Origin of the sequence: Cellulomonas sp. Leaf334 (genome assembly GCF_001424195.1) — a bacterium.
Classification (GTDB): domain Bacteria; phylum Actinomycetota; class Actinomycetes; order Actinomycetales; family Cellulomonadaceae; genus Cellulomonas.
This window is the reverse complement of the sequence record NZ_LMOO01000008.1, coordinates 56,158-112,363: the sequence shown is the minus strand read 5'-3', so window position 1 is coordinate 112,363 and position 56,206 is coordinate 56,158. Positions and strand designations below refer to the sequence as shown.

Annotated in this window: 55 protein-coding genes and 1 tRNA gene (2 of these 56 running past the window's edge); 29 read left to right on the top strand and 27 right to left on the bottom strand. The window is 72.4% G+C overall.

Features of this window, described 5'->3' with window-relative positions; translation table 11 throughout:
- The 7 genes in view from ASF78_RS18620 to ASF78_RS18590 are tightly spaced (at most 23 nt apart) and all read left to right on the top strand, a layout consistent with a single transcriptional unit that may run on beyond the window.
- Window positions 1–677: the 3' portion of a polyprenyl synthetase family protein gene (locus ASF78_RS18620; RefSeq protein ID WP_056593098.1), read on the top strand. Its footprint begins 466 nt before the window's first position; the window shows 677 of its 1,143 coding nt (coding positions 467–1,143); the start codon falls outside the window, past its left edge; the stop codon is at window positions 675–677.
- A gap of 1 nt (window position 678) precedes the next feature.
- The gene (locus ASF78_RS18615) at window positions 679–1,608 is read left to right on the top strand and encodes a squalene/phytoene synthase family protein (RefSeq protein WP_235518701.1); all 930 of its coding nucleotides are present in this window, start codon (window positions 679–681) and stop codon (window positions 1,606–1,608) included.
- Window positions 1,605–3,251 (top strand): phytoene desaturase family protein, encoded by a 1,647-nt coding sequence (gene crtI, locus ASF78_RS18610; RefSeq protein WP_056593094.1) that lies wholly within the window; start codon window positions 1,605–1,607, stop codon window positions 3,249–3,251. Before ASF78_RS18615 ends, crtI begins: the two co-directional genes overlap by 4 nt.
- Before the next feature lies 1 nt (window position 3,252).
- Window positions 3,253–3,576: a lycopene cyclase domain-containing protein gene (locus ASF78_RS18605; protein ID WP_235518733.1), complete on the top strand. Its 324-nt coding sequence runs from the start codon at window positions 3,253–3,255 to the stop codon at window positions 3,574–3,576.
- On the top strand, window positions 3,573–3,872 hold the full coding sequence (locus tag ASF78_RS18600; RefSeq protein WP_056593092.1) for a lycopene cyclase domain-containing protein: 300 nt from the start codon (window positions 3,573–3,575) through the stop codon (window positions 3,870–3,872). Before ASF78_RS18605 ends, ASF78_RS18600 begins: the two co-directional genes overlap by 4 nt.
- The gene (locus ASF78_RS18595; RefSeq protein ID WP_082495191.1) at window positions 3,869–4,741 is read left to right on the top strand and encodes a prenyltransferase; all 873 of its coding nucleotides are present in this window, start codon (window positions 3,869–3,871) and stop codon (window positions 4,739–4,741) included. Before ASF78_RS18600 ends, ASF78_RS18595 begins: the two co-directional genes overlap by 4 nt.
- Before the next feature lie 23 nt (window positions 4,742–4,764).
- Window positions 4,765–5,829, top strand: coding sequence for a hypothetical protein (locus tag ASF78_RS18590; protein WP_056593091.1), 1,065 nt, complete (start codon window positions 4,765–4,767; stop codon window positions 5,827–5,829).
- Here ASF78_RS18590 and ASF78_RS18585 read toward each other — a convergent pair.
- The 6 genes from ASF78_RS18585 to ASF78_RS18560 form a co-directional block, all read right to left on the bottom strand.
- Window positions 5,780–6,256, bottom strand: a complete 477-nt coding sequence (locus tag ASF78_RS18585; protein WP_056593090.1) for a hypothetical protein — start codon at window positions 6,254–6,256, stop codon at window positions 5,780–5,782. The genes ASF78_RS18590 and ASF78_RS18585 overlap by 50 nt on opposite strands.
- 52 nt (window positions 6,257–6,308) lie before the next feature.
- Complete coding sequence (locus ASF78_RS18580; protein WP_056593089.1) at window positions 6,309–8,006, bottom strand: ABC transporter ATP-binding protein; 1,698 nt, start codon at window positions 8,004–8,006, stop codon at window positions 6,309–6,311.
- Window positions 8,003–9,085 carry an ABC transporter permease gene (locus ASF78_RS18575; RefSeq protein WP_056593989.1) on the bottom strand — a complete coding sequence of 361 codons (1,083 nt, stop codon included), beginning with the start codon at window positions 9,083–9,085 and terminating at the stop codon, window positions 8,003–8,005. Before ASF78_RS18575 ends, ASF78_RS18580 begins: the two co-directional genes overlap by 4 nt.
- 31 nt (window positions 9,086–9,116) lie before the next feature.
- On the bottom strand, window positions 9,117–10,229 hold the full coding sequence (locus tag ASF78_RS18570) for an ABC transporter permease (protein WP_056593086.1): 1,113 nt from the start codon (window positions 10,227–10,229) through the stop codon (window positions 9,117–9,119).
- 91 nt (window positions 10,230–10,320) lie between these two features.
- Window positions 10,321–11,973 carry an ABC transporter substrate-binding protein gene (locus ASF78_RS18565; RefSeq protein ID WP_056593084.1) on the bottom strand — a complete coding sequence of 551 codons (1,653 nt, stop codon included), beginning with the start codon at window positions 11,971–11,973 and terminating at the stop codon, window positions 10,321–10,323.
- 140 nt (window positions 11,974–12,113) lie between these two features.
- On the bottom strand, window positions 12,114–13,337 hold the full coding sequence (locus ASF78_RS18560; RefSeq protein WP_056593083.1) for a sodium:proton antiporter: 1,224 nt from the start codon (window positions 13,335–13,337) through the stop codon (window positions 12,114–12,116).
- A gap of 80 nt (window positions 13,338–13,417) precedes the next feature.
- On the opposite strand from ASF78_RS18560, the gene ASF78_RS18555 reads away from it, so the two are divergent.
- A complete protein-coding gene (locus tag ASF78_RS18555) occupies window positions 13,418–14,338 on the top strand; it encodes an aldose 1-epimerase family protein (RefSeq protein WP_056593082.1) in 921 nt (306 codons plus the stop codon).
- A gap of 108 nt (window positions 14,339–14,446) precedes the next feature.
- A complete protein-coding gene (locus tag ASF78_RS18550; RefSeq protein ID WP_056593081.1) occupies window positions 14,447–14,899 on the top strand; it encodes a hypothetical protein in 453 nt (150 codons plus the stop codon).
- Window positions 14,900–14,940: 41 nt separating this feature from the next.
- On the opposite strand, the gene ASF78_RS18545 is transcribed toward ASF78_RS18550, so the two are convergent.
- The 10 genes from ASF78_RS18545 to ASF78_RS18500 all read right to left on the bottom strand — a co-directional run bounded on the left by ASF78_RS18545 (window position 14,941) and on the right by ASF78_RS18500 (window position 25,022).
- Window positions 14,941–19,323: an alpha-L-arabinofuranosidase C-terminal domain-containing protein gene (locus ASF78_RS18545; RefSeq protein ID WP_156374238.1), complete on the bottom strand. Its 4,383-nt coding sequence runs from the start codon at window positions 19,321–19,323 to the stop codon at window positions 14,941–14,943.
- A 155-nt stretch (window positions 19,324–19,478) separates the two neighbouring features.
- Window positions 19,479–20,426, bottom strand: a complete 948-nt coding sequence (locus ASF78_RS18540) for a DUF808 domain-containing protein (RefSeq protein WP_056593079.1) — start codon at window positions 20,424–20,426, stop codon at window positions 19,479–19,481.
- Between the two features lie 51 nt (window positions 20,427–20,477).
- Window positions 20,478–21,038, bottom strand: a complete 561-nt coding sequence (locus ASF78_RS18535) for a YqgE/AlgH family protein (protein WP_056593078.1) — start codon at window positions 21,036–21,038, stop codon at window positions 20,478–20,480.
- Window positions 21,035–21,604 (bottom strand): GNAT family N-acetyltransferase, encoded by a 570-nt coding sequence (locus ASF78_RS18530; RefSeq protein ID WP_056593074.1) that lies wholly within the window; start codon window positions 21,602–21,604, stop codon window positions 21,035–21,037. The genes ASF78_RS18535 and ASF78_RS18530 overlap by 4 nt, the downstream gene beginning before the upstream one ends.
- Window positions 21,605–21,645: 41 nt before the next feature.
- Window positions 21,646–21,873 carry a hypothetical protein gene (locus ASF78_RS18525; protein ID WP_082495189.1) on the bottom strand — a complete coding sequence of 76 codons (228 nt, stop codon included), beginning with the start codon at window positions 21,871–21,873 and terminating at the stop codon, window positions 21,646–21,648.
- Between the two features lie 160 nt (window positions 21,874–22,033).
- Complete coding sequence (locus ASF78_RS18520; protein WP_056593072.1) at window positions 22,034–22,633, bottom strand: YdeI family protein; 600 nt, start codon at window positions 22,631–22,633, stop codon at window positions 22,034–22,036.
- A gap of 103 nt (window positions 22,634–22,736) precedes the next feature.
- Window positions 22,737–23,102 carry a type II toxin-antitoxin system death-on-curing family toxin gene (locus ASF78_RS18515; RefSeq protein WP_156374237.1) on the bottom strand — a complete coding sequence of 122 codons (366 nt, stop codon included), beginning with the start codon at window positions 23,100–23,102 and terminating at the stop codon, window positions 22,737–22,739.
- A gap of 20 nt (window positions 23,103–23,122) precedes the next feature.
- A complete protein-coding gene (locus tag ASF78_RS18510; protein ID WP_056593066.1) occupies window positions 23,123–23,365 on the bottom strand; it encodes a hypothetical protein in 243 nt (80 codons plus the stop codon).
- Between the two features lie 388 nt (window positions 23,366–23,753).
- Window positions 23,754–23,826, bottom strand: a tRNA-Lys gene (locus tag ASF78_RS18505).
- 275 nt (window positions 23,827–24,101) lie between these two features.
- Entirely contained in the window at window positions 24,102–25,022 is a 921-nt protein-coding gene (locus ASF78_RS18500; protein ID WP_056593063.1) for an ABC transporter substrate-binding protein, read from the bottom strand.
- A gap of 298 nt (window positions 25,023–25,320) precedes the next feature.
- Here ASF78_RS18500 and ASF78_RS18495 point away from each other — a divergent pair, with 298 nt between their 5' ends.
- Together ASF78_RS18495 and ASF78_RS18490 are read left to right on the top strand one after the other, a co-directional pair.
- Window positions 25,321–26,421 carry a DUF4190 domain-containing protein gene (locus tag ASF78_RS18495; protein WP_162243377.1) on the top strand — a complete coding sequence of 367 codons (1,101 nt, stop codon included), beginning with the start codon at window positions 25,321–25,323 and terminating at the stop codon, window positions 26,419–26,421.
- Window positions 26,422–26,967: 546 nt separating this feature from the next.
- Window positions 26,968–28,437 carry a VWA domain-containing protein gene (locus ASF78_RS18490; protein ID WP_235518700.1) on the top strand — a complete coding sequence of 490 codons (1,470 nt, stop codon included), beginning with the start codon at window positions 26,968–26,970 and terminating at the stop codon, window positions 28,435–28,437.
- A 19-nt stretch (window positions 28,438–28,456) separates the two neighbouring features.
- Here ASF78_RS18490 and ASF78_RS18485 read toward each other — a convergent pair whose 3' ends face one another.
- Together ASF78_RS18485 and ASF78_RS18480 are read right to left on the bottom strand one after the other, a co-directional pair.
- A complete protein-coding gene (locus ASF78_RS18485) occupies window positions 28,457–28,864 on the bottom strand; it encodes a hypothetical protein (RefSeq protein WP_056593056.1) in 408 nt (135 codons plus the stop codon).
- Between the two features lie 176 nt (window positions 28,865–29,040).
- Window positions 29,041–30,828 carry a bifunctional UDP-sugar hydrolase/5'-nucleotidase gene (locus tag ASF78_RS18480; RefSeq protein WP_082495188.1) on the bottom strand — a complete coding sequence of 596 codons (1,788 nt, stop codon included), beginning with the start codon at window positions 30,826–30,828 and terminating at the stop codon, window positions 29,041–29,043.
- A 79-nt stretch (window positions 30,829–30,907) separates the two neighbouring features.
- On the opposite strand from ASF78_RS18480, the gene ASF78_RS22840 reads away from it, so the two are divergent.
- Entirely contained in the window at window positions 30,908–31,750 is an 843-nt protein-coding gene (locus tag ASF78_RS22840; protein WP_200940659.1) for a hypothetical protein, read from the top strand.
- A gap of 50 nt (window positions 31,751–31,800) precedes the next feature.
- On the opposite strand, the gene ASF78_RS18470 is transcribed toward ASF78_RS22840, so the two are convergent.
- Window positions 31,801–32,919, bottom strand: coding sequence for a HAMP domain-containing sensor histidine kinase (locus tag ASF78_RS18470; RefSeq protein WP_056593054.1), 1,119 nt, complete (start codon window positions 32,917–32,919; stop codon window positions 31,801–31,803).
- Window positions 32,912–33,583, bottom strand: a complete 672-nt coding sequence (locus tag ASF78_RS18465; protein WP_056593051.1) for a response regulator transcription factor — start codon at window positions 33,581–33,583, stop codon at window positions 32,912–32,914. Before ASF78_RS18465 ends, ASF78_RS18470 begins: the two co-directional genes overlap by 8 nt.
- A gap of 87 nt (window positions 33,584–33,670) precedes the next feature.
- On the opposite strand from ASF78_RS18465, the gene ASF78_RS18460 reads away from it, so the two are divergent.
- Entirely contained in the window at window positions 33,671–34,294 is a 624-nt protein-coding gene (locus ASF78_RS18460) for a M15 family metallopeptidase (protein ID WP_056593049.1), read from the top strand.
- Window positions 34,291–34,923 (top strand): VanZ family protein, encoded by a 633-nt coding sequence (locus tag ASF78_RS18455; protein WP_235518699.1) that lies wholly within the window; start codon window positions 34,291–34,293, stop codon window positions 34,921–34,923. Before ASF78_RS18460 ends, ASF78_RS18455 begins: the two co-directional genes overlap by 4 nt.
- Here the strand turns inward: ASF78_RS18455 and ASF78_RS18450 are convergent.
- The 5 genes from ASF78_RS18450 to ASF78_RS18430 all read right to left on the bottom strand — a co-directional run bounded on the left by ASF78_RS18450 (window position 34,882) and on the right by ASF78_RS18430 (window position 38,586).
- The gene (locus tag ASF78_RS18450) at window positions 34,882–35,505 is read right to left on the bottom strand and encodes a hypothetical protein (RefSeq protein ID WP_056593046.1); all 624 of its coding nucleotides are present in this window, start codon (window positions 35,503–35,505) and stop codon (window positions 34,882–34,884) included. The two genes, ASF78_RS18455 and ASF78_RS18450, sit on opposite strands and share 42 nt — an antisense overlap.
- Window positions 35,502–35,777: a hypothetical protein gene (locus ASF78_RS18445; protein ID WP_056593044.1), complete on the bottom strand. Its 276-nt coding sequence runs from the start codon at window positions 35,775–35,777 to the stop codon at window positions 35,502–35,504. Before ASF78_RS18445 ends, ASF78_RS18450 begins: the two co-directional genes overlap by 4 nt.
- 10 nt (window positions 35,778–35,787) lie before the next feature.
- Window positions 35,788–37,233: a hypothetical protein gene (locus tag ASF78_RS18440; RefSeq protein WP_056593041.1), complete on the bottom strand. Its 1,446-nt coding sequence runs from the start codon at window positions 37,231–37,233 to the stop codon at window positions 35,788–35,790.
- On the bottom strand, window positions 37,230–38,057 hold the full coding sequence (locus tag ASF78_RS18435) for a hypothetical protein (protein WP_056593037.1): 828 nt from the start codon (window positions 38,055–38,057) through the stop codon (window positions 37,230–37,232). The genes ASF78_RS18440 and ASF78_RS18435 overlap by 4 nt, the downstream gene beginning before the upstream one ends.
- Window positions 38,058–38,139: 82 nt before the next feature.
- On the bottom strand, window positions 38,140–38,586 hold the full coding sequence (locus ASF78_RS18430) for a DUF3093 family protein (RefSeq protein WP_056593035.1): 447 nt from the start codon (window positions 38,584–38,586) through the stop codon (window positions 38,140–38,142).
- A 196-nt stretch (window positions 38,587–38,782) separates the two neighbouring features.
- Here ASF78_RS18430 and ASF78_RS18425 point away from each other — a divergent pair, with 196 nt between their 5' ends.
- The 4 genes from ASF78_RS18425 to ASF78_RS18410 are packed head-to-tail and all read left to right on the top strand — an operon-like array spanning window position 38,783 to window position 41,846.
- A complete protein-coding gene (locus tag ASF78_RS18425; protein ID WP_056593029.1) occupies window positions 38,783–39,157 on the top strand; it encodes a hypothetical protein in 375 nt (124 codons plus the stop codon).
- A 2-nt stretch (window positions 39,158–39,159) separates the two neighbouring features.
- On the top strand, window positions 39,160–39,897 hold the full coding sequence (locus tag ASF78_RS18420) for a hypothetical protein (protein ID WP_056593026.1): 738 nt from the start codon (window positions 39,160–39,162) through the stop codon (window positions 39,895–39,897).
- Window positions 39,894–41,441: an AarF/UbiB family protein gene (locus ASF78_RS18415; RefSeq protein ID WP_056593023.1), complete on the top strand. Its 1,548-nt coding sequence runs from the start codon at window positions 39,894–39,896 to the stop codon at window positions 41,439–41,441. Before ASF78_RS18420 ends, ASF78_RS18415 begins: the two co-directional genes overlap by 4 nt.
- A gap of 48 nt (window positions 41,442–41,489) precedes the next feature.
- Window positions 41,490–41,846 (top strand): HNH endonuclease, encoded by a 357-nt coding sequence (locus ASF78_RS18410; RefSeq protein WP_200940658.1) that lies wholly within the window; start codon window positions 41,490–41,492, stop codon window positions 41,844–41,846.
- On the opposite strand, the gene ASF78_RS18405 is transcribed toward ASF78_RS18410, so the two are convergent.
- Window positions 41,833–42,330 carry a GNAT family N-acetyltransferase gene (locus ASF78_RS18405; RefSeq protein WP_056593020.1) on the bottom strand — a complete coding sequence of 166 codons (498 nt, stop codon included), beginning with the start codon at window positions 42,328–42,330 and terminating at the stop codon, window positions 41,833–41,835. The genes ASF78_RS18410 and ASF78_RS18405 overlap by 14 nt on opposite strands.
- Window positions 42,331–42,377: 47 nt before the next feature.
- Here ASF78_RS18405 and ASF78_RS18400 point away from each other — a divergent pair, with 47 nt between their 5' ends.
- Window positions 42,378–44,114 carry a SulP family inorganic anion transporter gene (locus ASF78_RS18400; protein ID WP_056593017.1) on the top strand — a complete coding sequence of 579 codons (1,737 nt, stop codon included), beginning with the start codon at window positions 42,378–42,380 and terminating at the stop codon, window positions 44,112–44,114.
- On the opposite strand, the gene ASF78_RS18395 is transcribed toward ASF78_RS18400, so the two are convergent.
- The gene (locus ASF78_RS18395; protein WP_156374234.1) at window positions 44,111–44,557 is read right to left on the bottom strand and encodes a hypothetical protein; all 447 of its coding nucleotides are present in this window, start codon (window positions 44,555–44,557) and stop codon (window positions 44,111–44,113) included. The two genes, ASF78_RS18400 and ASF78_RS18395, sit on opposite strands and share 4 nt — an antisense overlap.
- 226 nt (window positions 44,558–44,783) lie before the next feature.
- Between ASF78_RS18395 and ASF78_RS18390 the strand changes: the two genes are divergently transcribed.
- The 10 genes in view from ASF78_RS18390 to ASF78_RS18345 are tightly spaced (at most 39 nt apart) and all read left to right on the top strand, a layout consistent with a single transcriptional unit that may run on beyond the window.
- Window positions 44,784–46,001 carry a toxic anion resistance protein gene (locus ASF78_RS18390; RefSeq protein WP_056593010.1) on the top strand — a complete coding sequence of 406 codons (1,218 nt, stop codon included), beginning with the start codon at window positions 44,784–44,786 and terminating at the stop codon, window positions 45,999–46,001.
- A gap of 39 nt (window positions 46,002–46,040) precedes the next feature.
- On the top strand, window positions 46,041–46,565 hold the full coding sequence (locus ASF78_RS18385; protein ID WP_056593007.1) for a hypothetical protein: 525 nt from the start codon (window positions 46,041–46,043) through the stop codon (window positions 46,563–46,565).
- On the top strand, window positions 46,562–48,106 hold the full coding sequence (locus ASF78_RS18380) for an AAA family ATPase (RefSeq protein WP_056593003.1): 1,545 nt from the start codon (window positions 46,562–46,564) through the stop codon (window positions 48,104–48,106). Before ASF78_RS18385 ends, ASF78_RS18380 begins: the two co-directional genes overlap by 4 nt.
- The gene (locus ASF78_RS18375) at window positions 48,103–49,395 is read left to right on the top strand and encodes a hypothetical protein (protein ID WP_056593001.1); all 1,293 of its coding nucleotides are present in this window, start codon (window positions 48,103–48,105) and stop codon (window positions 49,393–49,395) included. Before ASF78_RS18380 ends, ASF78_RS18375 begins: the two co-directional genes overlap by 4 nt.
- The gene (locus tag ASF78_RS18370) at window positions 49,392–50,345 is read left to right on the top strand and encodes a glutamate ABC transporter substrate-binding protein (protein ID WP_235518698.1); all 954 of its coding nucleotides are present in this window, start codon (window positions 49,392–49,394) and stop codon (window positions 50,343–50,345) included. The genes ASF78_RS18375 and ASF78_RS18370 overlap by 4 nt, the downstream gene beginning before the upstream one ends.
- Entirely contained in the window at window positions 50,342–51,451 is a 1,110-nt protein-coding gene (locus ASF78_RS18365) for a hypothetical protein (protein WP_056592994.1), read from the top strand. The genes ASF78_RS18370 and ASF78_RS18365 overlap by 4 nt, the downstream gene beginning before the upstream one ends.
- Window positions 51,448–53,742, top strand: coding sequence for a serine/threonine-protein kinase (locus tag ASF78_RS18360; RefSeq protein ID WP_056592989.1), 2,295 nt, complete (start codon window positions 51,448–51,450; stop codon window positions 53,740–53,742). Before ASF78_RS18365 ends, ASF78_RS18360 begins: the two co-directional genes overlap by 4 nt.
- Complete coding sequence (locus ASF78_RS18355) at window positions 53,727–54,800, top strand: protein phosphatase 2C domain-containing protein (protein ID WP_056592979.1); 1,074 nt, start codon at window positions 53,727–53,729, stop codon at window positions 54,798–54,800. Before ASF78_RS18360 ends, ASF78_RS18355 begins: the two co-directional genes overlap by 16 nt.
- 13 nt (window positions 54,801–54,813) lie before the next feature.
- Entirely contained in the window at window positions 54,814–56,091 is a 1,278-nt protein-coding gene (locus tag ASF78_RS18350) for a VWA domain-containing protein (RefSeq protein WP_056592977.1), read from the top strand.
- Window positions 56,088–56,206, top strand: partial view of an FHA domain-containing protein gene (locus ASF78_RS18345; protein WP_056592975.1) — the 5' portion only. Its footprint extends 694 nt past the window's final position; the window shows 119 of its 813 coding nt (coding positions 1–119); the start codon lies at window positions 56,088–56,090; its stop codon lies off the right edge, out of view. Before ASF78_RS18350 ends, ASF78_RS18345 begins: the two co-directional genes overlap by 4 nt.

The window sequence follows — 56,206 nt, the reverse complement described above, 5'->3', positions numbered from 1 at the left end:
TCGCCGCCGGCCTGCTGGCGGGGGACCTGGCCATCGCGTCGGCGTTCGCGCTCGCGGCGAGCGCACCCGCGGACAGCGCCGCCGTCCTGCGCGTGGTCGGGCTGCTGGCCGAGGGCATCGAGACCACCGTCGTCGGCGAGCTGCTCGACGTGACGGGCGCGCTGTCGTCGCCGCGGGACGTGGACGCGCTCGCGGTCGCGGAGCTGAAGACGGCCGCGTACTCGGGCAGCCTGCCCCTGGTCGTCGGTGCGGTCCTGGCCGGGGCCGACGACGCGCAGGTGGCCCGGCTCGGTGCCGTGGGGTCCGCCCTCGGCGTCGCGTTCCAGCTCGCCGACGACGACCTGGGGGTGTTCGGCGACCCCGCGGTGACCGGCAAGTCGGTGCTGTCGGACCTGCGCGAGGGGAAGCGGACCGAGCTGCTGCGCCGGGCCTACGCGATGGCGGACGACGCCGGGTGCGCAGCCCTCGACGCGCACGTGGGCAGGGTGGACCTGGACGACGCGGGAGCCGCCGTCGTGCGCGGGGTCATGGTGTCGAGCGGGGCGCTCGACGCGGTGCGCGAGCTGGCACGGGCCACCGGGCAGCGCGCGCGGGAGCTCGCGGTGGACGGGGTGCCGGAGCCGTTGGGAGGCTACCTTGTGGGCGTCGTCGACGATCTGGTCGGACGAGGTCACTGAGGTGCTGGGGGAGTCGATGACGGACCTGCGGACAGCGCGCGACCGGGCGCTGCGGTTGTACGACGCGACGGCCGCGCGCACGAGCGCGGGCGTGCTGGCCGCCTACTCCACGTCGTTCGGCCTGGGTACCCGTCTGCTCGGGCGACGGGGCCAGGAGGACATCCGCGCGGTGTACGCCCTGGTGCGGCTGGCCGACGAGGTGGTCGACACCTACCGCGGCGACGACGCGGGCGCGGAGCTGGACGAGCTGGAGGAGCAGACGGTCCGCGCGCTGCGGACGGGCTACTCGACGAACCTGGTGGTGCACGCGTTCGCCCGCACGGCCCGTCGCGTCGGGATCAGCGCCGCGGAGACGGTGCCGTTCTTCGCCTCCATGCGGGCGGACCTGACCGTCCGCGAGCACGACCGGGCCAGCTACGAGGCCTACGTCTACGGCTCCGCCGAGGTGGTGGGCCTGATGTGCGTGCGCGCGTTCCTCAACGAGGACAGGAAGCCAGGCGAGCCGGTCCGGGAGCCCGACGAGGCGCAGGTGACCGGGGCCCGGGCGCTCGGCGCGGCCTTCCAGAAGATCAACTTCCTGCGCGACCTCGGTGCCGACACCGACGAGCTCGGCCGCACCTACTTCCCCGGCACGACGCCGGGACACCTGGACGACGCGCAGCTGAGCGCGATCCTGCACGAGATCACCGACGACGTGGAGGCGGCGCGGGCTGCGGTGCCGAGCCTGCCGCGGCGGGCGCGTTACGCGGTCGGCGCCACGCTCGCGCTCTACCAGCGGCTGCTCGACGAGATCGCGTCGCGGCCGCCCGAGGAGCTGCTGGTCGGCCGGGTGCGGCTCCCCACGCCGGTCAAGCTGCTCGTCGTGGGCGAGTCGGTGCTGGCGGAGGTACGGGCGGGGCGGGCTGACGACTCAGGACGCCCCGACGCATGACACCGGGACGCGTCGTCGTCGTCGGCGGCGGCATCGCGGGGCTGACCACCGCCGCCCTGCTGGCCCGCGGGGGTGCCCTGGTGACCCTGCTGGAACGCCACGACCAGCTCGGCGGCCGGGCCGGGACGTTCTCGGTCGACGGGTTCCGGTTCGACACCGGACCGTCCTGGTACTTCATGCCGGAGGTGTTCGAGCACGCGTTCGCGCTGCTGGGCGAGCGGATCGAGGACCACGTCGAGCTGGACCGGCTGGACCCCGCGTACCGGTTGTTCCCGGAACCGGTCGACGGTGGACGGTCGGAGCCGTTCGACGTCGTCGGCGACGCCGAGACCAACTGGGCGACGTTCGAGGCGCGCGAGCCCGGCGCGGGCGCCGCGATCCGCAGGTACACGCAGGACTCGACGGAGGCGTACCGGACGGCGCTCGACGCGTTCCTCTACACGACGTTCGCGCGGCCCGACCGGCTCCTGTCGCTCGACGTGGTCAGGAAGTCCCGGACGCTGGCCGGGCTGCTGACGGGCACGCTCGCGGACAAGGTCGCCGCGACGGTGACCGACCCGGTGCTCCGGCAGGTGCTCGGCTACCACGCGGTCTTCCTCGGGTCGTCGCCGTACCGGGTGCCCGCGCTGTACTCGCTCATGAGCCACCTGGACCTCGTCGACGGCGTACGTTTCCCCCGGGGTGGGATGTACACGATCATCGAGGCGCTGGAGCGGATCGCCCGCAAGGAGGGTGTCGAGATCCGGACGGGTGCCGAGGTGGCCGCCGTCGAGATCGACGACGACCGGCCCACCGTGAGGCATCCGCGCAGGTCAGGCCGGGCGCGCGGGGTCCGGCTGGCCGACGGGACCGTCGTCGAGGCGGACGTCGTCGTGTCCGCCGCGGACCGCCACCACACGGAGACCTCGCTGCTCGGCGCGCACCGCGAGCTGCCCGACGCGTGGTGGGAGGACCGGGGGCCGGGGATCTCGGCTCTTCTCGTCATGGCCGGCGTCCGGGGTGAGCTGCCCGAGCTGGCGCACCACTCGCTGTTCTTCACGCGCGACTGGCCGGGCAACTTCGAGGACATCCTCGGGTCGGGACGCTCGACCCCGCCGGACGGTCTGCGGATCCCCGAGGCCGCGTCGATGTACGTGTCGCGGACCACCGCGAGCGACCCGACCGCCGCGCCGCCGGGGCACGAGAACCTGTTCGTGCTCGTCCCGTTCCCCGCGGACCCGGCTCTGGGCGCAGGGGACCGGGACGAGGTCGAGCGGCACGCGGACCGGTACCTCGACCAGGTCGGCGCCTGGGCGGGCATCCCCGGGCTGCGCGACCGCGTGGTGACCCGCCGGGTCGTCGCCCCCGCGGACTTCGCCCGTGACTTCTCCGCCTGGCGCGGGACGGCCCTCGGGATGGAGCACACCCTGCGGCAGAGCGCGATGTTCCGGCCCGGCGACGCGTCGGCGCGCGTCCCGAACGTGCTGCACGTCGGAGGTGGCACGATCCCGGGTGTGGGACTGCCGATGTGCCTGATCAGCGCCGAGCTCGTCGTCAAGCGGATGCTCGGGGAGACGTCGTCGCGACCCCTGCCCGCGCCGCTGCGTCCGGGCTTCCTGGCGTCCGCGCGGCCGCGCGGGGTGTGGAGCGAAACTGTTGGTTGATGTGCTCACGGGCATGGCGTACCTCGGCGCCCTGCTCCTGTCGCTGGGCGGCCTCGCCGTGCTGGACCGCAGGTTCCGGCTCGCGTTCTGGTCCGACCCCCGCCGGGCAGCCCTGGCCGTGGGGATCGGCGTCGTCGGCTTCCTGCTCTGGGACGGGATCGGGCTGGTGCTCGGCATCTTCGCGCGCGGCGACTCCCCGCACATGACGGGCCTGCTGCTGGCGCCCGAGCTCCCCGTCGAGGAGGCGTTCTTCCTGGCGCTGCTCTGCTATACGGCGCTGCTGGCCTGGCGGGCGCTCGACCGCTGGAGGGGCGAGTCCTCGTGACCAACATCGTGCTCAACGTGATCGTGCTCGCCCTGCTCGGGGCGGTCTGCTGGCCGGTGCTGCGCCGGATGCGGGCGGTGCCGATCCTGCTGACGGTGCTGATCCTCTGCGTGCTCACGGCCGTGTTCGACACGCTCATGATCGCCGCGGACCTGTACGTCTTCGACCCGGACAAGATCCTCGGGGTGTACGTGTGGGGCGCGCCCCTGGAGGACTTCGCCTACGCGATCGCCGCAGCGGTCGGCATGCCGGTGCTCTGGGTCGTGCTCGGGCGTCGCAAGGGACGGACCGAGTGAGAGAGGTCCTCGCCGCGTCCCGGCCGTTCTCCTGGATCAACACGGCGTACCCGTTCGCGGCCGGCTACCTGCTGGCGACCGGCGGACGCCTCGACGTGACGTTCGTCGTCGGCACCCTGTTCTTCCTCGGTCCCTACAACCTGCTGATGTACGGGATCAACGACGTGTTCGACTACGCCTCCGACCTGCGCAACCCGCGCAAGGGCGGGATCGAGGGCGGCCTGGTCGAGCCCGCGCGAGCGCGTGAGGTGCACCGCCGGATCCTGTGGGCGTGCCTCGTCACGACGGTCCCGTTCGTGGTCTACCTCCTGCTGGTCGGCGACGCCGCCGCGAACGCGACCCTCGCCCTGGTCCTGTTCCTCGTCGTCGCGTACTCGGCGCCGGTCCTGCGGTTCAAGGAACGCCCGGTCCTCGACTCGCTGACGTCCGCGATGCACTTCGTCGGGCCGCTGCTGTACGCGCTGGTGCTGGTGGGCGCGGACCTGGGCGCCTCGACGACGTGGCCCGTGCTGGTCGCGTTCGTGCTCTGGGGGATGGCGTCGCACGCGTTCGGGGCCGTGCAGGACGTGCGCGCGGACCGGGAGGGCGGGATCGCGTCCGTCGCGACCGCGCTCGGCGCGCACCCGACGGTCGTGGCCGCCACGGTGCTCTACGTGCTCGCGGCCGCCGTCCTGCTCGTCGTGCCGTGGCCCGGAGCGCTCGCCGCGGTGCTGCCGATCCCGTACGCGATCAGCACCGCGCAGTTCTGGTCGGTCCGCGACGACGACTGTGAGCGCGCCAACACCGGCTGGCGCCGGTTCCTCTGGCTGAACCTGGTCACCGGGTTCCTGGTCACGATGCTGCTGATCGTGATCGCCCGCACCGGCTGAGGCTGGTCCTCTACAGTCCGGACATGGCGGACGCGAGCACGGTCGACTGGGCGGTGTTCGTGCTGGTCGTGGGGCTGCGACTGGTGGTGCCGCTGTTCATCCCGCGGTTCCCGCTGCCGGCGATCCTGGCGGCGCTGGTGATCGACGGCATCGACAAGTCGATCTTCGCCGCCTTCACGGGTCTGCCGCTCGACAACTACCAGTCGTACGACAAGGCGCTCGACATCTACTACCTGACGATCGCGTACCTGTCGGTGCTGCGGAACTGGCGCAACCCGTTCGCGGTCGGCGTCGCGGCGTTCCTCTGGTACTACCGGCTGGTCGGGGTGCTCCTGTTCGAGCTCACCGACGAGCGCTGGCTGCTCATGGTCTTCCCGAACACGTTCGAGTACTTCGTCATCGCGATCGAGGTGGTCCGGACGCGGTGGGACGCAGCGCGCCTGAGCCGGGCAGCGTTCCTCTGGACGGCGGGGCTGATCTGGGTCGTGATCAAGCTGCCGCAGGAGTGGTGGATCCACGTCGCGCAGCTGGACTTCACCGACGAGTTCGGGGAGCTCGTCGACGCGCACCCGTGGGTCTGGGGTGTGCTGGCGGCCCTCGCGGTGGTGCTGGTCGTGGTCGGTCCTCGCCTGCTCCGGCGGCTGCCGCCCGCGGACTGGCCGTTCACGGTGGACGCGGACGTCGTCGCCCAGCGGGTGGGCTGGGTGCCGCGGGGTCCTGTCGGGGTCGCGCCGCGGGGTGTCGCTCACCTTGCCGAGAAGGTCGTGCTGGCCGGCCTGGTCACCGCGGTGCTGTTCGAGTCCTATCCGGCGACGGAGGGTCCGCTGTCCGTGGTGGCGCTCGTCGTCACCGGGACGGTGCTCGTCCACGCGGTGCTGGCCCTGTGGCGCGGGCGGGCGTCCCTCGGCGTCGAGGTCGTCGTCAACACCGTCATCAGCGTCGTCGCCATGCTGGTCTTCGCGGCGTTCGCGACCGGGCAGCGGGGACAGGTGTCCGTGGGTGACGTCCTGCTGTTCGCCTACGTCGTGGCCCTCGTCGTCACGCTGTACGACCGCTACTCGGCCCGTCGCGAGGCATCTGTCGCCTGATCAGTGGGACGATCCCGAGGAGCGCGAGGGTCCACGTGAGCGCCACCAGGAGGGTGGAGGCCACCGAGACCGCGAACCACGGGGACGTGAACGCGTGCGGGGCGTCCGACCCGGTCAGCGCGACCGTGTAGCTGCCGCCGCCCTCCGTCTGCCACCAGACCCAGCTCAGCGCGAGGGCCGGGACCGCGTAGAGCGCGACGACCCGTCGTCCGCGCCACAGGGTCAGCCCGCCGAGCAGCACGACGAGCACGAGGGACGTGAGGCGGACGGGCACCACCCCGGGTGGTGACGCGGCCGCGACCATAAAGACGCCGTCGGACGTGGTCGCGTGGTCCGGGGGAGCCCACAGCGGGATCGTCGCCAGGGCAGCCAGCAGCGCGAGCACGCGCACGAGGCGCGAGCGAACCTGCTGGTCAGCGAGGGGCATCCCGCCACGCTAGGAGCGGACCGGTCCACCCGGGGGTGAACCGGCCCGACGTTCACCCGTGCGCGCGCAGGTTCCTCCACGTCTCCCGGCGGGCGGCCTGCTCGACCGGGTCCGGGACCGGCAGGGACGCCAGCAGCCGCTGCGTGTACGGGTGCTTCGGTGCGCCCAGCACCTGGTCACCCGTGCCCTCCTCGACGAGCACCCCGCGGTGCAGGACCGCGATCCGGTGGGCCAGCAGGTCGACGACGGCCAGGTCGTGGCTGATGAACAGGCACGCGAACCCCAGCTCGGCCTGCAGGCGGGCGAACAGGTCGAGGACCCTGGCCTGCACGGAGACGTCCAGGGCGCTGGTCGGCTCGTCGGCGATGAGCAGCTCGGGGCCGAGGATGAGCGCCCGGGCCAGGCTCGCACGCTGGCGCTGGCCCCCGGAGAGCTCGTGCGGGAACCGGTCGCCGAACGCCTTGGGCAGCTGGACGGCCTCCATGAGCTCGTCGACGCGCGGCCGGGCCTCCTCGGGGTTCGGCGCCAGACCGTGCACGACCATCGGCTCCGCGACGCACTGCGCGATCGTGAGCAGCGGGTTGAAGCTGGTCGCCGGGTCCTGGAAGACGAACCCGATGCGCTTGCGGACCGGTCGGAAGACCTTCTCCTTGACGTCGAGCATCTCGACGCCGTGGACCTTCAGCGAGCCGCCGCTGATCGGGGTGAGCCCGGCGATCGCGCGGCCGATCGTCGTCTTGCCGCTGCCCGACTCGCCCACGAGGCCGAGCACCTCGCCGGGGCGGATGGCCAGGTTCACGCCGTCGACGGCCGTGAACGCGGGCTGCCGCAGGCGGCCCGGGTACACGATCCGCAGGTCGCTCGCCTCGACGACGGGCGTCGCCGACTCGTCGACGACCACCGCCTCGAGCTCGTCGGCGACCCGTACCCGGTCCCGCAGCCGGCGCCCGCCCACGCGGGGCACGGCATCGAGGAGCCGCTGCGTGTACGGGTGCTGGGGCGACGAGAACAGGGTGCGGACGTCGGCCTGCTCGACGATCTCGCCGTTGAACATGACCGCGACCCGGTCGGCGAGGTCCGCGACGACACCCATGTTGTGCGTGATCAGGACGATCGCGGAGCCGAACTCCTGGGGGAGGCGGCGCAGCAGGTCGAGGATCTCGGCCTGCACGGTGACGTCGAGCGCGGTCGTCGGCTCGTCGGCGATGATCAGGCCCGGGTCCAGGACGAGAGCCTGGGCGATGACGATGCGCTGCTTCTGCCCGCCCGAGAACTGGTGCGGGTAGTGGTCGACGCGGTGCTCCGGGTCGGGGATGCCGACCAGCCGCAGGACGTCGATCGCCTGCGCGCGGGCGTCCTTGTCGGAGATCTTGCGGTGCGCCTTCAGACCCTCCGCGATCTGCCAGCCCACCGGGAACACCGGGTTCAGCGCGGTGGACGGCTCCTGGAACACCATCGCCGCGTCGCGGCCGCGCACGTCGCGCAGGTCGCTCCCGCGCAGCGTGACGATGTCGTGCGTCGCGGACCCGTCCTTGCGGGTGAGCATGACCGTGCCGCTGCTCAGGGCGGTCTCCGGCAGCAGGCCCAGGATCGAGCGTGCGGTGACGGTCTTGCCGGACCCGGACTCGCCGACGATCGCGAGCACCTCGCCGGAGGCGACCTGGAGCGTGACGCCCTCGACGGCCCGGACGGTGCCGGAGTCGGTGGCGAACGAGACGTGCAGGTTCTGGATGTCGACGACGTTCGTCATGAGCGCTCGCCCCTTCCGTCGAACAGGTCAGTGGGGCCCTCCAGCTCGTCGATGCTCTCGACGCCGGGGACGCGGTCGGTGGCGACGCCGCCGGGCACGGCGGTGACCGGGCTCAGCGGCGCGGCGGCCTTGGCGGCCCGGCGCGTCCGCAGACGCGGGTCCGCGAGGTCGTTGAGCGACTCGCCGACGAGCGTCAGCCCGAGCACGGTGAGCACGATCGCGACGCCGGGCGGCACCGCGGTCCACCAGATGCCGCTGGTCACGTCGGAGAGCGACTTCGACAGGTCGTAGCCCCAGTCCGCTGCGGCCGTCGGCTCGATCCCGAATCCGAGGAAGCCGAGGCCCGCCAGCGTGAGCACGGCCTCCGAGCAGTTCAGGGTGAGGATGAGCGGGAGCGTGCGCGTCGAGTTGCGCAGGACGTGGCGGCCCATGATCCGCAGGTGGCCGGAGCCGATCACCCGTGCGGACTCGACGAACGCCTCCGCCTTGACGCGCACGACCTCGGCGCGGACCACCCGGAAGTACTGGGGGATCATCACGACGCTCAGGGAGATGGCCGCGGCCATCACACCGCCCCACATCGACGACTGCCCGCCGCTGATCACGATGGCGACGACGATGGCGAGCAGCAGCGACGGGAACGCGAACAGCGCGTCGGCGACGACGACGAGCACCCGGTCGACCCAGCCGCCGAAGTAGCCCGACACCAGGCCGAGCGCGACGCCCGCGAAGATCGACAGGGTGACGGCGACGACGATCACGAGGAACGCCGGCCGGGCGCCCCAGATGGTGCGGGAGAGCACGTCGTAGCCGCCGACGGTGGTGCCCAGCAGGTTCTGCGCCGAGGGCGGCTGCTGGGAGCCGAAGTTCACGTCGCCCGAGCTCAGCTGCGCGTACCCGTAGGGCGCGAGCAACGGGGCGAACGCCGCGGTGATGATGAAGACCAGCATGAGGACGATGCCGATGACCAGCATGGTGCGCTGCAGGCCGACGCTCGTGCGGACGTGGCGCACCACGGGCAGGCGCTTCCAGAGCGAGGTGTGCTCGGGCCTCGCGGAGTCGGCGTGGGCGATCACCATCATGACGTCGGGTGCGGGGAGGTTGGTCATGTCAGTACCTGATCCTCGGGTCGACGAGCGCGGCGATGACGTCGACGACGAAGTTCGTCAGCGCCACCACCACGGCGAGCAGGACCACGAGGCCCTGCACGGCGACGAAGTCGCGGGCCAGCAGGTACTGGACCAGCTGGAAGCCGAGGCCCTTCCACTCGAAGGTCTTCTCGGTCAGGACGGCGCCGGACAGCAGCAGCGCGACCTGCAGGCCGATCACCGTGATGATGGGGACCAGCGCGGGCCGCCACGCGTGCTGGCGCAGCAGCCGGCGCTCGTTGACGCCACGCGAGCGGGCCGCCTCGACGTACCCGGTGGACAGGGTCCCGATGACGTTGGTGCGGACCAGGCGCAGGAAGATGCCGCCGGTCAGCAGGCCGAGCGCGAGGGCCGGCAGGATCGCGTGCTCGAGCACGTCGAGGACCGTGGACGGGTCGCCGGTGCTGATCGCGTCGATGAGGAAGATGCCTGTGCCCGCGCCGTTGCGCTGGATCTCGATCTGGGCGTCGGTGGACGCGCGCCCGGCGACCGGGAGCCAGCCGAGCCACACCGAGAAGATGAGCTTGAGCAGGATGCCGGCGAAGAACACGGGCGTCGCGTAGGCCAGGATCCCGGAGATGCGCAGCGACGCGTCGACCCCCTTGTCCCGGCGGGCGGCGGCGATGCGGCCCAGCGGGATGCCGACCAGGAGCGCGACGAGCAGCGCGTAGAACGCCAGCTCCAGGGTCGCCGCGCCGTACGTCATGACGACCTCGGTGACGGGGCGGTTGTCCGAGATCGTGGTGCCGAAGTCACCTCGGAACACGTTGCCCAGGTACTCCAGGTACTGCACGAGGATCGGCCGGTCGTAGCCCGCCTCGGCGATCCGCTCGTCCAGCTGGGCCCGCGTCAGCCGTCCGCCCAGCGACGCGGTGATGGGGTCGCCCGTCGCGCGCATGAGGACGAAGACGGTGGTGACCAGGATGAAGATCGTCGGGAAGATCAGCAGGAACCGCACCAGCAGGTAGCTGCCGAGGTGTCCCCCCGATCGCCTGCTCTTCGCGGCTGCGGTCGCCGGTGTGCTGGGGCCCGGGGGCGCGACGTCGGTGGGCGCTCCGGTGGTGGTGGAGGTCATGGGTTCCTGCCTGTTGCGTGCGGACGAGCCGGACGGCCCCGCCCCCCGAGTGTGGCGGGGGACGGGACCGTCGGCCTGCGGTGCGGTGCGGTCAGCCGTTGGCGAGCGCGCCGTAGCGGAACTTGAACGACGCGTCGAGGGTGTCCTCGGTGCCCGTCACGTCCTTGCCGACGACGGCCACCTGGGCGCCCTGGAGGTACGGGACCGTGGACAGGTCGGCTGCCACCTTGTCCTGGATCTCCTCGATCAGCGCGGTGCGGGCGTCGGCGTCGGCCGTCGTCGCCTGCTCCAGGATGAGGTCGTTGACCTCGGTGTTGTCGTAGTGGTTCCCGAGGAAGTTCTCCGTGAGGAAGAACGGCGTCAGGTAGTTGTCGGCGTCCGAGTAGTCCGGGAACCAGCCGAGCTGGTACGACGGGTAGACGTCGGCGGTGCGGTCCTTGGAGTACTGGACCCACTCGGTGGTCTGCAGGTCGACCGCGAACAGGCCGTCCTTCTCCAGCTGGTCCTTGATCAGCGCGTACTCGTCGGCCGACGACGGACCGTAGTGGTCGTTCGAGTACTGGAGGCTGAGCGCGACCGGCGTCGTGACGCCGGCGGCCTCGAGCGTGTCCTTGGCCTTGGCGGCGTCGGGGCCGCCGTCGCCGTCGCCGTACAGGCCCTTGAGGGACTCGGTGGCGCCGGTCAGGCCGTCCGGCACGTAGGAGTACAGGGGCGTGTAGGTGCCCTTGTAGACCTGCTCCGACAGCGGTGCCCGGTCGATCAGGTGGGCGACCGCCTGGCGGACCGCGAGGGCCTTCGCCGGGTCGGCGCCGTCGGCCTTGGTGCCGAACGGCTGCGTGTCGAAGTTGAACGTGATGTAGCGGATCTCCCCGCCAGGACCGTCGACGACCTTGACGTTGTCGTCCGTCGCCAGGTCCGCGATGTCCGTCGCCGACAGGCTGCGGAAGGCGACGTCGATGTTGCCTTCCTGGATGTCCAGCTTGAGGTTCGACGAGTCCGCGTAGTACTTCACGTTGACCTCGGCGGTCTGTGCCGGGGGCAGGACACCTGCGTAGTCCTCGTAGGCCTCGTACGAGATCAGCTCGTTGAAGGCGTAGCTCGTGATCGTGTACTGGCCGGCGAACGCGTTGGCGTCGACGATCTCGTTGTCGGGCGTCAGCGCGTCGGCCGAGAAGACCTCGTCGTCGACGATCGGGCCCGCGGGGCTGGACAGGATCTGCGGGAAGATCTGGTCGTTCTCCGACTTCAGGTGGAAGACCACCGTGGTGTCGTCGACCGCGTCCACGCTGTCCAGGTTGTAGAGCAGCGACGACGGGCCGTTGTCGGCCGCGATCGCGAGCTGGCGGTCGAACGTGAACTTCACGTCGGCGGACGTCAGGTCGTTGCCGTTGGCCCATTTCAGGTCCGGCTTGAGCGTCACGGTGTACTCGGTCGGTGCCGTGAACTCCGCGGAGACCGCGATGTCGGGCTCGACGTCCGGGCTGCCGTAGGGGGTGTTCATGAGGAACGGGAACACCTGGTTCTGCACGGCGAACGAGCCGTTGTCGTACGAGCCGGCCGGGTCGAGGGTGGTGACCTTGTCGGTGGTCCCGATGGTCAGGGCGCCGCCGGCGGAGGTGCTGCCGCCGTCGGCGTCGCCGCTGTCGTCGTTGGCGCCCGAGCAGGCGGTCAGGACGAGAGCGGTGGCTGCGAGGCCGGCGGTCGCCGCGAGGACGCGGCGACGGTGTGGTGCGAGGGAGGACATGCGCTACCTCTTCTGTCAGGGCCGCGGGCGCGCGTCAGAACGCGCCCGTCGGCTGTTTCTCAGTGGGCTATGGGTAGCACACAGATGTGTCAGGCATCACGAGGGTCTTACCGGTAAGTAACATCCACATCTCGGGATGGTCACGATCGGTCGGAGATTTTCCGGGGGACGCCGTCGTCGTCGATGGGCTCGATCTCGGTGGCGCGGACGCCCAGCAGGCGTGCGACCAGGGGGCCCGTGCCGCCGTACACGATCGCCGTGCACAGCACGATGCCGAAGATGATCGGGACGAGTTCCGGGAACGGTTCGCCGGCGTCGTCGAACTGCAACGCGAAGACGCTCGCCGTGGACGCCGCGACGATGCCGCGCGGCGCCATCCACGCGACCATCGCCCGCTCCGGACGGGACAGCACCGTGCGCATCGTGGCCAGACCGGCGGCCAGGGGCCGGACGCCGAGCACCAGGAAGGCGAGCAGGACCAGCGTGCCCGGCAGGAACAGCACCATCGCGTCGAGGTCGACCCTGGCCGCCAGCACGATGAACAGCGAGCCGATCAGCAGCATCCCCACATGGCTGCCGAACTCGTGCAGCGCGTCGAGGCGTACCCACGGCTGGTTGGCCAGGGCGACCCCCAGGGCCGTCGTCGCCCACAGCCCGGACTCCTCGCCGACGGACTCCGCGGTCGCGAACGCCGCGAGCGCGACCGCCACCCCGAGCGCGACGTGGGTGGCGGGCGGGATGCGCCCGAACCGGACGATCGCCAGGTACGCCGCGGCTGTGCCGACACCGGTCACGATGCCCACGAGTGCCGTGGCGCCGAGCCCGACGCCGTTGTCGTGCAGCGCGAGGTGGACCATGCTCAGCGCGATTGTGGCGCCGATCGGGTCGATGAAGATGCCCTCGAACGCCAGGACGGACTCCAGCGGCTGCTTGGGCCGGATCACCGCGAGCAGCGGACCGACCACCGTCGGACCGGAGACGATGAGGATCGCCCCGATCACCGCCGCCCGGCTGAAGGGCAGGCCGAACACCCACTGGGCGATCAGCGTGGCGCAGACGCCGGTGACGACGGCTCCGGTCGTGACCAGCCCGAGGACCGGCCGGCGTGCGCCGCCGTGCAGCCGGGAGAAGTCGAGCTTGAGCGACTCCTCGAACAGCAGCAGCCCCACGGCCATCGACACGAGCGGGAACAGCGCGTCGCCCAGGAGCGCGTCCGGGTCCACGAGGCCCAGGACGGGACCGGCGAGCAGCCCGAGGACGAGCAGCACGATGATCGAGGGGATGCGCACGGCGTGGCCGAGGAGCTGTCCCAGCACCCCGAGCAGGACGATCGCGGCGATGCCGGCGGTGAACCCGAGCTCCATGCCCGCCATTGTGTCGGGCGGGCGCTACTTTGTCGGGTGGCCCGATCACAGGGTCGGAGCGACGCACACGAGGAGACGTCATGAGCGGCACCCCACCGTCCGGGCGGCAATACCGCATCCTGGCGGGCGACCACGAGGCGGTCGTCACGCAGGTCGGCGCCGGGCTGCGTGAGTGCACGCTCGGTGGCCGTCCGGTGCTCGACGGCTACGACGAGGGTGTGCGCGCGCCCGACGGCCGCGGTCAGGTCCTCGCACCGTTCCCGAACCGGATCGCGGACGGCCGGTACACCTTCGGCGGTCGCACGTGCCAGGTCGCGATGGACGAGCCGGAACGCGGCAACGCCATCCACGGCATGGTCCGCTGGCTGGACTGGACCGAGGTGTCCTACACGGAGCACGACGTGGTGCTCGCCTGCGTCCTGCGCCCGCAGCCCGGCTACGCGTGGGAGCTCAGCCTGCAGGTCGGCTACCACCTGTCGGCCGAGGGGCTCACGGTCGCGACGTCGGCGACGAACACCGGCACGGAGCCGGCCCCGTTCGGCATGGGCTTCCACCCGTACCTCGGCCTCGGCGCGGACGTCGCCGGGCTCGAGCTCCTGGTGCCCGCCGGGAGCCACTCGCCGGTGCCGACCGACCGCGACGAGCTGCCCGTCCCGGTCGACGTGACCGGCACCCCGCTCGACTTCCGCTCCGGCCGGGCCGTGGGGGACACGGTGCTGGACACCGTCTTCGGTGACCTCGCACGCGGGGCCGACGGGCGCGCCGTCGTGCACCTGACCGACCCGGACAGCGCCGCGGGCGTGCGTCTGTGGGTCGACGAGTCCTTCCGGTACGTCATGGTCTACTCGGCCGATGGCGTCCTGCCGGTCGAGCGGCGACGGCAGTCGCTCGCCATCGAGCCGATGACGTGCCCGCCGCACGCCTTCCGGTCCGGCGCGGACCTGCTCACGCTGGCGCCGGGGGAGTCCTGGACGGGCAGCTGGGGTCTCGACCCGGTCTGACACGGTCGGTCCGTTGGGCCGTTCGGGTGAATCGGCTGAACCCGCCCTCGCGGCGCGGATCGACGGCCTAGCGTCGCGGTCGCCCACCCACGACCGCAGGGAGAACCCGTGTCACCGAAGAGCGCACTCCTCGACCAGCTCGCCCCGTTCCTGCTGCCCGGCGAGGAGGTCCGCGGGGTCGTCGTCGTGCAGGTCAAGAGGTCGGCCACCGCGAACGCTGCGAAGTCGGTGGCGGCCACGACGGCGGCGAGCGTCGCGACGCTGGCGCTCACCGGAGGGATGCTCGGGATGGGCGTGACCTTCACGGCCCCGGCGGTCTGGTGCGTCTCGACCACGCACCGGCTCCTGCTGGTGTCGCGCGAGTCCGGTCGCACGCCCATCGTCGAGCGGGTGCTCCTGTCGGCCCCCCGGGGGCAGGTGAGGGCGGAGCTGAAGCGCGGGCTGCTGAACCAGGTCACCCTGGTCGACGCCTCCGACGAGTCCGTGATCGCGCGCCTGAACGTCGGGGCGAAGGGCGGTGCGGCCCGCACGATCGTCCGGGAGCAGCAGGGCGCAGCCTGACGACGGAGGCGGCCGGTGAGGGGTCCGGCCGCCCCCTTCCGTCACGGCAGGACGAGCAGCACCCTGCGGTCGGTCGAGGCCTGGACCGTCGCCGAGCCCGCGTAGGTCGTCTCGACCACGTGGATGCCGACGGGCAGGCGCGGCAGCCGGAGGCGGGCGACCGAGTCCTTGTGCGGACCGGGCACGAGGGTGCCGGTGACCTGGGCGAGGATCTGGCCGTCGCCGTGCAGCCGGGCCGTGCGGACGGTCGTGGTCACCTCACCGGTCGGTGACGCTCCCTTGGCGGCCTTGACCGTCGCGACGACCGTGGCCTGCGTGGAGCGCCGGACGACGTGCGGCTCGATCTTCACCGACGTCGTCGAGCGGACGGCGTTCGCCGCCGGGACGGTCGTGCTCGTCGTCGCGCCCACGTTGCCGACCTTGTCGACCGCCCGGTGCTCGACGGTCGTGGCCCCGGCACCGACCGGCACCGATGCGGTGAAGGACGTCCACGCCCCGGCGCCGATCCGGTACTCGATCCGGTCGACCCCGGAGCCCTGGTCCGTCGCGGTGATCGTCACCCGCCGCTTCGTGTCCACGGCCGCCGTGGTGGTCGGCGCGATCGCGTCGAGCCGGAACGTGACCGACCGGACCTCCGACACGTTCCCGGCGGCGTCCGTCGCGCGGACCCCGACGGTGTGCTCGCCGTGGCCGTCGACCTGCACGGAGACCGTCGCCGGGTCGGCGGACGCCGTCCAGGCACCGCCGTCGACGGACGTCTCCAGCGTGGCGACCGCGCGGTCGTCCGACGCGGTGGCCACGACGGTCGCCGGTGCCGTGCGCCAGCCGCCGACGGCGTCCGGGGAGACGAGGAGCGTGTCGACCGTCGGGGCCGTCGTGTCCTCCGGCACGGTGTGCAGCGTCAGGAACGTGACCGAGTACGGCGGGAGGTCGTACGAGAACGACGACGACAGCCCGCCGAGCTCACGCGTGACCGGTTCGACCGTGCCCGGTGCGGCCTTGGTGTTCGTCGCTCCCGGCGGCGCGACGATCTCGGTGACGGAACCTGTCGAGGCGATCTCGACGTCGGACACCTCGACCTGCGTGCGCTGGGTGACGGCCGAGACGTTGACGACCTTCGCGACGATGTCCCCGCTGTCCTCGTCGCGGGTGACCACCTGGAAGACGTCCGCGGCGGGTGCCGGGTCGTCGTAGGACATCTGCAGCACCCCGTCGAGGTACAGCTCGATGTGCCGGTCCTGGACGACGACTTTGACCCGGTAGGTCCGGTCGGTCGCGATGCTGTGGCCCTCCACCGCCTTCACCTCGCCGGCGCCGCCGCCGTCCGCCTTCTGCAGGGCCTGGCGGGTGTTGTTCCAGCCGCCCAGGTTCCACCAGAAGTAGTCGCTCGGGCCGCCCGCGGCGAACCCGACGAGGAAGCCTTCCGACCCCGCTGTCTTGCGGGCGTCGAGCTCGAGCGTGTAGCTGCTCCAGTCCTGCTCGTAGGTGCCTGTGGGGATGCTGCGGGCGTCGGTGACCGTCGTGCTGGACTGCACGTACTCACCGTCGACCACCGACCAGTCGCCGGTCTGCGGCGACCAGTCGGACGCGTCGGCGAAGTCCTCCTCGTACAGGACCTCACCGCCGCCGTTCTCCGTGACGCGGACGTTGTCGTACGCGGCCGACGTGGCCCAGGTCGACAGGAACACACCGCCGTCCAGCGGCTTCGGCTCGACCGACGGGGTGGTCAGCGTGCTGGGCACCACCTGGTCACCGACGTTGTTCGAGAACAGGTGCTGCACCCAGTAGTTGGCGCTGTTCCACGACTCGTCGTTGTCGAACCAGATCGCGTCCGGCGACCACTGCACGTACGACTCGTTGGCCAGCAGCGGCGCGTAGGACGCGAGCTCGACGAGGTCGCCGTTGCGCTCCAGGCCCGTCATGTACGCGGCCTCGGCCAGACCGTTCCACCACGTGTTGCCGCGCGAGGCGTACTCGCCGAGGAACACGTGCGGCCCCTCGCGGTCGTAGGCGTCGTACCGCTGCGTGTTGGCCAGGAACCAGCTCGGGTCGTTGTAGTAGTGCTCGTCGACCAGGTCCACGTCCTGCTCCCGGTTGAACTCCCAGAGGGCGTCGAACCGCGCGCCGGTGTCGTCCGGGCCGGAGTTGGAGATGATCTTGATGTCCGGGTACTGCGCCACGATCGCGTCCCGGAACGCCGGGAAGTTGGCCTCGAACGTCGTCGTGTTCTCCTCGTTGCCGAGTCCGATGTACGGCAGCTCGAACGGCTCCGGGTGCCCCAGCTCGGCGCGCTCGGCGCCCCACGTGGTGGACGTGTCGCCCGTCGTGAACTCGATGAGGTCGAGCGTGTCCTGCACCCACCGGTCGATCTGCACCGGGTCCGTCATCTCGGGGATCGTCGACCCGCAGCCGTTCGCGCCGACGGACAGCACCGGCAGCGGGATGGAGCCCAGGTCCTCGGCCAGCTCCAGGTACTCCAGGTAGCCGATGCCGTACGACTGGTTGTAGCCCCAGAAGTTCCAGTTGGTGGGGCGCTCCTCCACCGGCCCGATGGTCTCCTTCCACTGGTACGTGCGGCGCCGGTCGGTGTACCCGGACTCCTCGTACGTGCGGAACGTGCCGACGTTGGTCACGCAGCCGCCGGGGAAGCGCAGGAAGGACGGGTCGAGCGCCGCGACCTTCTCGGCGAGGTCCTTGCGGAGCACCGAGCGGCCGTTCACCGGACCCACCCACGTGTCCTGAGGAAAGAGGGACACCTGGTCGAGGTGGAGCGTGGAGGCCGCACCGGCGAGGACCACCAACCGGCCCGCGTCCGTGGTCGCGCTCGCGGTCAGGGTGACCTCGTACTCCTTCCAGACGTCCGAGCCGTCGACGTCGACGGTCCCGGAGGCCACGGTCTCCGTGCCGTTCTCGACGGCCACGGTCAGGGTCTGCGGCGTGGTGGTGCGGACCCAGACGCTCGCGTCGTAGGACGCACCGTCCGTGACCGCGACACCCGAGTTGTAGCTCGCGTTGCGCAGCCCGTCGCCCGCCGCAGCGGCGACCAGGACGGCCCGGTTGCGGTTGGTCGCGTTGAGCCGCCCGTCGTCGTCGACGACCGTGACCGTGGTGCCCGCACCGCTGCGGTCCAGGACGTCCCACCCGGTCAGACCGGTGAAGGACGCGTTGTCGGAGGTGTTGAACTCGAACGAGCGGTTGCGCACCAGCTCGGCGTACAGACCCCCGTCGGCGGCGTAGTTGATGTCCTCGTAGAAGATCCCGTACAGCCGGTCGGAGATCTCGGCGTCGGTCCCGTCACCGTCGATCTCGAGGGTCGTGCCCTCACCCAGCGCGAACGGCTCGAGCACGAACCCGGCGGCGCTGCCCGGGTCACCCAGGACGAGTGCGCCGTCGACGATGCCGACGGCCTGCGACCCGTCGGCCGTCGTGAGGTGCAGCCTGCCGCCGCCGGCCTCGGTGAGCCGGAGCGTCGTCGGCTCGTCGCCGAGCGCGAGGTGGCCGTCGTCCCGTGCGACGACCGACCGGCTCCCGGCGGCGAGCGTCAGGCCGCCGGACACCTCGGTGGCCTCCAGCACGAACGCGTCGCCCGGGCGCTGCGCCGCGACGACGATCGCGTCGTCGCCGTCCGTGGTCAGGTGGGGCGCGGTGCCCGGTGCGCGCAGCGTGAACGGACCCTCGGGTACGACGTCGTCGCCGGGGGAGGCCACGAGTGCGACGTCGTCGAACACGGCCGGGAACGTCGTGCCGTCCTGCGCGCCGAGCGCGTAGAGCCCGACGTGCTCGATGGGGAACGCGACCTCCACGGAGCTCACGTCGACCCAGGCCGTCGTCGGCTCGTCCCAGCGTGCCGTCGTGACCGTGTTCCCCGCACGACTCAGGCGCAGGGTCTCGCCCGTCGATCCCGGGCGGTCCTCGAAGTGGTCGGCGGCGAAGATCGCCGCGGTCTCGATGTCGTTCTCGATCGCGACCCCCGACGCCGTGAGCCCGCCGACAAAGGTCAGCCCGGAACGCACGTAGTTGTCGAGGTCCTGGTACGCGATGAGGCCGGCGCCCTGGAACGTCTTCGCGACGGGCGCCTGGACGCTCACCTGGATGGAGAAGTCCCCGTCGGGGATGTCGAGCGTCATGACGTTGCGCGCCGAGTTGTTGCCCTGCCACGTGTCGCCAGGCAGCGCGGTGATCGTCAGCGCTCCGGGGGTGGTGGTCAGGGAGCGTGCGCTCGGCTCGTCGTTGAGGGCGGTCCAGCGCGGGTCGAGCGTCGACGAGTCGAAACCGTCCGTCCACGCCCCGTCCGGCACGGGCGGTGCGGCGCTGGCCGGTGCCGCGACGGTCGCGCCCAGCGGCACGACCAGGGCGACGGCGAGGACGGCACGCAGGCCGAGTCGACGGGTTGTGCTGGTCTGTCGCGACAGTGCGACGGGCATGGCGGCCTCCCTGTGCGCACGTCGTCGTGCGCCTCGTCCAGGACTCCGTCGCGCCCGATGTGAGCGCTAACATCCCGGTGCTGCGACGACCATAGGGCGAGGGGGCAATGCCCGGCAAGAGTGGTTTACAACGTTTACCGATGCTGACCGGCCGGTCAGTGCGCGGGCTCGGCCTTCGTGCGCTTCGGGATCAGGTGCATGACGCCCACGACCACGGCACCGACGACGAGCCCGACCAGGGCAGAACCGAGCGTGTCGATGAGCCACGCGAGGAGACCGCCGACGCCCGGGATCCCGGCCACGCCCTCCTCCAGGTGGTGCAGCAGGTCGATCGGCGCGTGCCAGCCGAGCTCGTCGACCCCGGCGAGCAGGATGTGCCCGCCGACCCACAGCATCGCGACGATGCCCACCGTCGACAGCACCGACAGCACCTTCGGCATGGCGAGGACCAGCCCACGGCCGACCGCCGCGACCGCACCGTTGCGCCGCGCCGCGAGGTGCAGCCCGATGTCGTCCATCTTCACGATGAGCGCGACCACGCCGTACACGAGCACCGTGATCGCCACGGCGACGACGGCCAGGATGATCGTGCGGGACAGGAACGGCTCGTCGGCGACCTCGTTGAGGGCGATCACCATGATCTCGGCCGACAGGATGAAGTCGGTGCGGATCGCTCCCCGCACCATCGACTTCTCGGTGTCCTCACCCTGGACGGCCACCGGCGTGGTCGTGTGCTCCTTGGCGTGCCCGGTGATGAGCTCGTAGATCTTCTCCGCGCCCTCGTAGGCGAGGTACGTCCCGCCGACCATGAGGATCGGCGTCAGCAGCCACGGCAGGAACTGGCTGAGCAGCAGGGCCGCCGGGAGGATGAAGAGCAGCTTGTTGCGCAGGGACCCGACGGCGATCCGGCGGACGATCGGGAGCTCTCGCTTCGGCTCGAACCCGTGCACGTAGCGCGGGGTGACCGCCGTGTCGTCGATGACGACACCCGCCGCCTTCGCGCTCGCCCGGCCCGCGGCGGCACCCACGTCGTCGACCGACGCCGCGGCGAGCTTCGCCAGCGCCGCGATGTCGTCCAGAAGCGCGGCCAGACCGCCAGCCATCAGTTCTCCCTCGTCGTCGTGCGCACGGGTGATCCTGACACAGCGAGCGCCTCAGTTCAGGCTGGCGTCCGTCGCGAACGTCGACACGATCGCCAGGTCGCCGCCCTGACGCCTCAGCACCCGCCGCCAGAGCTGCTCCGGCTCCGGCGTCAGCACGTCGTCCGCGACGGCGTCGACCACGTACCAGGCGCGCTCGACGAGCTCGTCCTCCAGCTGGCCGGCACCCCACCCCGCGTGCCCGGCGAACACCCGGACGCCACCCACGTGCGGCGCCACCGACGTCGGCACGGCATCCAGGTCGACCAGGCCGAACCGGCCCGTCAGCCGGTCGACGTCGGGCGACGTGCCGGCACCGCTGGGGAGCGCCGCGACGCCCATCGCACCGTCGAGGCCGACCGGCCCGCCGTGGAACAGCCGCGGTGGTTCGCTGACGATGTCCTGCCAGTCCGGCAGGACGACCCCGACGTCCACCGTCGACGGGCGGTTCAGCACCACGCCGATCGCGCCCTCCGGGCCGTGGTCGAGCAGCAGGATGACCGTCCGGAAGAACGTGGGCTCGCGCAGGCGCGGCGTCGCGACGAGGAGCCGGCCGCGCAGGGCCGCGTCGGTCATCCGGCCACCTCCCGCCGCATGACCACCCGCGGCCGACCGCCGCTGTGCCCCGTCGTCCCCGCCGCCTGCGTGAACCCCGCGGCCTCGAAGAGGCGGCTCGTCCCCACGTAGCCGGAGATGACGTCGACACGGTCACCCTCGTCGACGGTCACCGGGTAGCCCTCGACCACCTCGGCGCCGTGCGCGGCAGCGTGCGCGACCGCGCCCTCCAGCAGCTCGTGCATGACGCCCTGACGCCGGAACGCCGGCCGGACCACGAAGCACACGACGCTCCACGCGTCACGGTCGTCGACGAACGGGATGGTCCGCGAGCTCATCAGCCGCCGGTACGTGCTCCGGGGTGCGACCGAGCACCAGCCCGCCACCTGGCCGTCCACGTACGCCAGCACCCCCGGACCCGGTTCCGTGGCGCACTCGTCGCGCATGTACTGCGCCCGCCCCTCGTTGGGCACACGGCTGTCCCGGTACGCCATGCACCAGCAACCGGCGCCGCCGGGCTTCTTGACGCCGACGACCTCGAAGAAGTCGTCGTACCGCCCGACGGCGGGGAGCACCTCGATGGCCATCCACCCAGGCTACGGAACGCCTCAGACGCGCTCAGACGCCCTCAGGCGCGCTCGGCTGCCTGCTCGTCGATCCTGTGCCGCTCGTCCTGGATCGTCGCGCCGCCCGCGACCAGCCGGGCCTCGTGCGCGCGGAAGTGGTGACCGCAGAACAGCAGGTCGAGCCCGTCGGCCAGCGTCGCCTTCACGTACGCCTGTGCGCCGCAGCGGTCGCACCGGTCCTGACGGGTCAGCTCGGCGGTCGTGGGAAAGTCCATCGTGGCGATCGTCATGTCGAGTACCTCGTCTCGGTGCAGGAGTCGGAGCCGAGGCTCCGTGCGTGCTGCTCATCCGAACCATCGGTCGAGGGCGGACCATTCCTTCGGGGTGTTCGCTCAACGGGGAACTGCTGTACCTGGAAGGGGCGTGAGCGGTCGCCGGAATACCCGGCGACTAGGTGCCGGACCTCTTCGTCGACACCGGGTACGGGGTCGTGCCCTGAGCGAGGGCGTCGGTGAGCTGCTCGATGCGGCGGGCGCGGGTCTCCGGGCGCACCGCGGTCTGGATGCGTGCCAGGAAGGCGAAGCGGTTGCGGCCGTCCAGGGCGGCGAAGACGTCCGTGAGGTTGCGTGCGGCCAGGGCGGCGGCGAGGTCGTCGGGGACCGTCGCCGTGGCCGGGCTGTCGTAGGCGGCGTCCCAGCGGCCGTCCGCCTTCGCCCTGTCCACCTCGGCCAGGCCGGCGGGGCGCATCCGCCCGTCGGCGGTGAGCCGCTCGATCCGGTCGCGGTTGATCTTCGACCAGACGCTCCTCGCGCGCCGCGGGGTGAACCGCTGCACGTACCACTCGTCGTCCAGCCGCCGGGCGATGCCGTCGATCCAGCCGAAGCAGAGCGCCACGTCGACGGCCGTCGTCCAGTCGATCGACCTGACGCCGGTCCCCTTCTTGGCCATCCGCACCCACACGTGCGTGGCGCTCGCGGAGTTCTCGACGAGCCAGGCCTCGAACGCCTCGTCGCCCTCGAAGAACACCGCGTCGGTGTGGTCCATCGACATGGCGGCAGCCTAGAGCTCTGTGGGTGACGGGTCGGTCGGTGCGCCCCGAGGTTGACCGGCTGGAACTCGTCGTCGAGACGGTTGGCGAGAACCAAGACCTCCGCTATTCCGTCGCTTCCGGGGCAGGGCTGCTGTGCTCCTCCAGCCACGTCGCGATCTGCTCGAGGTCGATGTGGTCGCCGCCGACGGCGCGGACAAACTCGTCACCCTCGCCCGGATCGACGGTCAGCCGCAAGCCGTTGAGGCTGTAGAACGCGTCCACCATCGTCCACGACAGCCGCTTGTTGCCGTCCAGGAGCGGGTGCGACCGGTTGATGCCGTCGAGGAGTGCGGCACCCTTCATGTGGATGCCCTCGTACGCTTCGTCTCCCCACACGACGGAGGCCGGACGCGCGAGCGCTGAGTCCAGCGCACCTGCGTCTCGGATGTAGAGCCCCAGCACCTCGCAGACGTACAGGGAATCCTCCATCGTGGGGTACTCAAAGCTGGTCACTTGGCCAGGCGCTCCAGCAGTTCGGCGTTACGCGTCATCGACTCGTCGATCGCCTTCCTGTGCGCGGCACGACGCTCGGCGCGCTGGGCCAGATCGGCCTGCTCGTCCTGCGCGACGAGCGCGTCCCTGTAGAAGCGGACGGAGAGTGCGACCACGTCGGTCATCGTGTGGTTGGTGCGCTCCGCAACTTCACGGAGCAGAGCCTCGTCCGAGGCATCGAGGCGCAGCGTCATGGCCATAGCGGAGACCTTCCTGTTGTCGTTGTTGTTCGTGTTCTCGGTATGTCTGGTGTCAGGTGTTGTTGGTATCTCGCAGACACCACCCTACGAGAGGTATCCCTGAGATACCAGTGATCTCTCACCCACTCACTCGCCCGCCCGCGTGCCGCGGGCTGGGTCGACGCGCTCGAACGGCGCGCGCCCTCCAGGGAGGCAGATCTCTCGGAGCGATATCTCATTCCCTCCGGGAGGCCCCGGACCCCACCTTCACGACCACGCGCTCCGCACGACCGCGGATGCAACCGGGGCGTTCTCCGCGACCGAGTGTGGTGACGGACAGGCCGGACCTCGTGACACCGCGTCGGTCGTGCGGAAGGCGAAACGGTGGCCTGACCTGCACGGACATCGGTGGGCCCCGTGGGGATCGAACCCACAACCCGCGGATTAAAAGTCCGCTGCTCTGCCGATTGAGCTAGAGGCCCGGTGGATGGGGACAAGAACGGGGAGAACCCTCGGGACAGCTCCCGTGTCGTTCGCCCGGTCCGCAGCCCGTCCAAATGCGGGTCTCGCCGGTGCCCGGCGCGACCGACCACGACTCTACGGGAGTCGATCACCTGAGCGATGGCACCTCGGGCATCGCTCCTGTCGCTACGTGGTCAGCTCCCGTCGTCGCTACGGTGCGCCAGTGGCAACGCCCTCTCGAGCGTGGATCGGTCGGCGATCCGGAGCTCGAGGTCGCCGGTGCCGACGTGTCCGATCAGGCGGCCGCGGGGTTGAGCTCGGCCGTGGTGACCTCACTGGCGCTCACGGACCAGCTGGTGAGGATCCTGCCGTACGCGCCGCTGTCGATGAGCTGCTGCACGGCCTTCTGGATCGCGTCCGTCAGCGCCTGGTCGTCCTTCGAGACGGCGATGCCCTGGGGGGCGATGGCGAACGGCTCGCCGAGCTGCTCGAGCCGGCGCGACGTCTGGACCGCGTAGGCGATGATCGGAGAGTCCGCGTACATGACGTCGGCCTTGCCATCGACCAGAGCGCTGGTCGCTCCCGTCTGCGTGTCGAACGAGAGCCGCCTGATCGACTGCTTGCCGGCGCTCTCGCACTCCTCCGCGAGCGTGTCGAGCTCCTCCTCCTGGATCGTGCCGGCCTGGACGGCGACGGTCACGCCGCACAGGTCGTCGGGGGAGATCTCCTGAGGGTTCCCCTTCTCGACGGCGAAGGCCTCGCCGGCCTCGAGGTACTGGACCATGTTCACCTGCGCCACACGCTCAGCATTGATGGTGAACGACGAGATGCCGACGTCGTACGTCGAACCGACGGCCGGGATGATGCTGGAGAAGTCAGCCGTCCGGACGTCTGCCTTCAGCCCGAGCACGATGGCGATGGCGTTGGCGAGGTCGACGTCGTAGCCGACGGGCGTGATGCCATCGACGTCCAGGAACTCGGCCGGCGCGTACGAGGTGTCCGCCCCGACGACGAGCGTGCCGCTGCTGGCGATCCCCCGGGGCAGCAGGGCCGCGATGCTGTCGACCTTCACGATGGCGCTCGGGCTGAGCGAGCTGCCATCGTCCGGCAGCGCGAGGGCGTTCGAGCTCCCGCTGTCACCGCCGCAGCCGGTGAGGAGCAGGGCGGACACGGCAGCGAGGGCTGCGGTCGCGAGGACGAGACGAGGAATACGCACAGGGGACCTCTCGCGGCGCCGGGGTGGAGCACCGTCTGGTTCTCGGCTGGGGCCGCGGACTCAGCACCGATCAGGTGCCGCGCACGTGGGAGAGCAATCGCGCGATCGTACGGTGCGGAGGCCCTTACCACACAATCAGACAATTCGGCAAGGCGTCAGGGTTCGGCGGTGCGAATCCGCTCCTCGGGCCTGATCTCGCTGACGTGTACCGGCGCGTTGCTGCCCCGACCGGGGCGCGCGGGTGAACCTCGCCAGGACCCGGGCGTCCCGACCTGTCGCCTCCGCTACGGTGCGGCGGGTGAGTGAGCAGACAGGACCCGAGCCCGGCGGGACGCCGTTCGCCCCGCCGGGAGGCCCTCGCCCGGCGGTCGACGCCGGACGGTCGGCGGACGAGCACCGCCCTCCGGCGAGGGGGACGTCTCCGTACGCCCTGCCGACCACGGGGGAGGCGACGCCCTTCGCCCCGCCCGCCGTACCCCAGCCGGCCCTGGGATACCCGCCCTACGGCCAGGCCGGCCCGTACGCCCAGCCGGGCCCGTACCCGCAGGCCGACGCTTACGGTCCGGCCGTCCCGATCGCGCAGCCACCCGTGTACGGCGCGCCCGCTCCCTACGGCGCGCCCGTCCCGTACGGAGCGCCACCGCCGTCCTACGGGGTTCCCGGCGCCTACGGCGGTCCGCCGCCGTACGGCACGCCCGGCTTCCCGGGGGCGCCCTTCGGGTACGGCGGCGTCGTCGAGCCGCCGACGGACGGTCTGGCGATCGCCTCGCTCGTGACCAGCGTCGCGGGTCTGCTGGTCCTCGCGGGGATTCCGGGGCCCGTCGGTCTGGGCCTGGGGATCGGTGCGTTGCGCAGGATCCGGCGGCGCGGCACGAAGGGCCGCGGGATGGCGATCGCCGGTGTGGTCGTCGGTGCGGTCAGCACTCTCGTGTGCATCGGCTGGGTGTGGCTCGCGATCTGGGCGTCGTCGAACCCGAGCGCTGTCGGCGGCCTGCCGTACGAGGACGAGCTTCCCGACTACACGCTGCGCTCGGACCTCGTCGTCGGCGACTGCCTGCGCGAGTACCCGGGGTCGTGGGACCTCGGCACGGCCGACCCGGTGGACTGCGGCGAGGCGCACGCGCTGGAGATCGTCGCGGTCCTGCCCATGTCGGCTCCGGTCGACGCGTTGGCGGACCCGTCGGACGCCGGGTACGACCGCGGGTTCGCGCAGTGCACGGCGACGATCGAGCGCGCGGCGCCGGGTCTGCTCGACGAGTGGGTCGTCTGGACGGACGTGAGCTTCCCGCACCCGGACGACTGGTCGACGGGTGCGACGACGGCGTACTGCGCGGTGGGGACCGACTACCCGGAGCTGCGAGGCTCGGTGCTCGACGGCACGGTCACGGGACCGGAGTAGTCGACGGCATGCGTCGGCACGATCGCCCGTGAGCGACGCCGACGATCTCGAGCTGGGCCGCTCCCCGTGACTGGCTCCCGTGGACCGCGTCGATGTAGCCGTATTTCCACGGGCGGTCGCTTTTGTGTGGATGTCGGTCAGGTTGTAGAGGAAATGTGAAGCCGCCGAACTGACGATTCTTTTGTCGGGCCGGCCGACGCCGAGGATATTGTCCCGATCGCCGTCGCGGCTGCGTCGCCTTCGCCCGCGGTCGGGCCTCGGGGGACGATCTCCCTGGTCACGACGGTGTCTCGGTCTGCGGAGGGCACGCCCATCCGTTACCCGAACGGGACGTTCACGTGACCGTGTCGTGCTGGTCCCGGACCCCGCCGACCGCCACGCTTCAGTCCTCGAACAATGGAGGCAGCGATGCGCGCTCGGTCATTGATGGGTGCCCTTTTCACGGCGAAGGCGCGTGGTCGCGAAAAGGCGCCGACGCGCGTCGTCGCTGCTGTGGCTGCGGTTGCGGTCGTCGGCGCGCTCGCCGCCTGCAGCGGCGCGGACGGCATGAGTGACGCCTCCTACCACGAGGGCATCGCCTACGACGGCTCCGTCCCCCCGGAGCAGTGGCGCGACGTCCCGGTCGACGAGCAGGAGGAGTACGACGACTCCCCGGAGCAGTCGTTCCAGGACGTGACGACGAGCCCGCTGTCGACGTTCGCCTCCGACGTCGACACCGCGTCGTACAGCAACCTGCGCCGCCAGCTGCGGCAGGGCGTCGCGCCGGAGGGCGTCCGGATCGAGGAGCTGGTCAACTACTTCGACTACGACTACCCGACGCCGGACGGGGATGCGGAGGACCCGTTCACCGTCACGACGCAGATCGCGGAGTCGCCGTGGTCACCCGACCACCAGCTGGCGATGATCGGCGTGCAGGCGACGGCCGCGAAGCCGACCAGCCAGGGCAACAACATCGTCTTCCTGCTCGACGTGTCCGGCTCGATGGACGAACCGAACAAGCTGCCGCTGCTCGCCGACTCGTTCGAGCTGCTGGTCGAGCAGCTCGACGAGGACGACACGGTCTCGATCGTGACCTACGCCGGAAGCGACCAGGTGCTCGCCGACTCCGTGCCGGGCGACCGGCGCGGCGAGCTGGTGGAGATCCTGCGCGAGCTGCAGGCGGGAGGATCCACCGGCGGCGCGCAGGGCCTGCAGACCGCCTACGAGCTGGCGGCGGAGAACTTCGTCGACGGTGGGAACAACCGGGTCATCCTGGCGACCGACGGCGACTTCAACGTCGGCCCGTCCACCCCCGAGCAGCTCACCGACCTGATCGAGGACCACGCGAAGTCAGGGGTCTACATCTCGGTGCTCGGGTTCGGGATGGGGAACCTCAAGGACAACACGATGGAAGCCATCGCCGACCACGGCAACGGCAACTACGCGTACATCGACACCCTCGACGAGGCGCGCAAGGTCCTGGTGGACGAGTTCGACTCGACGATGTTCGTCGTCGCCCAGGACCTCAAGGTCCAGGTCGAGTTCAACCCGGCGACCGTCGCCGAGTACCGGCTGCTGGGCTACGACAACCGGCGCCTGGAGGACGAGGAGTTCGACGACGACACCAAGGACGCCGGCGACGTCGGAGCCGGGCACGCCGTCACGGCGTTCTACGAGCTGGTCCCGGCTCGTGAGGGGGCGCCGGTCGACGACCTGGACTACCAGGACGTCGAGTCCGGGCAGTCCACCGACTTCCTGACCGTGCACGTCCGCTACAAGCAGCCGGGCGCCGGCACCAGCACCGAGGTCGTCTTCCCCGCCCGGGCGAGCGTCTTCACCACCAGGCCGACGAGCGACTTCAGGTTCGCGTCGGCTGTCGTCGAGTTCGCCCTCGCGGTGACCGGCTCCCCGCACGCCGAGGACGCCAGCCCCACCCGGGCCCGCGAACGCGCCGAAGCCGCCCTCGGCGAGGACTCCTACGGCCTGAGGTCGGAGTTCGTCGGCCTGATCGACACCTACCAGGAGCTCGCGGGCTGACCCGCAGGTGGGCCGCCGGTCAGCTCGTCGGCATCGCGACCGGCCGGGACGGCTGCGTCGAGGCGTCCAGAAGCAGCCGGTCGCCCAGCGGTTCGTCCAGCTCGACCGCGAAGGGGGTCGGCGGGTTGGACTGGCAGTCGTGGCCACCGTCCCGAGGGGTGACCGTGACGACCAGCTCGACGGCGGTGTCCGTCTCGCGCAGGCTCTCCAGCTCGATGCGACCGTCGGCGTCCTCGCCGCTGTTGCACGCCGTCTCGGTGACCAGGAGGGCGACCGTGGCCGAGCCTGGGCTCGGGGGTTCGGCCGGGTCGAGCGTCACACCGGCGGCGCCTGCGGACGAGCCCGATCCGGCGACGGCGCACCCGGCGAGCAGGGCGACGACGGCGACCAGCGAGCCACCGCGGGTGCGTTCACCGTTCGTCGTCATCGAGGCCTCCTGCGGGCAAGGATGCCGGTCGGCGGCGCCACGCGGGGCTGGTTCCCAGGTCACGCCTCGATGTCGACCTACCTGACGTCCTCGAACCGCCGTCGCCCGGCGCTCGGCTCTGCCGGCGGCGTCGCGACGATCACGCCCGACGGGTACGTGGCCGCGACCGACTGACGTCAGGGCACCACCGTGATCCGGTTCTGCGGTCCCGGCCCGACGGGTCCGGCGGCGACGTAGGCCGCGAGCGAGTCGACGTCGAAACCGGGTGCGGTCACACGGTCGGTGGCGACGGCGAGGTTCGTGAACCCGTCACCGCCGTTCGCGAGGAAGTCGTTGGTGCTCACGCGATACGTCCCGGCAGGGTCGAGCGGGACGCCGTCCAGCGTCATCGCGCCGACCCGGCTCCCGAGGGGCGCCGACGCGGTGTAGGTGTACGTGAACCCGTCGGACACCTGCAGGATCCTGGTCGTCGACTGCCCGGCGTAGCCCGCGAACTGCTGCTCGAGGACCTCCTTGAGCTGGGCGCCGGTGAGCGTCACCGTGACCACCAGGTTGTTGAACGGCTGGACCGTGAACACCTCGCCGTAGGTCACCTGCCCGGGCGCCTCACCGCCCGGTGAGGCGGTGAAGATCAGGTCCGCGCGGATGCCGCCGGGGTTCATCAGGGCGAGCTGGGCCCCGGCCGACGAGGTGTAGGCGACCATGCCGTCGGCGATGACGTCGCCCAGCGCGCTCTCTCCTGCCGGGGTCACGGCCCGGGCGATGTCGGCGGAGATCGAGCCGACGACCCGGTTGGCCAGGGGCGCCACCGCGGTGCGGTACTTGTCCGCGATGACCTTGGCCTGCGGGTCGACCGTGGCGGGGTTCCGCACGAACACGCCGGGAGAGGACTGCTGCCAGGTGCCGTCCGGGTTCTTGACGCCGTTCTCGACGATGATGTTGTGCGCGTCGGCCGCGACGATCTTCTTCGTGTGCTTGTCGAGCGTCATGCTGATGTCCGTCAGGACCGTCCCGTTGCTCCCTGCGCTGGTCACGACGGTGCTGGCCCCGGACGAGTTCGGCAGCGCACAGCTGTAGGCACGGTGCGTGTGGCCGCTGACGACCACGCCGTACGCCGGGTCCAGCTGCGACACGATGCCGGTCACGGCGCCCGAGAAGCCGCTGCAGCCGCTGGGGTCCGGTGCCGCGCCGGTCTGCTGGCCGCCCTCGTGCAGGAGCAGGACGATCGACCGCACGCCGTGGTGTCGCAGCTCGCGGGCGTACCGGTTGGCCGTCTGCGCCTCGTCGAGGAAGTTCACGCTCGCGATCCCGGCCGGGTTCACGATGCTCGGGGTGCCTTCGAGCGTCATCCCGACGAAGCCGACCTTCACGCCGCCGACCTTCTCGATCGTGTACGGCTGGAGGATGGGCCGCTTGCTCCTCCTGTCGACGACGTTCGCCGCCAGGATGGGGTAGTCCGCCCCGGCGAACCCGTCGCCGTCCAGGCAGCCGTCGACCGGGTGGCACCCGCCGTTCTGCAGGCGGAGCAGCTCCGTGACGCCCTCGTCGAACTCATGGTTCCCGACGCTCGTGACGTCCAGGCCCAGGCTGTTCATCTCGTCGACGGTCGGCTCGTCGTGGAACGCCGCACTGACCAGCGGGCTCGCGCCCACGAGGTCCCCGGCCGCCACGGTGAAGCTGTGCGGCGACTCCTGCTCCTGCTGGGCGCGCAGGGCCTTGACCGCGGTCGCGAGGTACTCGACGCCGCCCGCGGGGGTGCCGTTGACCAGCCCGCCGCTGCCCGTCGGTGGGTCGATGGCGCCGTGGAAGTCGTTGAACGCGATGAGGTTGACGGTCACCGACTTCGAGGGCTTCGGAGGCTTCGGAGGCTTTCCGTGCGCCTCGGCAGCGGCGGCGCTGGTCACGACCAGGGCCAGGGCGGCGACGAGCGCAGCAGCGCCCTGTGGCCGGCGACGGATCTGCATGGGGGCTCCTCGGTCGCGCTCGGACAACCAGCCACCTTGCCCCGTATGGACCGGTTTGGGAAGAGCGCATCATGGAGGTGTGCTCCTCGACCAGCGCACCGCCGACGGGATCCGCCGCGGAGAGGTGACCCTGGCGTTCCGACGGTGGTCGAGCCCACGCGTCACGCCGGGCGGCTCGTTCCTGTCGTCCGTCGGTGTCGTGCTCGTCGGCGCCGTCGACGAGGTCGGCGGCGCGACGCCCGACGAGGCGCGCGCGGCAGGGGCGTCGTCGGTGGACGAGGTGGTCGGCGGCCGGACGGAGCTGCCGCTGTTCCGGATCGGGCTGTCGTGGGGTGGCCCCGACCCGCGTGACGCGCTCTCCGCCGACACGACGTTCACCGCGCAGCAGCTGGCGGACCTCACGGCCAGGCTCGCCCGCTGGGACGCGCGGACGCCGTGGACGCGGCAGACCCTCGAGCTGATCCGCGACCGCCCGGCGACCCGCGCCCCGGACCTCGCCGCGTCGCTGGGCCGGGAGACCGCTTCGTTCAAGCGGGACGTGCGCCGGCTCAAGGAGCTCGGCCTGACGCACAGCCTGGAGGTCGGGTACCGGTTGTCCCCGCGGGGGCGGGCGTACCTGGACCGTGTCGGTGGCGGTGACGTCGGCGTTCTGACCAGGTCACCCGTCGAGCGACCCGTGCCGGAACACCCGCCAGACGGTCGGCAGCATCCGCTTCCGCGGGACGCCACGCAGGATGCGGGTGATCTGCGTGCCCGCGACGAGCGCTCCCAGGCCGCCGACGACGGTCTGGACGACGACGAGGCCGATCACTACCTTCTCGACGTCGAGCCCGAAGGCCTCGGCGATGACCGGTGCAGCGAGCCACACGGGGATCCACCAGAGCAGGATCAGGAACACGCCCGCGCGCAGGCGGGTCGGTGAGATCGGCGCTCGCGGCTCCCCGTCCATCGTGGTCGACTCTGGCACGACCGTCAGTGGTCGGTCCGCGGAGGCGCGGCCGGCAGGCGCACCACGACGCGCAGGCCCCCGGTGGCCAGCGGGGTCAGGACGAGGTGCCCGTCGTGCGCCCGGACGATGCTGTCGACGATCGCCAGCCCGAGGCCGACACCCGCCTGGTCCCCGTGCACGCGTGCCGTGCCGCGCTGGAACGGTTCGACGAGGGTCGCGACCCGCGCCGGGTCGAGCGTCTCGCCGGTGTTCTCGACGGTGACGACGACGGAGCCCTTGAGCACGCCCGTCCTGACCTGCACCGTCCCGCCCGCCGGGAGGTTGTGGACGATCGCGTTGTGCACGAGGTTCGTGACCATCTGCAGCAGGAGGGCCCGTGACCCGACGGCGGGCGTGACGTCCCCCGAGGTCTCGATGCTCACGCCGCGCCCCTCCGCGAAGGGCAGCAGCGTCTCGGCGGCCTCCTCCGCCAGGAGCGACAGGTCGACGCGCTCGCGGAGGAAGGACCGCTGGTCGGCGCGGCTGAGCAGCAGCAGAGCCTCGGTGAGGTCGATCGCGCGGGCGTTGACCGCGTGCAGGCGTTCGACCAGCTCACCGGGGTCGTGCGGGGGGTCCTGGCGGGCGACGTCGAGGAGGGCCTGGGTGGTCGCCAGCGGGGTGCGCAGCTCGTGGGATGCGTTGGCGGCGAACCGGCGCTGCTCGGCGACGTGCGCCTCGAGCCGGTCGAGCATCGCGTCGACGGTGTCGGCGAGCTCGCGGAGCTCGTCCCGTCGGCCGGGCAGCCGGATCCGGTGCGAGAGCGAACCGCTCCCGGCCGTGCGGGTGACCTCGGTGATGCGCTGCAGCGGCGCGAGCATCCGGCTGGCGAGGAGCCACCCGCCGACCAGCCCGAACACTGCGAGGAACGCGAGCATGAGGGCTGCCTTGGGGGCGAAGGCGCGCCACAGGTCACGGCGGCCGGGGATGAACAGACCCGGTCCGCCGGGCGCGTCGTCCCCGGACACCGTGACGGCCTGGTCGGGGACGTACCGCAGCAGGAACACCCACACGACCGCGATGAGCAGGACCCCCGCGACCAGGAGGAACCCCGCGTAGCTGAGGGTCAGCTTGAGGCGGACGCTCAGACCGGGCTCCCTATCCACGCGGGTCCGCCTCGATGCGGTACCCGGCGCCGGGGACCGTGGAGATGAGCCAGGGCTCGCCGAGGCGCTTGCGCAGCAGGGACACGGTGATCCGCACGGCGTTCGTGAACGGGTCGGCGTTCTCGTCCCACGCCCGTTCGAGGAGCTCCTCCGCGCTGACCACGCCGCCGTCGGCCGCGACGAGGACCTCGAGGACGGCGAACTGCTTGCGGGTCAGCGGGACGTAGCGGCCGTCGCGGTAGACCTCGCGGCGGAACGGGTCCAGCCGTAGGCCGGCGATCTCGTGCACGGGCGGCCGGTGGTGGGCGCGCCGCCGGTCGAGCGCCCGCAGCCGGAGCACGAGCTCGCGCATGTCGAACGGCTTGGTGAGGTAGTCGTCGGCGCCGAGCCCGAAGCCCGAGGCCAGGTCGTCGAGCCGGTCGGCGGCGGTGAGCATGAGGATCGGTGTCCCGCGTCCGGACGCGACGATGCGCTCGGCGACGACGTCCCCGGACGGTCCGGGGATGTCGCGGTCGAGGACGGCGAGGTCGTAGGCGTGGACGTCGAACAGCTCCAGGGCGGTGTCCCCGTCCCCGGCGATGTCGGCGGCGATGGCCTCGAGCCGCAGTCCGTCGCGGATGGCCTCGGCCAGGTAGGGCTCGTCCTCGACGATCAGCACACGCACTCTCTCGACTCTACGAGCAGCCACCTATCGTCGGGATATCGAGATCTCCCTACGCGACGGCAACACGCGGTCGCGTTGGCTGGGGCGATGTCCTCCTCCACCCGTACCCGGTCCGCCGTGGTCGCCCTGGCGTTCGCCGGTGTCGTGGCCGCGGGCGTCGGGCTTCTCGACGACGGGCCGTCGGCGGCGCCCCGCGGCCAGGCGGCCGTCCCACCGCCTCCGCCATCTGCCGTCGCCCCGGTCGACGACCCCGGTCAGCTCGGTGCCGACGGCAGCGTCCCCGACGGCGTGACGGTCTTCGACGACGACGTCCCGGCCGTCACGAACCTCGACGGCGCACTGCTCGACGCGCTCCGCCGCGCCGCGACCGACGCGACGGGTGACGGGGTCGCGTTCGTCGTCAACAGCGGTTGGCGCTCCGCGGAGTACCAGGACCGCCTCCTGCAGGACGCCGTCGTTCAGTACGGCTCGGCGCAGGAGGCCGCGCGCTGGGTGGCGACGGCAGAGACGTCCCCGCATGTGCGGGGGGACGCGGTCGACGTGGGACCGTGGGCAGCCACGGCGTGGCTGTCGGAGCACGGCGCCGGGTACGGGCTGTGCCAGGTCTACGGCAACGAGCCCTGGCACTACGAGCTGCGTCCCGACGCCGTCGGCGCCGGCTGCCCCGCGATGTACCCCGACCCGACGCACGACCCGAGGATGGCGCAGTGACCAGCACGGAGGTGGCGCAGCCGCCCCGACGGACCTCGGAGGCCGCCACCCGCCTGCTCCTCCTCTCCGTCGTCTACCTCGTCCTGCTCGCGTGGGCCGTGCTGTGGAAGCTCGAGGTCCCGTGGGTCGGTGAGGCGGGGATGCGGGTCGTCAAGCTCGTCCCGTTCGCGGCGACGAGCAGCGCGGGTGCCAGCACGCCCTTCGACGTCGTCGTGAACGTCGCGCTCTTCGTCCCCCTCGGCCTCTACCTCGGTCTGCTCGCGCCGTCGTGGCGGTGGTGGCGGGTCGCGGGCGTGGCGGCCGCCGTGAGCCTGGGTCTCGAGGTCGCCCAGTACGTCCTGGCGGTCGGGAGCTCCGACCTGACGGACGTCGTCGTCAACACCGCCGGCGCCCTGGTCGGGCTCGGCCTCCTCGCGCTCGTGCGCCGCAGGCACGAGGAGCGCGCCGCCGCGGTCCTGACACGCAGGTGCGCGATCGCGACGGTGCTCGCCGTGCTCGCGTGCGCGCTGGTCGTCGCCTCGCCGGTGCGGTACGCAGCCCCGGAGGACGTGCGGTGCGACCGCGTCACGGGGCGGTGCGGGCCGCCCCTAGAGGAACTCGAGCCTCGCGATGCGCTGGGCCTTGGGTAGCAGCCCCTTGTGGACCTGGTCCAGCACCCACAGGACGGGCATCAGGACCTCGACGAGGCTCGCCGACTCCTGCCAGGTCACCGTGGGCGGTCCGGACGGCGAGCGCGGGTGCCCGGGGACCGGCCGCAGCGTGTGGGTGACGACGGGGGAGCGGTCGCCGTCCCGCGTGAGCTCCATGCGGTCGGCGATCAGCGCTCCGGCAGGACGCCACCGCCAGGTCCGGTCCTGCGGTCCGGCCACGCGGAACGCCCACCGGTCGCGACCGCTGCGCTCCCGGGTGACCTCCACGGTCTCGCCCAGGACGGACAGCGGCATCACCGTGTAGTCCCACACGAACGTGTCCTGACCGGTCCGGACCCCTTCCGCCTTCCCGGACGCGACCTCGGCCCCGGCCACCGAGCACGCCAGGACGCGACCGAGCCGCCAGTGCACGTCGACGTGGTGGCCGGCGACGTCCAGGTCGCACCGGTGCACGTGCGGGGCCGTCGCGGGGGTGCCCTGGAACTGCAGGTGGGTCAGGGCGTCGACGACCTCGGCCGTCCCGGCCGCGCCGAGCGGCGCCCAGACGTCGAGCCGGGTCACCGCGGGCGGTTCGCTTCGGCGCGCGCGTCCTCCTCGCGCTGCGCGGCCCGGCCGGCCTCGCCCCGCACGCGCGACGCCTCCTCGCGCAGGCTGCCTGCCGACGAGCGGGCGGCGCTGCGCCACTGGTCGAGCGCGCCGCGCACGTCGTCCGCGTTGGAGCACTCCCACTCCGGCGAGCGAGGCACCCCCCACGCGACGTCGACGCAGGTCTCGACGTCGTCGGCGAGCGCGTCGAGGTCCCGCGCCTTGGCGTACAGGTCCGCTGACGTCATCGTGTCCTCCTCAGAACCAGTTCATGGGGTTGAGGTCGGACTCCTTGATGTCGTCCAGCCGGTCCCCGGCCCAGTCGGCGGCGTCGTCCGCCCGGTCGCCCACCCAGTCCGCGGCGTCGTCGACCGCGGCGGTGATGTCGTCCCAGTGCTCGACGACCTCCGCCCCGGCCCAGACCAGCCCGGTCACGGCGACGAGCCCCAAGGTGACCGGGTTGGGGGCGATGAGGGCGGCGGTCATCGAGGCGTTGAAGGCGGTCTCGGCGTACTCGCCGATGACGTGCGCCTTGCCCTCGGTGCCGCCGTTCTCCCACAGGTCGGCGTTCTCGTCCCAGTTGTTGACGAGGCCGACGACCCCGTCGACGGTGGCCAGACCGCTGCCGGCGACACCCAGGACGCGCAGCGCACCGGCGCTGGACACCATGGTGCGCAGCCCGGACTGGTTCGCCATCGTCAGGAGGTTGCCCGCGCCGCGCCCGTAGGTGACGCCCGTGACCGTGTTCGTCCAGGGGCGCCCGAAGACGTTGTTGCCCCAGCCGGCGAGCCGCGTCGCCAGCTGCCCGGTGCTCGTCGTCTGCAGGATCGACGACACCCACGTCGTGCTGGCGACGCCCGGGCGGGACGTGAGCAGCTTGGCCAGGAGGGTCGGCTTCACCTGGCCGGCGACCTCGTACGGCTTGACCGCCTGGGACGTGCGCAGCACCCAGGAGTCGAAGTCCTCGACCGTCGACGCGGTGCGCAGCAGGAGCTTCTGCGTCAGGTTGGGGACGAAGGCGCCCGGGCGGGTGAACTGGGTCTTGCCGTTGATGTAGTTGGAGTCGGCCGCGTTGAGCGCACCGCTGAGCCAGTTCGCGAGGCCCGGGCGGCCGGACGCGACCAGGGCGTTGAGCCCGGGGTCCACGATGCCGCGCTGCGCCATCCACCGGACGAGCGCGGGGCCACCCTTGAGGATGATCTGGGAGACCGCGGCGGTGGTGCCGGCGCTGGCGACGACGAGGTTCTGGACGTCGTTGTAGGCGTCGACGAGCTTCTCGGCCTGCTCCGCGTCGCTCATGCCGGTGAGCTTCTGCAGGGCCCGGGCCTGGAGCTCCTCGAACCACTCGCTGAGGTTGGCCGGGTCCCCCGTCCAGGCGTCCGCGGGCGTGTCGGCGACCTCGAGCGCGAGCGCGGCGTCCTCGATCCGCATCGACTGGCCGGCGATCTCGAGCGCCTGGTCGCCGGACATGCGGACCCCGGCGAACGAGGGGTTCGCCTGGGCCATCTGCTCCAGGACACCGATGCGGGCCTGCAGGTCCCGGGCGGTGTCCGTGGCCCACTGGTCCGCCCCGCGCAGACCGGCGAGGTCCGTGCCTGCGCCCAGGGCAGCGGCGCGGGAGAACAGGTCGGGGAGGGCGTAGGACAGGTCGTCCAGGGCGATGACCGTCGCCGCCAGGACGTCCTTGTCGACCTTGACGGTCACGGGGCGGGGACCCGGTCGAGCACCGCCCGCAGGTCCGCCGACGACGGCAGCAGACCGGCGAGCAGCTTCCACGCGTCGCCGCCGGTGACGGGCCGGAAGTGGGCAGGGGTGTCGGGAGTGATGTCCTCGGCACGCAGCGGCTCGGCCGGCTGCTCCCGGACCCAGTAGCCGCCCGGCCCGCAGTCCCACAGCACCAGGCCGCGGGCGTCCGTCGCGATGTCCGGACCCCACACCAGCGTCACCCGGGAGGTCGACTCCAGGAACGACAGCGTCGCCATCAGCATCGTGCGGTCCTGGTCGGCGAGGTCGGCGCCGAAGAACCGCTCCAGCTGCGCGGTCGCCACGATCCGGGTGGGCTCCCACGCCTCCTCGGACAGCGCCATCGTCTGCACGACGGCGTCGATCGCCCGCAGCGGGACCGTGAACGGCGTCGCGACCCGCGGCACCTCGCGGCGCCGCAGCCCGACCAGCCGCGCGAGGATCCACAGGATCTGCGGGAGCTCGTCCTGGCTGTACACCGTCGACCCGCCCTGCGGCCACGGGTCCGTGTACCAGACCGTCTCCTCGCGCACGGCGAGCAGCGCGTTCGCGGCACCCTGGGGGCCGGCGGTCTCGACGGCGCACTCGATCATCGGCTCCGAGACGGTCTGCACCAGGTCGAGCACGAGCGGCGCGATGGCGCCGTCGGCGTCGACGATCCCGGCCTCGACGAGCGCCTGCCGTGCCTCGTCCGCGACGGGCTCGGCGTTGTGGACCAGCCGCAGCGTCTCGAACTCGTCGTCGCTCAGCGAGATCCGTCGCCGCACCACATCCAGCTGCGCCATGCTCAAGGTCTCCTCGGGGGTGTCGGTTGCCGGGCGAAACCCTACCGGGCGCGCGCGGCCCGGACGGGGTCGGCGGTCCGTGTCAGGGCGCGTCCGCGCGGAACGGCACCAGGGCCTCCTCGAGGGCCGCGCGCAGCGCCTCCGGGTCCTTCGCCTGCACCAGCTTCGTCTGGCCGTCACGCATCGTGAGGCCCACGACGTGCGTGCCCATGGCCTGCGCGTACGCGCCGCCGATGATCTTCCCCGAGAGCGCCTCTCCCGGCTTCGAGACGCCCCACGGGTGGAGGTCCGCGAGCGGCACCCGGGCCCGCCCGACGCGCAGCAGGGTGTCCGTGAGCGTGATGTTGCCGTACCGCCCGGTGCTCCACAGCGTGATCGCCGCGATGACACCGAGCATGCCCACGATGGTCGTCGGCATCCACGGGGAGCTCGTGTCGACGAGGAACAGGCCGAGCCACGCGACGACGCAGATGCCGAGGAGGACGAGCCACGCGCGACGGCTGGGGGACCGTTCCTGGTACCGGATCACCCGGGCATCCTAGGACGCACGAGACAGGAGGCGAGCCGGTCCCGCCGTGCCGTGGGTCGTGCCGGCCGACCCGCGCACCCGATATACCCGCGATGTCCGTATCACGCCCTCCTGCCGACCCCTCCTCCCGTGCGAACGGCCCGGCCCGGGTCGTCCGCCCGACGCCGCGCGGCGCCGGACCTCTGGAGGGGGAGCCATGGGTTTCTACGTGAAGGACCTGTACGTGCAGCGCGTGCCGAAGTTCCAGTGGCACGACAAGCTGACCAACCCGCCGACGATCCCCGAGACGTCGCCGATCATCCACATCGCGGCGCTGTCGCCGCAGATCGCCCAGATCCGTGCCGGTGGCGGCGGGGGCGGGGTCTTCCTGCCCAGCGACGAGAACACGCTCTACACGATCCCGTCGTGGCTCACGCCGGTCGTGAACCCGGCCGGGCGTCTCGCGGAGGCCGACCTGCACGTCGTCCGGGAGAGCCTCGCCGCCAGCCTGAGGGCCGTCGAGCAGACGATCGACGCACTGCAGGGCAGCGCGGAGGACATCGCGTACGCCCAGTCCGTGCTCAAGGGCTGACCATGTCCCTCCCGCCCGGCGGTCGCCTCGCACAGCTGACCCACACGGTGGTCGTCCGTGCGGCGGCGCTCGCCGGGCGGGTGGGTCCCGACGAGCTGGCCGCCGTCCTCTACCGGTCCGGGGGGAGCGCGGTCGACCCGCGCCGGGACCCGCGCTGGCCGCACCACCTCGTCGGGCTGGCCGAGCGGGCGGCCTCCGGGATCGACCGGTACGACCGGTCCCGCGCTGAGCACTGGAACGGCTGGACGACCCCGGGGGTGGAGACGTCCGCGCAGGTGCACAAGGTGTACGTCAGCCCCACGGTCACCTGCCTGCCCGACGCGCTGCCGGTCGTCTTCGCGACCGCGACCGCCCTCGACGTGCCGTCGTGGAAGGTCGGCGCCGATGCGGCCGGGCTGCACCGGCCGGACAAGATCGTGCTCTACCTCCCGTCCGCGCCGCGCGCCGACGTCGTGGCCGACGCCCTCGCCCACGCCCTCGACGGTTTCGACGCCCAGGGCGTGCCCTTCACCGGGCAGGTCGGCGCGACGGGCATCGTGTCCCGGGGGCAGGACCGGGACGGCGAGAGCTGGCGCGCCGTGGTGTGCCGCGCGGTGGCAGGAGCGCTCGGCGAGCACCGCGTGCGGCTGGGTCCGGACGCAGCGCCCGGAGCCGTCGCGGACGACGCGCTGGCCGCGCTCGCGGACGCGTACGACGTGGTGACCTGGCGCCCCGGCACCCACCGGCGGGTCCCGGCATGAGCGCGCCCGAGGTGCGGTACCTGCTGCACCCCGACGTCGAGGCCGTGCCGATGCCGGACCAGGACGAGGTGCTCGTCGCTCGCCGCGGCAGCCGCGTCCCGCCGCAGCTGATCTCCAGCGACGCGATGGCGCTGCTGACGCGCTTCCGGGAGCCGTCGACGCTGGTCGACGCGGTCCTCGCGTACAGCGCGGACGTCGGGACCGACCCGATGGTCACGCTCGACGAGGCGTTCGCCGTCCTGGTCGCCCTGACCCGCACCGACATCCTCGTCGCGGACGGCACGGCGCCCGCCCGGTCCCTGGAGGACCGGCGCCGGGTCGGTGAGCTGGTCGGGCCCGCGACGATCACCGGACGCATCCGCGTGCTGCGGGACAGCGAGATCTGGCGCGGGGTGCTGGCGGACGGCACGCGGGTCGTCGTGAAGGTCGTCGACGACGAGCACCAGGGGCCGGGCCTCGTGTCCCGTGAGCTCGCGGCGCTGAGCAGGCTCGACGGCTCCGTCGCACCGCGCCTCGTGTGGCACGAGCGGTCGTCGACCGGGGGGACGCTCGTGCTCGACGAGGTCGACGGCGACCCTGCCGACCTCGCGACGCTGGTGGCCGACGCCGACGGGCGCCGCCGGATCGCGACGGCCGTGCTCGACGCCTACGTCGCCCTGCACGAGCGCGGCGTCCTGCACGGAGACGTCCACCCGGGGAACGTGCTCGTCGGCGCCGACAGCAGCGTGGCGCTGGTCGACTTCGGCCTGGCCGGCACCGCGACCGAGGCGCCCCCGCGGCCCGGCGGGGGCGAGTACCTCGACCCGGCCACCGCGGCGGCCCTGCGGACCGGCGCCCCCACGCCCGCGCTGGACGCGTCCGCCGAGCAGTACGCCGTCGCGGCCGTGGTGTACCGGCTGCTGACCGGTGCCGCCCACCTGGACCTGGCGTGCGAGCGGGCCGAGGCGTTGCGGCGGATCGTCGAGGACCGGCCGCGGCCGTTCGTCGCGGTCGGGGCGGCACCGTGGCCGACGGGCGAGCGGGTGCTGCGCCGCGCGCTGTCCGCCGACCCGCAGCGCCGGTACCGGTCGGTGCGGGCGCTGCGTGACGCCTTCGTCGGGGCGGCCGCGCAACCGGGCACGGGTGCCCCGGACCTCGGCGACGCCCTGGCCGCGCTCGATGTCACCGGCTCGGTGTGGGCCACCGCCGACGACGCCCGCGCGGCGCACGTCGCCTGGTTCGCCGGGCGCGTCGCGACGCTCACGGGCGACCCGTTCGCGTACGACCTCGCGCTCGTCTGGGCGAGCCGCTGCGGCCACGCCGCGCCGCCTGCGCCCCACCCGCGCAGCCCGCTCGCCCGCGCCCACCGCGCGCTCGCGGCGCACGCACGGACCGGTCGGCCGGCCCTGCTGCGGGTGGCCCGGGAGATCGCCGACCAGCTCTGCGCGCAGGCCCGCGCCCCCGAGCCGGTCGACGTGCTCACGGGTGCGTGGGCAGGACTGCTCCTGGCCCTCGAGTGCGAGACGCCGGCCCTCGCGCTCGCCCCGGGCGACCTCGACGGGTGACCGGGGTGGCGGCGACGTCCGGACAGCCGACCTGGATACCCTCGCGAGATGCCCGCCAAGAGCACGCGCCAGGCGCGGTACGCCCGCCGTCGCCAGCGGCGCATGGCGGCCGTCGAGCACGACCTGCTCCCCGAGCAGTGGGCGGCGCTGACCGCCGCGTGGGGTGGCTGCGCGTACTGCGGGGTCACGGACAAGCCGCTGCAGCGCGACTGCGTGCAGCCGATCTCCCGCGGCGGCCGGTACACGCTCGGGAACATCGCCCCGGCGTGCGGGCCGTGCAACGCGAGCAAGTGCAACGACGAGGTCACCGGGTGGCTGCGGCGCAAGCGGCTCGACGAGCGCTCGTTCCTGGAGCGGCACGTCCGGATCCAGGCGGAGCTGGCCGAGAGGTTCAGGCCAGGGTGAGCTTCTCCAGCAGCGTGCACGAGAAGTCGGCGAAGTCCCGCCGCCCGACCGCCCGGAACCCGTACCCCTCGTAGTAGGCGCGCAGGACCGGGTTGGTGGTTCGGCAGTCGAGCCGGAACAGGTCCACCCCGGCGTCGCGTCCCCGGGCAGCCGCCCAGTCGAGCAGCGCCGTGCCCAGGCCGCGGCCGGCCGCGCGACGGTCGACCATCAGGCCGTGCACGTAGACCGCCGGGGTGGGGTCGTCGCCCCAGAAGTCGGGGTCCGACCACAGGAGCCGGACCGTGCCGACGAGCCCGAGCGCGTCGTCGTGCACCACGTGGAACTCGCCGGCGTGGACCCGGGCGGCGACGCGCTCGCGGGGCAGCGACCCCTGCGGCCACTGCACCGTGCCCTGCGCGGCCATCCAGTCCTCCAGGGACCGGCGCAGCGCATGGATGTCGTCGACGTCAGCAGCGGTCGCGAGCCGTGGCGGATCGAAGGTCACCGGGAGAAACTACCCGCCGGAGGTCGGTCGCTCGCTAGGGTCCGAAGATGGGTGCGAGGCGTCGCCGCTGGTCGGACCGGGTGCCGATCGTCGAGGTGCTGCGCACCTACGACCGGCGCTGGTTGCGCGCCGACGTGGCCGCCGGGATCGCGGTCGCGGCGTTGATCGTCCCGAAGAACCTCGGATACGCGGGGATCGCCGGGATCCCGCTGCAGAACGGTCTGTACGCCGCCGCGGCCGGCGCGATCCTCTACGCGATCTTCGGCACCAGCCGGCAGATCTCGACCGGCCCCAGCTCCGGGCTCGCCGCCGTCGCCGCGAGCGCGGTCCTCGCCGTCGGCCTCACCGGTGCGCAGGCGGCGCCGTTCGTCGCGGGGATCACGCTGGTCTCGGGCGTCGTGTTCCTCGTCCTCGCGGTCCTGCGCATGGGGTGGATCGCGCAGTTCCTCTCACGGGCCGTCGTGACGGGGTTCCTGTTCGGCGCGGCCATCGACGTCGTCGTCGGCGAGCTGCCGAAGATCACCGGGACGAGCGCCGAGGGGGCGACCCCACCGCAGGAGCTCTGGTCCTGGCTCGGGACGCTGGGCGACGTGAACCGCGCGACGGTCGTCGTCGGCGTGGTCGCGCTCGGGACAGTGTTCGGGCTGCGCCGGGTCGCGCCGCGGGTGCCCGGGGCGCTCGTCCTGGTCGTCGGGGGACTGCTCGCCACCTGGCTGTTCGACCTGGGGGAGCGCGGGGTCGCGCTGGTCGGCGACGTGCCCCGAGGGCTGCCGTCGGTCGAGGTGCCCGACGTCGCCCTGCTGCTGGACAACGTCGCGACGGTCGCCCTCGCGTCCGTGGCGCTGGTGATGATCGGGTTCTCGCAGACCGCCGGGGACGCGCGCACGTTCGCGGCGCGGCACCGGTACCGCGTCGACATCGACCAGGAGTCGTTCGCGCAGGGCGCCGCGAACGTCGGGGCGGGGCTGCTCCAGGGCATGCCCGTCTCGACGAGCCTGTCCGCGAGCTCGCTGAACGACCGCACCGGTGCGCGCTCGCCGGTCGCGTCGCTGACGTCCGGCGTGATGGTGCTGCTCACGCTGGTGCTGCTGGCGCCGCTGTTCTCCGGGCTGCCCACGGCGGTGCTCGCGGCGATCATCATCGAGGCCGTCGTGATGGGGATGATGGACGTGGCCTCGCTGCGCCGGCTCGCCCGGGTGCAGCGGTTCGACTTCTGGATCGCGATCGTCGCGCTGGTCAGCACCGTGCTCGTCGGCGTGCTGGCGGGGGTGCTCGTCGGGATCGGGCTGTCGCTGCTGTGGCTGATCTCGGTGACCACCCGACCGTCTCTGCCGCTGATGGTCCGGGAGCGCGGCACGCAGGTGTTCCGCGAGCTCGGGGAGCACGCCGACGACGAGCCGGAGCCGGACATCGCGGTGATCCGCATCGACGGCGGCCTGTTCTTCGCCACGGCCGACGCTCTCGAGGACCGCGTGCGCGAGGTGTCCGAGGCGAACCCCGGGCTGTCGGCGATCGTGATCGACTGCGGGGCGATCACCATCGTCGACGCCCAGGGCGCCGCGACCCTGCACGAGATCCTCGCCCTGGCGCAGGACCACGGCGTGACGGTGCGGCTCGCCCGGGTCAAGCCGTCGGTGCGCGCGACGCTCGCTCGCGACGGGGTCGTCGACCGGCTGGGCCCGGACCGGCTGCACGGCAGCGTGCACCGCGCCGTCGAGGCGCACCGCGCGCAGGCGGCGGGGGACTCGTCGGACCCAGGCCCGTCGGCTGCTCCGGCGCCCTAGTCGCCCGCGATGACCTTCGCCTTGGCCTCGGCGTACTCGACGTCGTCGAGGTGCCCGTCGCGGTGCAGCTGGCTCAGCCGCTCGAGTCGGCTCGTCACGTCGACGGGAGGTTCCGGCGCGACGTAGGACGCGGTGGCCTGCTCCTGGCGGGTCCGCTGGAACGCCTCGCCGCCGTCCTTCGCGGCGGTGACGGCGCCCTTCCCGGCCTCGACGGCACCCTTGGCGATCGCGACGGAGGTCTCCCCGACGACGACGACCGCGGTGGCGCTCTTCGACGTCAGCGAGCTCTTCGTGGTGTCGCTCACGGGCAGCTTGCTGATGCCTGCGGCCATCGCGCGCTGCAGGTCCTTGGCCATGCCGAGGCGCCGGAGCCGCTCGTCGATCGGAGCCTTGCTCTCCGAGGGGGCGTCAGAGGGACTGTCGAAGGGATCGTCAGTGGACACAGGGGACCTCCGTGCTCGTCGTCGGTCGTCCATCCTCCACCACACGGGCGCCGCGCGTTCGCCGAGAGGCGAAATCGGCCACCCGGTCGAGCGGACCGGCCTCGCCGTCGACCCCCCGTGCTAGTGTCCGCGTGAGGACGACTTGACCATTCCATGACCTTCGTTGATGACCATTGAGGACGCGGGCGAACCGCCCTCTGCGCCGAGCTGGACGTGAAGGACGACGATGACCGACGCAGCCCCCCTGCAGCCCCCCGCACCCCAGTCGGTGTTCGCCCTCGAGGCGCCCGCACCGGTCGCGCCGGTCGCGACGACGGCCGCCCCCGCGATGGCGCCGCAGATCCCCGAGGCCGCCCTGCCGGGGCTGGACGCCAAGGTCAACGCGTACGTCGACGGGCTCATGGCCGCCCAGATCGGGTCGCCGGAGATGGCCGGCAAGGCGGACGACATCCGCCTCATGGGCGACTCCGACATCCGCGCGGCCGCGGACACCTCCAACCGGCTGCTCCAGATGCCCGTCAAGGAGCTGCGCGAGGGCGGCGTGTCCGGCACGTCGCAGGTGAGCAAGTCGCTGCTGGACCTGCGCAAGACGGTCGAGAGCCTGGACCCCAGCGAGGCCACCATCGGCAAGAAGCTGCTCGGGCTCATCCCGTTCGGCGACTCGCTGACCGACTACTTCCGCCGCTACGAGAGCTCGCAGAAGCAGATCGACGCGATCGTCCGCGCGCTCTACAACGGGCAGGACGAGCTGCGGAAGGACAACGCGGCGCTCAACCTGGAGAAGCAGCACCTCTGGGACACGATGGCCCGCCTGCACCAGTACATCTACGTCGCGGAGTCGCTGGACACGCGGCTGGCGACGACGGTCGCGGAGCTCGACGCGACGGACCCGGCGCGCGCGAAGGCGCTGCGCGAGGACGTCCTGTTCTACGTGCGCCAGAAGCACCAGGACCTGCTGACGCAGCTGGCCGTCTCGATCCAGGGCTACCTGGCGATCGACATCATCATCAAGAACAACATCGAGCTCATCAAGGGTGTCGACCGGGCCACGACCACGACGGTCGCCGCGCTGCGCACCGCGGTCATCGTCGCGCAGGCGCTCAACAACCAGCGGCTGGTCCTCGACCAGATCACGGCCCTGAACACCACGACGACCGGCCTCATCGCGTCGACCGCCAAGATGCTCAAGGAGCAGTCGGCGGGCATCCAGGAGCAGGCGGCGCAGGCCACGGTCGGCCTGCCGCAGCTGCAGCAGGCGTTCTCGGACATCTACGCGACCATGGACTCGATCGACACGTTCAAGGTCAAGGCGCTCGACTCGATGGCGACCACCATCGGGGTGCTCGAGACCGAGACGACGAAGGCGCGCTCCTACCTCGACCGGGTCAAGCGCGCGGACACCACGGACGTGGCCAGCGGTTCGCTCGACCTCGGCACGAGCTGAGCTGGACCTGAGCAGGCACAGGTCGGGTAGGCGTCACAGATGAGCTGGATCGCACGCCTGCTGGGGCGGCGTCAGGAGCCCGAGGTCCCGTCGGCACCTCCTGCGCCGACGACGGCCGAGATCCTCGCGTCCGCGCACCAGGTCGAGCAGCTGATCGCCGGCAAGGTCCCGGCCGCGGTGACCGCACGCGTGCTGCGGATCACGCGGACCGTCGACGACATGGCCCCGCGCCTCGACCGGCTCGGCGCCGGCAGCCGGCAGGCGCACACCGTCGTCGCGACCGCGACCTCCTACCTGCCCGAGGCCGTGGGCGGGTACCTGCGGCTGCCGCGGGACTTCGCCGACCGCCGCGTCGTGTCGAAGGGGAAGACGTCCCTGATGGTGCTGTGCGACCAGCTGGACCTGCTCGGGGTCACGCTCGACAAGATCTCCGACGCCGTCTCCCGCGAGGACGCCAACGCCCTCGTGGCGCACGGCGCGTTCCTCGCCGAGAAGTTCGGTGGCTCGACCCTCGCGCTGGCCCCGGAGGCCGGCCTCGACACCCCGCAGGTGGAACGGCCATGACTCTCGCTGCTGCTCTGGACGCCCTCGCGACGGTCGGCTCGACCGCGGGGCTCGACCGTGCCGCGGTCCGGGACGAGGGTGCGCGGCTCGCGGCCGCCGTCGCGGAGTCGGTCCCCGGGGCGGCCACCGGCTGGCTCGAGGCCGTCGGCGCACCGGACGCGACCTTCGGGGCCTTCTTCGCGGCGGCGTCCAGCGCACGCCGCTGGCGTTCCGCGCCGACCGACCTGCTGACCGGCCTCGTCGGCACCCCGCACGCCGAGCCGTACGCCGCGGCGCTCGCCGACGTGGTCTCGGCCGCGTGCGACCTCGGGCCGGCCCCGATCGACGTCATCGCGCGCGCCTCGTCGACCGCCGCGGTCCAGCGCGCCGCGGTGCACGGCCCGGTCCCGGCGGCCCCCACCGAGCTCCCCTCCGCGTTCGACCTGCCCCGCGTCGACCTGTCGGCGTTCGACCTCTCCTCCCTCGCCCTGCCGCCGCAGCCCGGCGCCGGGGAGCCGGGCCTGGTACCGGTCCACGGCGGTGTACCCGCGGGAACCACGTTCGTTCCTGGGGAACCCGAGGAGAAGCCCGCCAAGACCCTGGAGGAGCTCCTCGCCGAGCTCGACGCCCTCGTCGGCCTGAACCGCGTGAAGGCCGAGATCCGGCAGCAGACGCAGCTCCTGCGCGTCGAGCGCCTGCGCACCGAGGCCGGGCTGACCGCGCCGACCCTGACCCGGCACCTGGTGTTCCTGGGCAACCCCGGGACCGGCAAGACGACCGTCGCGCGCCTGGTCGCGGGGATCTACCGGGCGCTCGGGCTGCTGTCGAAGGGGCACCTGGTCGAGGTCGACCGCTCCGAGCTCGTCGCCGGGTACCTGGGACAGACGGCCGTGAAGACGTCGGAGGTCGTCGCGACCGCGCTGGGCGGCGTCCTGTTCGTCGACGAGGCGTACGGTCTGGCCGAGGACCAGTACGGCGCGGAGGCCGTGAACACGCTGGTCAAGGACATGGAGGACCACCGCGACGACCTCGTGGTGATCGTCGCCGGCTACCCCGGGCCGATGGCGACCTTCCTCGCCACCAACCCCGGGCTGGAGAGCCGGTTCTCCACGACCGTCGAGTTCGACGACTACACGGACATCGAGCTGCGCGAGATCTTCGCCCGCGCCGCGGCCAAGGCCGACTTCGAGCCGACCCCCGAATGCCTGGCGCGGTTCGAGGAGCTGGCGTCGCTGCAGATCCGCGACGAGGGCTTCGGGAACGGTCGGTACGCGCGCAACGTGCTGGACCAGGCGATCACCAGGCACGCCTGGCGGCTGCGGGACGTTGAGCAACCGACGGTGGACCAGCTGCGGCTGATCCTCCCGGAGGACCTGGTCCCGGCGGCCGACGACCCGGTGCCCGGGGAACCGTCGACCAGCGAGCCCGAGAGCACCGACGAACCGTCGCCGAGCGAACCGTCGACCAGCGAGCCCGAGAGCACCGACGAACCCGAGAGCACCGACGGACCCGAGCGGGTCGTCGGGCCCGACGAGCACGAGCACATCGAGGAGTCCGCGTGACGCAGACCATCGCCCCGTCCGCGGCACCTCCGGCTGCGGTGCCGTCCACGGCGACCGCCCCCGTGCACCGGACCGGCCTGCGCGGCGCGCTGAGCCGCACCCCGGGACGCCTGCGCGTCGCTGGGGTCGTCTCGGTGCTCGCCGCCGCCGCGGTGGGCGTCATCGGCCTGAACGCCGGCCTCGCGCAGTCGCAGGCCCTGTCGGACGCCGACGCGGACACCACGCAGCTCGTCGGCATCCAGGACGTCCGCAACGACCTCGTGGTCGCCGACGCCACCGCGACGAACGCGTTCCTGGTGGGCGGTCTGGAGCCGCCGGAGCAACGTGCCCGGTACGACGAGGCCGTCGCGTCCGCCGCGAACGGGCTCGCGCAGCTGGCCGGGTCCAACGCCGCCGACGCCGAGCTGCTGGGCCAGGCGACCGCCGGGCTGACCACGTACACCGGGCTGGTCGAGCAGGCCCGCGCCAACAACCGGCAGGGTTTCCCGGTCGGTGCCGCCTACCTCGACCAGGCGTCGTCGGTCCTGCGCACCGACGTCCTCCCGCAGCTCGACGAGCTCGTGCAGGCCAACAGCGACCGGGTCGACGCGTCGTTCGACTCCGTCGCGTCGGTGCCGTGGCTGCTGGCGCTCGGCATCCTCGCGCTCGCGGTGCTCGTGGTGGTCCAGGTCTGGCTGGCCAAGCGCACCCACCGGCGCCTCAACGCCGGGCTGTTCTGGTCCACGGTCCTGGCGCTCGTCGCGACGATCGCGGGGGCGTTCGTGCTCGGCTCCGCGGCCGCGGAGGCGGGCGACGCGCGGTCCGGCCCGTACGACGCGACGGTCTCGGTGTCCCAGGCGTACTCGCTGGCCAACGACGCCAAGTCCCAGGAGTCGTTCACGCTCATCAAGCGCGGCTCCGGGGCGACGTACGAGGAGCAGTTCGTGCTCAAGACCGACGAGGCGCGCGAGCTGCTCCTGCGTCCGACGGTCGACATCGAGCTCGTCGGCCTGCTGGACGACTGGGTCGCGTCGCACCAGGAGATCCGCGCGCTGGACGACGGCGGCCGGTGGGACGACGCCGTGGCCCTGGCGATCAGCGAGGAGCCGGGCGCCCCGAACGACCTGTTCCAGACGTTCTCGACGGCGGCGTCCAGCAGCCTGGAGGCCAGCGCCGCGCAGACGCACGACGCCCTGTCCGGCTCGGGCGGCTCGTCGGTCCTGGTCGGTTGGCTGATGCTGGTCGCGGGCGTCCTGGCGGCGGTCCTGTCCTGGCGCGGCATCTCGAAGCGAGTGGAGGAGTACCGGTGACCACGACCATGACCCGCAGCGTCGGTGCGACGCTCGCCACCCTCGCCCTGCTCGCCGGCTGCGCGGGGGTACCTGCCGCCGCCCCCGCGGCCCAGCAGCGGGCGGCGGCTTCCGTCGACCTCCCGGCGACGCTCCCGGCCGCGACGGTGTGCGACGACTCGTTCGAGTCCACGATGTCCTACGCCCCGGGACCCGGCGGCGGGTCGGTGCAGGCCATCCGCGACCGCGGCGCCCTGCACGTCGGCGTCTCGGCCGACACCCTGCTCATGGGCTCGCGCAACCCGCTGTCGGGCCAGATCGAGGGCTTCGACATCGACATGCTGCAGGCCGTCTCGAACGCGATCTTCGGCGACGCGCGACCGCTGCAGTTCCGCGTGATCACGTCGGCGCAGCGCCTGGAGGTCCTGGAGGCGCACGAGGTCGACGTGGTGGCCCGCACGTTCACCATGAACTGCGAGCGCTGGGAGACCATCGCGTTCTCCGCGGAGTACCTGACGGCCGGGCAGAAGGTGCTGGTCACGCGCGACTCGGAGGCGCAGAGCATCGAGGACCTCGAAGGCCTCGGCGACCAGCGTGTCTGCGCCCCGGAGGGCACGACGACCTTGGAGCGGCTCCAGGAGACGTACCCCGGGGTCGAGGCCGTCGCCGCCCCGACGCACACCGGCTGCCTGGTGCTCTTCCAGCAGGGCAAGGTCGAGGCCATCACGGGCGACGACACGATCCTGGCCGGGTTCGTCGCGCAGGACCCGTACGCGAAGGTCGTCGGTGAGCCGTTCAGCGCCGAGCCGTACGGCATCGGTGTCGCGGCCGACCAGGTCGACCTCGTGCAGTTCGTCAACGGCGTGCTCGACCAGGCCAAGGCGGACGGCTCGTGGGCGGCGTCCTACGACCGCTGGCTCGCCGCACTCGGCCCTGCTCCCACGCCGCCGGTCTCGGTGTACGGCCGGTGAGCGGACCCGACGCGCCTGAGGCGCCCGGCAGGCTCGGTGAGCCGATCCCCGCACCGCAGCTCCTGCGGTACCTCAGCGGGCTGGAGGCGTGGCTGGCGCACCGCCGTGCGGAGCTGGACCGGCTGGACGGGGCCGCGCAGGCGTCCCCGGCCTCCGAGAGCTACACGGACGACGTGCTGCTCGCGCTGACCATGTGGCAGGCGATCCGCACGCGTACCGACGAGCTGGTCGCGGTGTGGGACTCGGGCCGGGCGGACGCGGTCGACCGGGAGAAGATGTCGCAGCTCGTGTGGGGGCGTCTGGACTCCGGTCTGGGGGCGGCGCTGGTGTCCCTGGTCGAGGCCGTGACGTTGTGCGACGCGATGATCTCCCAGGTCCGGGCGCGTCTGTCGTTCGACCCGGACACGGCCGACCAGGCGTCCCGGCTGCGCGGGCTGCGTGCGGGGCTGGTCCGCGCGGAGGACCTCGCGGGCGTCGACTCCGCCGCACGCGAGCTCGTCGCGACGCTGCGGGCACGCGAGCAGAAGCTGGTCGCGCAGGCGGCCCGTGGCGCCGACATCTCGGGCCCGCTGGCCGAGCTCGAGGCGCGGGCGGCGCTCGCGGAGCGGGACCTCATCGTGCAGGTGTCGCAGCGGCGCACGCTGGAGAAGGGCCGTGCCGACGCGCGGGCCACCATGGCGGCGCTGGAGCTGCGGGAGCCGACGCTGCACCAGCTGGCGGAACGCTGCCGCCGCGAGATCGCGCACCCGCCCCGGCTCGCGGTGCCGGACGTGTCCCGCCTGGGCGAGGTGCCGGGGACGCGCACCGAGCTCGACGCGTTCGTGGACCGGCTCGCGGCCGTCGGCCGGGCGTTCGACGCCGTCGCCGACGCCTACAGCGCCCCCCTGCGCGAGCGGGCGGAGCTGCGCTACCGGTTGGAGGGGGCGCGGGCAGCGGCCGACGCGAACGGTCGCAGCTCCTCCCCGACGGTCCGTTCCGGGTACGACGAGGCGCGTGAGGTCGTCGCCCGGACACCCTGTGACATCACCCTGACCCGCTTCCTCGTGGAGCAGTACGAGTACCTCACCCGAGACCTGCCCACGGTGGGTCAGGAGGGACGACGATGATCGCCTGCACCGAACCGGGCTGCACCGGTACCTACGAGGACGGCTACTGCAACGTCTGCGGCTCGCCGCAGGCCGCGACGGCCGGAGGGGCCGCACCGGCATCCGCGACCTCGCTGCTCGGCACCGGGGTGGCCCAGGCGAGCCCGGACCGCTCCGCCGGGGCGACGGATCCCGACGCGGAACGGTCCACCCGCACGGGCCGGACCAGCTCGAGCCGGCTGGCGACGGCCGCGCTCGGGTCGGCGCGCACGGCGGCGACCGGGGGCTCGCGGCCGACCCGTCGGGTCGGCACGTCCTCGACCCGGCTGCGCGGCGCGCGCCTGGGCGCCGGTCTCACGACGGTGCCGGCCGCCCCGGTGCAGGACCCGCTGCAGGCCGTCATGGCCGTCGCCGAGGTGCCGGAGCGCAAGCGCTTCTGCCCGGCGTGCGGGGCCGAGGTCGGCCGGTCGCGCGACGGTGTGCCCGGCCGGACGGCCGGGTTCTGCCCGAAGTGCGGCAACCGCTTCGACTTCACGCCCTCGCTGAACCCGGGCGACGTGGTCGGCGGCCAGTACGAGGTCGTCGGCTGCCTGGCGCACGGTGGCCTCGGCTGGATCTACCTGGCACGGGACCGCAACGTCTCGGGCCGCTGGGTCGTGCTCAAGGGCCTGCTGAACTCCGGGGACCCGGACGCGTACGCGGCCGCGATCTCCGAGCGGCAGTTCCTGGCCGAGGTCGAGCACCCGCTGATCGTGGAGATCTACAACTTCGCCATGCACGAGGGCGCCGGCTACACCGTCATGGAGTTCGTCGGCGGGCGCTCGCTCAAGCAGATCCTGCAGGACCGTCGCGACGCCGCCGCCGGGGTGAACACGCCGCTGCCGGTGGACCAGGCGCTCGCGTTCGTGCTGGAGATCCTGCCCGCGTTCGCGTACCTGCACGACGTCGGGCTGCTGTTCTGCGACTTCAAGCCGGACAACGTGATCCAGCAGGGCGACGCCGTCAAGCTCATCGACCTCGGCGGCGTGCGCCGGATCGACGACCTGGACTCCGCGATCTTCGGCACGGTCGGCTACCAGGCGCCCGAGGTCGCCGAGGTCGGGCCGTCCGTGGCGTCCGACATCTACACGATCGGTCGCACCCTGGCGACGCTGGTGCTCGACTTCCGCGGCAACACGAGCACCTACGTGGCGTCGCTGCCGGCCGTCGCGGACACCCCGGTGTTCCAGACGTACGACTCGTTCTACCGGCTGCTCGCCAAGGCGTGCGCGCTCGACCCGTCGGACCGGTTCGCCACGGTCGACGAGCTGCGCGCCCAGGTCCTCGGCGTGCTGCGCGAGGTCGTCGCCACCGACCGCGGACCGGGCAGCCCCGCGCTGCACTCGGCCGCGTCGGTCCTGTTCGAGGCGCCGACGTCCGACGAGGCCGGCCACCCGCTGGCCTGGGACCAGCTGCCCGCGCTCAAGGTCGACGCGAGCGACCCGGCGGCGAGCTGGCTGGCGGGGGTCAACGTGAGCGACCCGGTGCAGCGCATCGCGGCGCTGGCCGACGCGCCCCAGGAGACCGTCGAGGTGCGCCTGCGCCGGACCACCTCGGCGATCGAGGCCGGTCAGCAGGACATGGTCGACCGGACGATCGCGCAGATCCTCGAGGACGACCCGTGGGAGTGGCGGGCGGCCTGGCTCGGCGGGCTCGCGCAGCTGAGCACCGACGACCCGGTCGCGGCGCGCGCGTCGTTCAACGCCGTCTACGGCCAGGTGCCCGGCGAGCTGGCGCCGAAGCTCGCGCTGGCCACCGCGTGCGAGCTGAGCGGCGAGCCGGACATCGCGGAGTCGCTCTACATCATCTGCGCGCGCTCCGACGCCAACTACACGGCCCCGGCCGCGTTCGGGCTCGCCCGCATCCGCCGCGCGCGGGGCGACCTGCGCGGTGCGCTCGCGGCGCTCGACCTGGTGACCGCCACGCGCAGCTCCTACGTGGACGCCCGCATGATGCGGGCGCAGATCCTGGCCACGTCGAGCGGCGACCTCACGTCGCTGTCCGACGCGCTCGCGAGCGTGCAGACCGTGTCCATCGAGCCGCGTGTCCGGGCCGCCCTGCGGGTCGACGTGCTCGGCTCGGCGCTCGCGGTCGTGCTGGACAAGGGCCCGTCGACGACCGTCCAGGTCGGCGGCGTGCCCGCGCAGGAGCCGGAGCTGCGCGACGCCCTGGAGGCGGCGCTGCGGGAGTCGGCCGTGCTGAACGAGAGCCACGACGAGCGGATCGCCCTGGTCGACCAGGCCAACACGGTCCGTCGGTGGACCACGTGGTGACCTGCGCGGCCTGCGGCACGATCGCCGAGGACGGCTCGACGTTCTGCGAGCACTGCGGCGCACGTCTCGAGGCGACGACCGCACCCGCACCGGCGGCCGTCGTCGTGCCGGACGAGCCTGCGACACCCCCGGTCTGCCGGGCGTGCGGCGGCACGATCGCGGACGACGGCTACTGCGAGAGCTGCGGCGAGAAGGCCGTGAGCGAGCGTGACCACTGGAGCGAGCTCCCGTCCGCGCTGGTGGGCGGGGTCAGCGACCGCGGGCGGCGCAAGAGCCGCAACGAGGACGCGATGGCGCTGGCGCTCAGCGGGACGACCGCCGTCCTCGTGGTCTGCGACGGGGTGTCGAACGTCCCGGACTCCGACATCGCGAGCCTCACCGCGGCCCGCGCCGCGCGGGACGTGCTGGCCACGGGCCAGGCGGGCAGCACCGTCGGTGCGTGGTCGGCGCTCCTGGTCACCGCCGCGGCTGCGGCCGACCAGGCCATCGCCGACGCCGTCGGGGACACGGCCGAGCGTGCCGAGCCGCCGTCGTGCACGTTCGTCGCCGCGGTCGTGGACGGCCCGACGGTCGTCGCCGGCTGGCTCGGGGACTCCCGGGTGTACTGGCTCCCCGACGAGGGCGCCGCGCACCAGGTCAGCGTCGACGACTCCGCGGCGAACGAGATGATCGCGCGCGGCGTGCCCCGGGCCAAGGCGGAGGCGTCGCGCGAGGGCCATGCCATCACGCGGTGGCTCGGGCCGGACGCCGAGACCGTCGTCCCCGGCACCGGCACCACGCGCGCGCGTGGAGCCGGCTGGGTGCTCGCCTGCTCGGACGGCCTGTGGAACTACTGCTCCGAGGCGACCGACGTGGCCGCGCTGGTCCAGCGCACGGTCGCGCAGGTGGGCACCGCTCCCGACGTCGTCGCCGCCGAGCTGGTCCGCTGGGCCAACGAGCAGGGCGGGCACGACAACATCACCGCGGCGCTGGCCCGCGTCGCAGCACCCGTCGATACTGTCCACACCGACGAGGCCGTACCGGCCGACACCGCCGACGCGGCACAGCCCGCACGCTGATCGAGGAGCCACAGTGGCCGACTTCCGTACCGAGGTGTTCCAGAACGAGTTCCTCTCCGACGGAGCCACGGACGTGCACGCGATCGTCACCGTGACGAGCTCGGGCGCGGGTTCCGCGGCGTCCAGCGGCGGGGGTGTCGCGGAGATCGTCATCATCGACACGTCCGGGTCGATGAGCGGCCCGAACATCGACGCGGCCAAGTACGCGGCGCAGGTGGCGGTCGACCAGATCGCGGACGGGACGTGGTTCTCGATCATCGGCGGCAGCCACGTCGCCAACCGGGCCTTCCCGTACCCGAACGCGCCCGTCGCGATCGTGCAGATGGAGCCGGGGGCGCGCGAGGAGGCCAAGCGCGCCATCTCGTACATGCGCCCGTCCGGCGGCACCGCGATGAGCACGTGGCTGCGGCTGGCCGACGCGATCTTCGCCGAGGTGCCGCAGGTGGCCCAGAAGCACGCGATCCTGCTCACCGACGGCCGCAACGAGTCGGAGCCGCGCGCCGAGCTGTCGAGCGCGATCTACGACGTGACCGGGCACTTCCAGTGCGACGCCCGCGGCGTGGGCTCCAGCTGGGAGGTCGCCGAGCTGCGCGAGATCGCCACCGCGCTGCTGGGCACCGTCGACCTGATCCGCAACCCGGCGGACATCGCGGCGGACTTCAAGGCGCTGGTGAACGAGTCCATGTCGAAGGGTGTCGCCGACGCCGAGCTGCGCGTCTGGGCGCCGCAGGGTGCGCAGGTGCTGTTCGTGCGCCGGGTCGCCCCGACCGTCGAGGACCTGACGGCGCGGCGCACCGAGGTGAACGCCCTGACCGGCGCCTACCCGACGGGGGCGTGGGGCGACGAGACCCGCGACTACCACGTGGCCGTCCGGGTGGCGTCGAAGCCCGTCGGCTCGGAGCAGCTCGCGGCACGCGTGCAGATCGCCGTCGGGGGAGACGTGCTCGCCTCCGGGCTGGTCAAGGCCCGCTGGTCCGACGACAGCTCGCTGACCGCCCGCATCAACCCCGAGGTCGCGCACTACACGGGCCAGGCCGAGCTGGCGTCGGTCATCCAGGAAGGGCTGGCCGCGAAGGCGTCCGGCGACGAGGCCACGGCGACCGTGAAGCTGGGCCGCGCGGTGCAGCTCGCCGCGGAAACCGGCAACGAGGAGGCCACCTCCCGGCTGCGGCGCGTGGTCGAGATCGACGACGAGGAGCAGGGCACCGTGCGGCTCAAGCGCAACACCGACAAGCTCGACGAGATGGCGCTCGACACGGCCTCGACGAAGACCACCCGGGTCCGCCGGTGAGCACCGTCACCTGCCCCAACGGACACCTCTCCACCTCGACCGACTACTGCGACGTCTGCGGCTCACCCATCGAGGCGGCCGTCGCCGTCGCGGCACCCGCACCCGCAGCCTCGTC

Excerpts from the sequence above, each read along its gene's own strand:
- crtI (WP_056593094.1), top strand. The coding sequence starts at position 1,605 with ATGACACCGGGACGCGTCGTCGTCGTCGGCGGCGGCATCGCGGGGCTG.
- ASF78_RS18590 (WP_056593091.1), top strand. The coding sequence starts at position 4,765 with ATGGCGGACGCGAGCACGGTCGACTGGGCGGTGTTCGTGCTGGTCGTG.
- ASF78_RS18585 (WP_056593090.1), bottom strand. The coding sequence starts at position 6,256 with ATGCCCCTCGCTGACCAGCAGGTTCGCTCGCGCCTCGTGCGCGTGCTC.
- ASF78_RS18580 (WP_056593089.1), bottom strand. The coding sequence starts at position 8,006 with ATGACGAACGTCGTCGACATCCAGAACCTGCACGTCTCGTTCGCCACC.
- ASF78_RS18575 (WP_056593989.1), bottom strand. The coding sequence starts at position 9,085 with ATGGTGATCGCCCACGCCGACTCCGCGAGGCCCGAGCACACCTCGCTC.
- ASF78_RS18570 (WP_056593086.1), bottom strand. The coding sequence starts at position 10,229 with ATGACCTCCACCACCACCGGAGCGCCCACCGACGTCGCGCCCCCGGGC.
- ASF78_RS18565 (WP_056593084.1), bottom strand. The coding sequence starts at position 11,973 with ATGTCCTCCCTCGCACCACACCGTCGCCGCGTCCTCGCGGCGACCGCC.
- ASF78_RS18560 (WP_056593083.1), bottom strand. The coding sequence starts at position 13,337 with ATGGAGCTCGGGTTCACCGCCGGCATCGCCGCGATCGTCCTGCTCGGG.
- ASF78_RS18555 (WP_056593082.1), top strand. The coding sequence starts at position 13,418 with ATGAGCGGCACCCCACCGTCCGGGCGGCAATACCGCATCCTGGCGGGC.
- ASF78_RS18545 (WP_156374238.1), bottom strand. The coding sequence starts at position 19,323 with ATGCCCGTCGCACTGTCGCGACAGACCAGCACAACCCGTCGACTCGGC.
- ASF78_RS18540 (WP_056593079.1), bottom strand. The coding sequence starts at position 20,426 with ATGGCTGGCGGTCTGGCCGCGCTTCTGGACGACATCGCGGCGCTGGCG.
- ASF78_RS18535 (WP_056593078.1), bottom strand. The coding sequence starts at position 21,038 with ATGACCGACGCGGCCCTGCGCGGCCGGCTCCTCGTCGCGACGCCGCGC.
- ASF78_RS18530 (WP_056593074.1), bottom strand. The coding sequence starts at position 21,604 with ATGGCCATCGAGGTGCTCCCCGCCGTCGGGCGGTACGACGACTTCTTC.
- ASF78_RS18525 (WP_082495189.1), bottom strand. The coding sequence starts at position 21,873 with ATGACGATCGCCACGATGGACTTTCCCACGACCGCCGAGCTGACCCGT.
- ASF78_RS18520 (WP_056593072.1), bottom strand. The coding sequence starts at position 22,633 with ATGTCGATGGACCACACCGACGCGGTGTTCTTCGAGGGCGACGAGGCG.
- ASF78_RS18515 (WP_156374237.1), bottom strand. The coding sequence starts at position 23,102 with ATGGAGGATTCCCTGTACGTCTGCGAGGTGCTGGGGCTCTACATCCGA.
- ASF78_RS18510 (WP_056593066.1), bottom strand. The coding sequence starts at position 23,365 with ATGGCCATGACGCTGCGCCTCGATGCCTCGGACGAGGCTCTGCTCCGT.
- ASF78_RS18490 (WP_235518700.1), top strand. The coding sequence starts at position 26,968 with ATGAGTGACGCCTCCTACCACGAGGGCATCGCCTACGACGGCTCCGTC.
- ASF78_RS18485 (WP_056593056.1), bottom strand. The coding sequence starts at position 28,864 with ATGACGACGAACGGTGAACGCACCCGCGGTGGCTCGCTGGTCGCCGTC.
- ASF78_RS18480 (WP_082495188.1), bottom strand. The coding sequence starts at position 30,828 with ATGCAGATCCGTCGCCGGCCACAGGGCGCTGCTGCGCTCGTCGCCGCC.
- ASF78_RS18460 (WP_056593049.1), top strand. The coding sequence starts at position 33,671 with ATGTCCTCCTCCACCCGTACCCGGTCCGCCGTGGTCGCCCTGGCGTTC.
- ASF78_RS18445 (WP_056593044.1), bottom strand. The coding sequence starts at position 35,777 with ATGACGTCAGCGGACCTGTACGCCAAGGCGCGGGACCTCGACGCGCTC.
- ASF78_RS18435 (WP_056593037.1), bottom strand. The coding sequence starts at position 38,057 with ATGGCGCAGCTGGATGTGGTGCGGCGACGGATCTCGCTGAGCGACGAC.
- ASF78_RS18425 (WP_056593029.1), top strand. The coding sequence starts at position 38,783 with ATGGGTTTCTACGTGAAGGACCTGTACGTGCAGCGCGTGCCGAAGTTC.
- ASF78_RS18420 (WP_056593026.1), top strand. The coding sequence starts at position 39,160 with ATGTCCCTCCCGCCCGGCGGTCGCCTCGCACAGCTGACCCACACGGTG.
- ASF78_RS18415 (WP_056593023.1), top strand. The coding sequence starts at position 39,894 with ATGAGCGCGCCCGAGGTGCGGTACCTGCTGCACCCCGACGTCGAGGCC.
- ASF78_RS18410 (WP_200940658.1), top strand. The coding sequence starts at position 41,490 with ATGCCCGCCAAGAGCACGCGCCAGGCGCGGTACGCCCGCCGTCGCCAG.
- ASF78_RS18400 (WP_056593017.1), top strand. The coding sequence starts at position 42,378 with ATGGGTGCGAGGCGTCGCCGCTGGTCGGACCGGGTGCCGATCGTCGAG.
- ASF78_RS18390 (WP_056593010.1), top strand. The coding sequence starts at position 44,784 with ATGACCGACGCAGCCCCCCTGCAGCCCCCCGCACCCCAGTCGGTGTTC.
- ASF78_RS18385 (WP_056593007.1), top strand. The coding sequence starts at position 46,041 with ATGAGCTGGATCGCACGCCTGCTGGGGCGGCGTCAGGAGCCCGAGGTC.
- ASF78_RS18380 (WP_056593003.1), top strand. The coding sequence starts at position 46,562 with ATGACTCTCGCTGCTGCTCTGGACGCCCTCGCGACGGTCGGCTCGACC.
- ASF78_RS18360 (WP_056592989.1), top strand. The coding sequence starts at position 51,448 with ATGATCGCCTGCACCGAACCGGGCTGCACCGGTACCTACGAGGACGGC.